Below are 56952 nucleotides of genomic sequence, written 5' to 3' on the forward strand. Positions count from 1 at the left end.
GGCCGAAGAAGGGCTAGTGGTTAGCAAATCTCGCTCTAAGCGCGTGGTACACGCTCCAGAACAGTCAAAGAAAAACGAGGCGACAACTTCATGATCGACGGGGTTGGGGGTTAGGGGGGCGCGGCTCCCCGTGTGGCCGCGACCCCCTGGTGGTGGTCAGCCGTTGAGCATGTCGTAGGCCACCTTTGGCGCCTCCTGTGCCGCGCTCCCGGTCGGGGCGGTGAGCTGTGGCGCCGAGCCGTAGTCGGCGTACTTCACCAGGTACTTCCAGGCCTTCGCCTTGCCGGCGGCGGGGATGGCCAGGGTGAGCGAGGCGAGGTTGCCGTCGGGGCCGACGACGGCAGTGAACGGGACCTGCCCGGCCGCCGCACCCAGGGCCGCCACCTCCTCCTCGCCGACGGCCTTGCCGGCCTGGCCCTTGGTCAGGTCGACGATTCCGGTGTACGTCTGGGCGTCCTTCGCCTCGACCGAGGTGGCGGCCTCGATGATCGGGCCGGCGTTGCCGACGTCAGCACCGTCGTACGTCGGCGCGCTTTCCCCATCGGTCAGCTTGGCGCGGTCCAGTTCCATCCAGCGGCTTGGCAGCTTCGGCAGCCCGGTCAGCCCCTCGGTACCGGTGAACTTGACCTTCAGCCAGAGCTGTTCCTTCACCAGGAGGAACGACATCCGGGTGGTGAAGCCGTGCTCCGGGTCCTTGTACGCGGCAGTGAGGTCCATGCCCTTCGCGGCCGGGTCCACCACACCCGAGATATCCGAGCTGGAGTCTTTCCCGGTGAACCGGAATGCGCCCTCGGTGCCGTCCGGCACCGCGGCGAGCAGCGCCTCCTTCGGCGTGGGGGTTGGGCTCGGGCTGCCGCCAGCGGCGGGACCGGACCCGTCCGGGCCGCAGCCGGCCAGCAGAGTGGTCGCGGCGATGACGCCAACCAGGGTGCTGAACCTCCGCCGGATGGTGCCGGTGTGGCCGGTTCCGTTCGTCATCACAAAATCTCTTTCCTTGACGGTGCTTGGCTTCTGCCGGGAGAGATGCTGCCGGGCGGTACGGCGGAAACACTGCCGATATGCTGCCGTTCGACGGCGGTGCACCGACGGGGCGCCGGCAGTGGGGTGTCAGGAGCGGAAACTCGCATGTCAGGTGAGCTGCGCTTCGAGGTTCTCGGGCCCCAGCGGGCCTGGCACGGCGACCGGGATCTCGACCTGGGGGCCGGCAAGCAGCGGGCCGTCCTGGCCGTGCTCCTGCTGTCTGGCGGCCGTCCGGTCACCACCACGCAGATCGTGGACGCCGTGTGGCCCGAGGAGCCGCCGGCCAACGGTGCGAACGTGGTGCAGAAATATGTCGCTGGGCTGCGTCGGGTGCTGGAGCCCGAGCGCACTCCGCGTAGCCCCGGTCAGGTGCTGACGCTCACCGACGCTGGTTATCAGCTCCGGCTCGGGCCGGACGCGGTCGACGCCATCAGATTCGAGCGGGGGATCCGTCGGGCCGAGCGGCTTCGCGCCGAGGGTCGGGTGGCCGATGCGGTGACCGAGCTGAAGACCACATTGGAGTTGTGGAAGGGCGAGCCGTTCAGCGGCTTCGCCGGGCCGTTCTTCGACTCCGCCCGACAGCGTTGGTTGGAGCTGCGGGCCACCGCGCTGGAGAGCTGGGCCGACCTGGAGCTACGCCTGGGCGGGCACGGGGAGATGGTCGGTGAGCTGCGCGAGTTGACCGCCGAGTTCCCGTTGCGAGAGCGGCTGCGCCACCAGCTGATGCTGGCGCTGCACCGCAGCGGGCGGCAGGCCGAGGCGCTGGCCGAGTACGGCGACTTTCGCGGCCTGTTGCGCGACGAGTACGGCATCGAGCCGGGTGACGCTCTTCAGGACCTGCACCGCCGCGTCCTGCGGGCCGATCCGGCGCTACTGCCGCCCACTGCCGTGTCACTGCCGTCGACGACCGTCGAACCAGCCAGGCCCAGCTCCGGGCCACCGGCCCCCGCCCCACCACCCACCGCCGGGCCACCCACCGGGTTGCCGACGACAGTGCCGACGCGACCGGATGATCCGTCGAGCAGGGCACTACCACCGCGGCTGACAGCGGAAGCTGCGGCCGTGCCACCGCAGGCCGGCCCACCACCCGTCAGCTCGCCGCCGTTGTCGACTCACGTCCCGGAGCCGTTCCCGGTGTACGGCCCCCCGCCGAACCTGTCGACCCTGGTGACCGCGCCGCCACCCCTGGATGGCGCAAAGCGCGCCAGGATGTCGCCGCCGCGCTGGGCGAGCAGGGTTGCCACGATCGTCGGTACGGCACTCGTCCTGCTCTCCGGCGGCTGCCTCACCTGGGTCGTGATCCTCGCGTACGCGGCCTGGCGGCGTAGCTGGCGCCTCGGCATCGCCGGCGTCGGCTACCTGGTCCTGATCACCGTCGAGGTGAACCTGCTCAACATCGAGGACCCGGAGGCCGAGGTTGCCGACGTCACCGCGTTCTCCTTCTTCGGTTTGGCGCTGATCACCTGGGTTGTCGGGGCGGTGCACGTGATCCTGCTCAGTCGAGGCCTCTGGGCGGCGATCACCGGCAGTCAGCGGATGAACGCGGACGACCGGGTCGACGTCGAGCGGCGCGTCCGTCGGGAGCACGCCCGCTACCTGCTTCACCACTACCCGGCGGCGCGCGGTGAGCTGAGCCTCGGCCGACCCGACCTGGCCCGGAGCTTCGACGACGGCGGCCTGATCGATGTCAACGCCGTCCCGGAGCAGGTGCTCGCCATGCTGCCCGGCCTGACCGAGCACCAGTGCCGGCAGATCGTGGTGGACCGGTGGATGCGCGGGCCGTACGCCTCGATGGAGGAGTTCGCGGGCCGCTGTCTGCTGCCTCCGACCACCACCGAACCTCTCCGCGAGCTGTTGGTCTTCCTGCCCCCGATGCCGGTGCCCGTTGCGGAGCAGCCGCCACCGGTCGGATCGTGACCGGAACCTCTCGCGCGCACCGGGGCGTAGGCGCCCAGCGCTGGTAGAAATGCCGGGTGGAGACAGCAGAGCGGGCAGCGGTACGCGAGCGGGCCGAGGCGGTGCTGCGCCGGCTGGCCGGTGACCACGCCCGGCTGCGCGAGGATCAGTGGCGCGCCATCGAGGCGCTGGTCGTCGACCGGCGGCGGGTGCTCTGCGTCCAGCGCACCGGTTGGGGCAAGTCGGCGGTCTACTTCGTGGCCACCGCCCTGCTCCGGGACCGCGAGCAGGGCCACCAGGCCGGCCCGACAGTCATCGTCTCGCCGCTGCTGGCGTTGATGCGCAACCAGGTCGAGGCCGCCGCTCGGGCCGGCATCCGGGCCCGCACGATCAACTCGGCGAACCTCGACGAGTGGGACGAGATCACCGCCGAGATCCAGAGCGGCGCGGTCGACGTGCTGCTGATCAGCCCGGAACGCCTCAACAACCCGGACTTCCGCGACGGCGTCCTGCCGAAGTTGGCGGCGACCACCGGCCTGCTGGTTGTCGACGAGGCGCACTGCGTCTCCGACTGGGGGCACGACTTCCGGCCGGACTACCGGCGGCTGCGGACCTTCCTCGCCGAGCTGCCCGAGCGCACCCCCGTGCTGGCGACCACCGCCACCGCCAACGCCCGGGTCACCCAGGACGTCGCCGAGCAGCTGGGCGACGCCCTCATCCTGCGCGGCACCCTGGACCGCGAGTCGCTGCGCCTCGGGGTGCTCGACCTGCCCAGCCCGGCGCACCGGTTGGCCTGGCTCGCCGACCACCTGGACCAGCTGCCCGGCTCGGGCATCGTCTACACGCTGACAGTGGCGGCAGCGGGGGAGACTGCCGAGTTCCTGCGCTCCCGGGGCTACCCGGTCGCCTCGTACAGCGGGCAGTCCGACGACGCCGACCGGCGCGCCGCCGAACAGGACCTGCTCGACAACAAGATCAAGGCGTTGGTCGCCACCAGCGCCCTCGGCATGGGCTTCGACAAGCCCGACCTGGGCTTCGTCGTCCACCTCGGCGCGCCACCCTCGCCGATCGCGTACTACCAGCAGGTCGGCCGCGCGGGCCGCGCCGTCGAGCACGCCGAGGTGCTGCTGCTGCCCGGCGTCGAGGACGCCGCGATCTGGCGTTACTTCGCCTCGCTGGCGTTCCCACCGGAGCAGCAGGTCCGGGCCGTGCTGGCCGCCCTGCACACCGACCGCCCGCTCTCCACCCAGGCGCTCGAACCCCTCGTCGACCTGCGCCGGGCCCGGTTGGAGCTGATGCTCAAGGTGCTCGACGTGGACGGCGCGGTCCGCCGGGTGCGCGGTGGTTGGCTCGCCACCGGCGAGTCGTGGGTCTACGACGAGGCCCGGTTGCGCCGCGTCGCCGAGGCGCGCACCGTCGAGCAACAGGCCATGCGGGAGTACGCGACCACGTCCGACTGCCGGATGCGGTATCTACGGGAACGCCTGGACGACACCGGGGCGGCCGACTGCGGCCGATGCGACAGGTGCGCCGACCCACTCTTCGCCGCTGACGTGTCGACTGCCGCGCTCGCCGCCGCGCAGACCTTCCTGGGGCGACCCGGCGTGGAGATCGCGCCGAAGAAGCTCTGGCCTACCGGGCTCGACGCGGTGGGCGTACCCCTCAAGGGCCGGATCGCCCCCGCGGAGCAGGCGCTGCCGGGCCGGGCCGTCGGGCGCCTCTCCGACCTGGGCTGGGGTGGCCGGCTGCGCGCTCTCGTCGGCCCGGAAGCGCCGGACGCACCGGTGCCCGACGACGTCGCCGGCGCCGTCGTGGAGGTGCTGAAGGCGTGGGCGCACGGCGACAACCCGTGGCCCCGCCGGCCGGTGGCGGTGGTCGCTGTCGGTTCCCGACGGCGGCCCCGGCTGCTCGGCTCGCTGGCCGATCGGATCGCCACGGTGGGCCGGCTGCCGCTGCTCGGCGTGGTCACCGCGGCCGGCCCCGACGGCCCGGCTGGGCCGCGCGGCAACAGCGCCCAACGGGTACGCGCACTGCACGACACCTTCACCGTGCCGACCGACCTGGCCGAGGCCCTGGCCGAGCTGGACGGCCCGGTGCTGCTCGTCGACGACCTGATCGACTCGGGCTGGACGATGACGCTGGTGGCCAGGGCCCTACGCCGAGCCGGTGCGACCGACGTGCTCCCGCTCGCCCTCGCCGTGGCCGGCTGACAGGCTGCGCTCGCGTCGGTGGTGAGGCGAGTCCTCGGCGATGATCGGGTCTGCGCCGCCGGTCGTGCCTGGTCGGGGCGTTGTCCGGTGCTGCGGCGCGGTCCGCACCGGTCGGGTGGGAAAGTTCCCGGGCGGTGTCGAGTGCGACAGTCGCCACGCTGTCCGGGCGTCGGCCTGACCCGGCAGGGCACGGCGGTACCGTGGGCGGCATGACCGACCAGCAGCTCGTCACCCGTGCGCGCACCGATGCGGGCAGGAGCGCTGGCGGTGAGGCCGGCCAGGCGCGGGGCGTCGGTCGTGGCTGACCAGGGCCCAGCCGAGCCGGACCGGAGCACTCTCCGGCTGGCGCTTGTCGTCGGCGGGCTGGTGCTGGCGGTGCTGCTCGGCTTCGGCCTCGGCCGGCTGAACGCCAACGGTGCCGCCACCGGCAGCCCGTCGTTGGCCGCCGAGCACACCGACCCGCCGGGTGTCGCGCCGCACAACCACGGCTCCGCCACGACCACCGATCAGGGCGCGGCCACCGAGCCGGGCGGTCTCGCGGTCAGCTCGGCCGGGTTCACACTGGCGCCGCTGGCCACCGAGTTCGCGGCGGGTCGCCCCGGTCAGCTCCGCTTCCAGGTGCGCGACGCGCAGCGCCGGCCGGTGACCCGGTTCGCCATCGTGCACGACAAGCCGATGCACCTCATCGTCGTCCGGCGGGACCTGACCGGTTACCAGCATCTGCACCCGACCATGGCGGCGGACGGCACCTGGTCGGTGCCGTTGACCCTCGCGCAGCCGGGCCTCTGGCGCGCGTACGCCGACTTCACAGTCGTCGCCGACAACGGAGCACAGACCGCTGTGACCCTCGGTACGGACCTGGTGGCTCCCGGCGACTACCGACCCCGTCCGCTGCCGGAGCCGGCCACCTCGACGACAGCGGACGGCTTCACTGTCGGCTACCAGGGCACTCCGCAGGCCGGGGCGACAGTGCCGCTGACCTTCCGGGTGGATGGCGCTGGCGGCGCCGCCCGGCTGGAGCGGTACCTCGGGGCGTACGGGCACCTTGTGGCGTTGCGTGAGGGCGACCTCGGCTACCTGCACGTGCACCCGGAGACCGAGTTGGTGGACGGTCAGATCAAGTTCTGGTTGACCACCCCCGGCCCGGGCCGCTACCGCCTCTACCTCGACTTCCAGGTGAAAGCCGAAGTCCGAACCGCCGAATTCACCCTCACCGTCCCCTAGGCCCGCTCCGCTCCGCCCCGCCCCTCTCGTTGGTCATGAAGTTATTGCCACTCGCCACGGCGTGTCGGGACAATGACTTCATGATCAACAGCGCGGGGTGGGTGGGGTGGTTAGCTGGCTCGGCGGATGGGGCGGCGGGCCAGGTAGCGGAGCAGGTCGCGGATGTGGTGCTTCTCCTCGGCGGGGACCGTCGGGTCGGCCAGCCGGTCCAGGATGGCCCGGACGTCGGCTTCGACCGGGCCCTCGTCGTGGCGGCGGCGCGGCGCGGGACCGGCGTCGGGTAGCCCGAGCGCGCGGAACGCGGCGGCGACCGGCAGATCCAGCGCGGAACAGAAGCCGCGCACCTTGGCCAACTCGGGATAGTCCTGCCAGTCGCCGGCCAGCCAGCGGAACACGGTGGAGCGGCCCACGCCCGTGTGCGAGGCAAGATCAGTCACGGTCCAGCCACGTTCGTCGCGAGCGTCATCGATGGCGCGCCGGACGAAGCGGGCGAAGGCCATCTGCGGTGATACGTCGGCTGATCCCATCCCTGTGTGTCTTCCCCTCCTGCCGGAGCACCGGGACGATGCGCCTTCCGAGGGTAGTACGCCAGGAGGCGGAAACAATTGACTGACCGCACAAACTGTCCCGTGGACGAGACTTTTCTCTGGAAGCGTGTGTGCAGAACGAAAATTGCATCGAGCGATCTTCATCGTTCTTCTATTAAGCTCGGTGCCCGTCCCGACATCGCGTCTGTCGTCTGCCGCCGCCGACCGGACCACCGCCGAGGAGCACCATGGCCGAATCGAGCCGCCCCCAGCCGTACCAGCCCGGTGCGGTGAGCCTCTTCTTCGTTGCCAAGGCCGGCGTCTTCGCCGCCGCGTTCTGGATCTGGTTGCTGGTCCTGGTGCTCCGCACGGACTCCGCGACCGGCCTCCAGGTGCTGGCCGCCACCGGCGCCATCACCACCACGCTCGTCGCGGTGCTGCTCGGCGCCCGGATGGCGTTGCAACACAACGCCGCCATCCGGCACGCCGAGGTGAAGAAGCTGCTGGTCGACATCTCCTGGAACGCCTTCGCGGCGGCCGGCAACGCCGAGACCGAGGGCAAGGTGGTGCCATTCCCGACCGCCGCGGGCGACGGTGAGTGGGCCGCCCAGCGGCCCGCCGCCGACCGGGTGTCGGTCCTCGACCGTGGTGCCAGCGAGCGCAACGGTGGCCGGGACCGCCGACGCTAGCCGCCCAGGGGCTGAGCGGGTGTCTCTCCGGCGGCCAGCAGCGTCTCCAGCCGGGGAGTGACCTGCCACTGGTCCACCAGCTCGCGGTACTCCGCGCGCTGCGGCTCGGTTGCCTCGGCGCCGGTACGACGGGCGCGGATCAGCAGGTTGCGCGGGGTGTGCTGCGAGTCCACGAACTCCACCACCTCGGTCCGGTACCCGTGCACCCGCAGCAGCCCGGCGCGCAGCGAGTCGGTGAGCACGTCGGCGAAGCGCTCGCGCAGGATGCCCTGTCGGGTCAGCAGCTCGTACGGGGCCGGGGCGGGGTGGGTGCGGAGCTGCTTCGCCAGGTCGTGGTGGCAGCACGGCGCGGCCAGCACCCAGCGGGCCTCCCAGCGCACCGCGCGGGCCAGCGCCTCGTCGGTGGCGGTGTCGCAGGCATGCAGCGCCAGCACCAGGTCGGGGGCGGGGTCGACGACGGCGTCGGCGATCGTTCCGGCTACGAAGCTGACCTGGTCGGCCCAGCCCAGTCGTTGCGCCAGCTCGGTGTTGCGCCGCCGCTGGTCCTCCCGGACGTCCACGCCGACGAGCTGGACGTCGAGCCCCCGACTCGTCAGGTAGCGGTACGCGGCGAACGTCAGATAGGCGTTGCCGCAGCCCAGGTCGACCACCCGTAGCGGACCGGTCAGGTCGTCGGGCAGAGTCGCGGCCAGGGCCCGCAGGAACGCGTCCACCTGGCGGCGCTTGGCCGCCGAGCCGCCGATCTCCGCGAAGATCGGGTCGCCGGGATCGAGAAGGTATTCCTTCGTCCGGTCGTTTCCGGTGGGTGTCGCCACCGGACGGGACGTCGCGGCCCGGTGCACCTGCGCCTCGCCGGACTTGGTCACCCGCAGTTGGAGGGTCGCGTCGGCCGTCTCGACGTGCCAGTTGCCGAACGGCTCGGCGAGCAACTCGTCGATCGCCGCAGCGGCCTCCGGACCGGAGGCGAGGTTGCGGGTGTAGGGGCGAGCGCCGTCGGACGTGGTGATCTGCATACGGGGCCCGGCCTTGAGTCGCACCGGCCGCAGCTCGGCCCGCTCAACTGTGGGGCGGCGACCGCGTCGACGTCCGGCGGCGACCGCCCGGGTCAGCGCGGGGTCGAGCAGCAGCGCCCGAACCTCGGTCAGGGCGGCGTCCAGTGGTTGCGGCATCGTTCCATCTTCGGCAGGTGGGGTGGGAGAAGGGAACATCCCCCGCACCGCGCGAGGCGGTGCGGGGGATGTCAGGTGTGGCTGGTCGTCAGTCCGCTGTCGCCTCGGCCGGCGCATCCGCACCGGAACCGCCACGGCGGCGGCGTCGGCGGCGCGGCTTGGTCGCCTCACCGTCGGACGCGGCGGCCGGCTCGGAGGGGCCAGCGTCGGCGGAGATCACTGCGGTCGCCTCGGCCGCGACCACCTCGCCGGCCCGGCGACGACGCCGGCGGCGGGGGGTACGGGTGCCTTCGTCGGCGGCGTCAGCCGCTGGTGCCTCGGCGGCGGCCGGAGTGCCGACCGCCGGCGTGCCGGCGTCGGAGCGGTCGCGGCGACCATTGCCCCGACCACGGCGCTCGCCGCGACCCTCACCGCGACCCTCACCACGGCTCTCGCCGCGTCGGGGGCCCCGGCCACCGCTGTCGCCCCGACGGGAGCGGGTCGTCCCACCCAGATCCTCTTCGATCTCGGCGGACAGCCCGGCCCGGGTGCGCTCGGCGGTGGGCAGCGTGCCGCTCACCTCGGTGGAGATGTGCAGGTCGGTGTAGAGGTGCGGCGACGTGTGGTACGTCTCCGGCGGCTCCGGCATCTCCAGACCCAGGGTCTTGTCGATGATCCGCCAGCGGGGCATGTCGTCCCAGTCGACGAAGGTCACCGCGACACCCGTCGCGCCGGCCCGGCCGGTACGACCGATTCGGTGGGTGTAGGTGTCCTGGTCTTCCGGGCAGTCGTAGTTGATGACGTGGGTGACGCCTGTGACGTCCAGCCCACGGGCCGCCACGTCGGTGGCGACCAGGATATCGATCTTGCCGGCCCGGAAGGCCCGCAGAGCCCGCTCGCGGGCGCCCTGGCCGAGGTCACCATGCACCGCGGCGACCGCGAACCCGCGGAAGTCGAGGTCCTCGGCGACGCGGTCGGCGGCCCGCTTGGTACGGGTGAAGATCATGGTCAGCCCACGCCCCTCCGCCTGGAGGATGCGCGCCACCACCTCGACCTTGTTCATCGAGTGGGTGCGGTAGACCAATTGCTGGGTCTGCGGCGACGGGCCGGTCTCGGCGGTGTGCCCGGCGTGGATCGTCATCGGCTGGCGCAGGAAGCGACGCGACAGGGTGACGATCGGGTCCGGCATGGTGGCCGAGAAGAGCATCGTCTGCCGGTCTTCCGGAAGCATCGCCAGGATCTTCTCGACGTCGTCGAGGAAGCCCAGATCGAGCATCCGGTCGGCCTCGTCGAGGACGAGTGCGTGCACCCGGTCGAGCCGGAGGTGCTTCTGCTTCTGCAGGTCCATCAGTCGGCCGGGCGTGCCGACCAGGATCTCGACGCCCTTGCGCAGCGCGTCGATCTGGGGCTCGTACGCCACGCCGCCGTAGATCGGCAGCACCCGGACGCCACGCGTCCGGCCGGCGGCGGCCAGGTCCTTGGCGACCTGGATGCCGAGCTCACGGGTGGGGACGACGACCAGCGCCTGGGGGACACCGTCGCTGCCCTCGCCCGGGGCGAAGACCCGGTCGAGCAGCGGTACGCCGAAGCCGAGGGTCTTGCCGGTGCCGGTGGGCGCCTGGCCGATCAGGTCGACGCCGCGCAGCGCGATCGGGATCGCGTATTCCTGGATGGCGAAGGCGCGGGTGATGCCGGCCGAGGCCAGGGCCTCGACCGTCTCGGCGCGGGCGCCGAGTGCGGCGAACGTGGGGGCCTCCGGTCGAACCGGGGCGGTGGGGGCCAGTTCCTGGCCGTCCAGCAAATCTTGAGTCAGGTCGCTCATGTGGATGTGGGGGTGCCCTCTCGTGGGTGCGCCCGTCATGTCCTCAGGGCGCGTTCGGTATGACGCGGGCCACACGGTCGGCGGCAGATAGCCGAGCCGGACCGGGCCGCACGCGCGCCGCGGGCTGAGCTTCGATCAGATCGGCGCCCACGGCAACTGCTCCATGTTACCTGAACAGGCATGCCCCCGTCCCGATTCCCAGTCGGCCACTCGCCACGCGGGGCAAGCAAATGTGACCTACGCCACATATATTGCACGCCACCTGTCCCGTCGACCTTGATCGTGAAGTTCGGCTGGGGTGCGAAGTGCGCGGGACGCGCCCGAGGGTCGGTACGCGATAGCCTGCCGCTCGTGTCCGCCTCCGGTTCCGCGTACGCCGACCTGCTGGGTCTGGTCGCCTTCGGCGAGCTGCTCGCCTTCGAGCGGATGGCAGGCGATGCCCGGCTCGCTCCTGACCTGCGCCGCCGGGCCGCGCTGAACGAGATGGCCGCAGCCGAGATCGCCAACTATCGGCGCCTCGCCGACCGGCTCACCGCGTTGGGCGTACCGCCCGAGGAGGTGATGGCGCCCTACGTCGAGCCGTTGCAGGCGTACCACGACTCGACCGAGCCACGGGACTGGGCGGAGGTGGTCACCAAGGCGTACGTGGGCGACGCGATCACCGACGACTTCGTTCGCGAGATCGCCGACGCGCTGGAGGAGCCGGACCGGGCGCTGGTGCTGGACGTCCTGCACGACTCCCGGTACGCGGACTTCGCCGCAGCGGAGATCCGGGTGGCCGTCGCCGACGACCCCCGGGTGGCCGGTCGGCTCTCGATGTGGGCCCGGCGGCTGGTCGGCGAGGCGTTGTCCCAGGCCAGCCGCGTCGCCGTCGAGCGGCCCACCCTCACCGCGCTGATCGCACGAGACGGCCGGGTCGACGTGCCGGGGCTGTTCGGCAGGCTCACCACCGCGCACACGGCGCGAATGGCCGCCGCCGGGCTGAACAACTGACCACCCGGCCGGCGCCGGCCTGCGGCAGGTGGGCCGAGTGCCGACCTGCCGCGATGGCCGGACCGGTCAGCGGACGGTGAACCCGACCGCCCGCGACGACGCCTCGGCGATCTCGACGTAGGCGACCTTCTCGACCGGAACGATGACGCGCCGGCCCTTCTCGTCGGTCAGGGAGAGCGTGCCGCCGTTGCCGGCGAAGGCGTCGGTCACGATCTGCTCGATCTCGGCCGGCGACTGCGCGCTGTCCACTACCAGCTCGCGTGGCGCGTACTGCACGCCGATCTTGACCTCCACTGTGCCTCCTCAACTGGGGCGAGAGAACCGCCCTGCGAAGGCTATCCGATCACGGGGCCGCCGGTCAGGCTGACTCACCTTGCAGCGGGAAGCTCGCGATGCCCCGCCACGACAGCGCGGCCACCAGCGCCTCGGCCTCGGCCTTCGGCACCTGCCGACCGCCGGCCAGCCAGAACTGCGCTGCCGTCTCCGCCGCGCCGACCAGCCCGGAGGCGAGCAGCTCGGCGTGCGCCCGGCTCACACCGGTGTCGGAGATGATGGTGTCGGTGATCGCCGCGATGCAGCCCTGCTCGACCCGCTCCACCCGCTGCCGCACGGCCGGGTCGTTGCGCAGGTCCGACTCGAAGACGAGCCGGAACGCCTCGCTCTCGTGGTCGACGAAGTCGAAGTACGCCCGTACCGAAGCGCTGACCCGCTCCTTGTTGTCGCTGGTACCGCGCATCGCGTCCTGCACCTGAGCGACGATGGCGTCACAGTGCGTGTCGAGCAGCGCCAGGTAGAGATCCATCTTTCCGGGAAAGTGTTGGTAGAGCACCGGCTTCGAGACCCCGGCCCGCTCGGCGATGTCGTCCATCGCGGCGGCGTGGTAGCCCTGCGCGACGAACACCTCCTGCGCCGCAGCGAGAAGCTGCTTACGACGCGCGGAGCGGGGCAGGCGGGTGGGCCGGCCAGCGGTCTGTGCACCGTTCCCCGCAGCGGTCATGGGATCCTCCGAGTTCTCCGTACGAGCCGGCATTTTCCCCCCAGACCGGGCGAGGCCCGTGACCTCGGTCGTGGAAATGGCCCGCCGCTGTAACTTATCGCCACTCTCGGCACACGGTAGCCTCAGCGGGGGCGACCAAGGAGCGCGCGGTGAGTGAAACAGGGCAACCCGGAGCCGCCACCCCGGGAGAGCACGGCGACGGAGCGGGTCAGCACGACGACCCGAGCCGTTCCGTCAGTGGGTGGGCGCCTCCGGCGGGTGGGTGGCCGCGAGCCGCCGACCGCGAGGACGCCCGGGATGAGGCGCCGCGCTGGCAGCCCGACCCCGCGTCGGGCTGGCGGACCTCCTCGACACGGCACGGCGACCTGCCATCGCCGCTGGTCGGGCGGTCGGGCGACCCCGAGTCGCCGGCCCGCGCCAACGGCCACCACGTCAACGGCACGCACCACTCGGACGACGCCAACGGCGTCCACCACCCCGGCCTCGAACCGCCCGCGGGACGCCCCACGCCGGTGAGCGCCCCACCCGGGCTGCCCGCCGAGGGTCGCCCCGGGGCGGCCAGCGACCGGCTCGTGGTGCCCGCCCAACGTCCCGCACCGCCGACGGAGCAGGGTGCCGTCGAGCCCGACCCGGGCCCCGCCCCACACTCCACCGTCGATCCGACTGCCGCGCACCGTGCCCGCTGGGCCGAGCCCGGATTGCCCACCTCGGCCCCGCCGGCCGTCCAGGTGCCGCCCGTCGGCACCGCGGCGTCGGGTTTCGAGGTGCCGCCCGGCTTCCACGCGCCGACCGGCGAGCGGCTGGCCGCCGACGAGAGTCCGACCGCGCCACGCGACTGGCGGGACCCGCTCGCATCCGAGCCTGCGGCGACCCCGGGACGCACCCCGGGCCCGACCGCGTCCGCCGACGAGGGCGAGCCTGGTCGCGCTGCGGAGGGTTCCCGGCCGGCAGAGGCGCATCGCGCCGGAGAGGCGCATCGCGCCGGGGACGCGCACCGTCCCGGCGAAACGCACCGGGCCGGGGAGTCGTCGGCCATCGAGCCCGACTGGTCGGGTCCGAGCTGGAACCGTCCGAGCTGGGGTGGCGGGTGGGCCCCGCCCTGGTCCCGTCAGGACGACGAGCCGGCTGGCCCGGCAGCACGGGACGAGCCGGCGCCGGACTGGGTCGGCGAGCCCCACCAGCCGTACGAGCCGGTGCGCGCCGAGGTGCCCCGTCCGTACGAGCCGGTGCGCGCCGATCCGCCCCGGGCGTACGAACCCGCCCGGGTCGAATCCGAGTCCACCCCGGAACGCCCCACCAAACCGACCGGCGCACCACCGGCTGACCGTCCGTCGTGGGCGGGTGGCGCGACGCCGACCAGTGGTCCGCCGGCCGACCGTCCGTCCTGGGCGGGGTCCGGGGCGATCGACGGACCGCGAGCCGACCTTCCGTCCTGGGCTGGAGGGGCCGATCCCGACCCCACCAGCGCGTCGCCCGCGCGGCCCTCCTGGGCTGGGGGGTCCGATCCGACGCCGACCAGCGTGCCGCCGGTGCGGCCGTCCTGGGCCGGCGGGTCCGAGACGGCGACCAGCGTGCCGCCGGTACGACCGTCCTGGGCTGGCGGGGCCGAACCGCCCGCGACCGGCGCGGCGTCGACGCGGCCGTCCTGGGCCGGCGGTGCCGATCCGGCACCGGCCAGTTCCCCGCCGACGCGACCGTCCTGGGCCTCCAGCCCGGCGTCGGCCGACCCGCCCGTACCGGCCGAGGCGATACCTCCGGCACCCGCCGGACCGCCTCCGGCTCCGGCCGGGCCACCTCCCACGCTCACCGACGCGCCACCGGCTCCGGCAGGCCCGTCGCTGGTCGCGGAGCGCTCGTCCTGGACCGGCGGTTCGCCGACGGCGAGCAGTTCGCGGGCCGAGCGGCCGGACTGGTCCGAGGGCAGGCTCCCGGCCACCCCTGTCGAGCGCCCGTCGTGGCCGGCCAGCCGGTCGGCCAGCGCCGGTGGGGGCGACGGAGGCGAGACGCCCGGCCGGCCCCGGCCCGACGTCCGACCGACCGCGCCGTTCCGGCTCCGGCCGGCGACACCCGAGCCCGGTCCGTCACCCGTCGAGCCGCCCCCGCCGGCCGCGCCTGTCAACGGCTCGCCATCGACTGACGCCACCCCGTCCTCCACCGCAGCGGTCCCGCCCACCGCCACAACGGGTTCCGGTCGCCGCGATCAGCCCGCACCGGCCTCCGCCTCCGCCTACGCGGCGCGCCGATCCGCTCCCGACCCGACGTCGCCGGCGGACGATGGCCGGCAGTCGGCTGCGAGCGCGGTGGTGCTGCCGCAGCGCGTCCCCGCGGAACCGGACGTGCCCGTCGTGCCGGAGCCGCCAGCCGTGGAGCCACCCGCCGAAACCCCGGAACTCGCCCGCATCGCCACTCACCTGCGCCGGGACGACGAGCCAGCCCCACTGCGCGAGCGCCCGGAGGGGTTCGATGTCAATGCCATCCTGGACGCCGTCCGGGAGGTGGCCGGTGTCCGTGACGCGGCCCTGCGCCGTACGCCGGCGGGGGCGCACAGTCTGCGACTGGACCTGGCCGACGGTGCCGACCCGGCCGAGGTGAGCCGGCAGGTGGCCCGGCTGCTCCAGGAGCGGATGGGGTTGGCCGCGGCCCCGCAGAACGTGCCCGGCCTGCCCAGCACGCCACCACCACCGGTTCGCCGTCGCGCGGCCGAGCCCGCCGAGCGGCGTGCCCCGGAGACGCGAAACGCGGCTTCGCGCGACCCCGGCGAGGTTCGGTCGGCCGAGTCGCCGACTGTCGCCCGCCCGTCCGGCGCTCGGGTCGAGTCCCCGCCGGCCGGCCCGGAGCAGCGGACCGGCACCGACCCGACGCGCCGCCGTCGGTCGAACGCCCCGCACCGGGGGCGCGCCACGGTGGAGGAACCCGGGTCCGTCTCGTCCGCGCCGACCGGCGCCGCGACCGGTAGCCCGGCGACCTTGGGCACGTCGTACTCCGGTGGTCAGGTGACCACGACGGAGTCGGCGCCGTCCCGGCCGCTGGAGACCGGCGGTACGCCGGGGCCCCGAGTGGTGATCGACCACGTGCAGGTCAGCACCTTCGGCCTGGACGCGAACGTGGAGGTCCGGCTGCTGGCCGGGGGCGACAGCGCCTCCGGGTACGCCACCGGGCCGGCGGTGGACGGCTACGTGTTGCGGCTCTGCGCGGTGGCGGCGGCAGCAGCTGTGGACGAGTTGCTGCGCGGTACCGAGAACGCCGAGCGCGGGCGCTGTTTCGTCGAACACGCTGCCGTGGTGCCGTTCGGCAATTGCGAGGTGGCCACAGTGGTGGCGCTGCTGGTCTGTGAGGGCTGGGTCGAGCAACTCGCCGGGTCGGCCCTGGTCGCTGGTGATCCGCGTCAGGCGGTGGTCCGGGCGACGCTGGCGGCGGTCAACCGTCGGCTGGAGGCGCTGCTGTCCTGAGTGGTCCGAGGCAGACTGGAGCAATGAGACGCGCCTCCCTCTGGCCGGACCACCTGCTCCCCGACGACAGCGTTCCGCCGCCCTGGCCGGGCCGGGAAGTCCGCCTCGACGGACGGGTCACGTACGTGCGGGACACCCCGGCCACCGCCGCCGGCGCGGAGCCTGCGCTCTACGTGCACGGGTTGGGCGGGTCGTCGCAGAACTGGACCGACCTGGCCGGGCTGCTCGCCGACCGGCTGGACGGTCAGGCCATCGACCTGCCCGGCTTCGGCCGTAGCGAGCCGGGCCCGAGCTACACGATTCCGGCCTTCGCGGATCTGGTCGTCCGCTGGATCGAGCAGTCCGGTCGAGGGCCGGTGCACCTGTTCGGCAACTCGCTGGGTGGCGCGGTCGCGGTCCAGGTCGCCGGGCTCCGGCCGGATCTGGTCCGCACCCTCACCCTGATCTCCCCGGCGCTGCCGTTCCTGGATTTCCGGCGCTCGTTGCAGGGGCGGATGCTGCCGGTGCTCGCCATTCCCCGAGGTGAGCGGCTGGTCGCCCGGCACCTCACCCAGCTCGCTCCCGAGGTGATGGCCCAGCAGGTGCTGGAGGCGTGCGTCGCCGATCTCAGCCGGATCTGCGATCAGCGCCGGGCCGAGGCGCTGGAGGAGATCCGGGTGCGGTACGAGGCCGAGCACTACGCCGCCGCGTACGTCCGGACGTTCCGTGGGCTGGTCTCCAGCTTCCTGCGGGCGTACCTGCCGGGGCCGGGGTCGCTGTGGCGCCTCGCCGAGGCGGTACGCGCACCGACCCTGGTGGTGGGCGGTCTGCAGGACCGTCTGGTCGACGTGCGAGTCGGGCCGCAGACCGCCCGGCTCATTCCGGACAGCCGATTGATGATGCTCGAGGGCGTCGGCCATGTGGCGCAGTTGGAGGTTCCCCGGCTGGTTGCCCGCGCGGTGGTCGGCCTGCTCGCCGAAACGGAGGACACCGCGGGGCGGTCTGATCTGGCAGGCTGACCAGGATGCCCAGCTCAGCCCGCCATCCCGCTCGCCGTCGGCGACGTTTCGCCTTGTTCGCCCAACTGGTGGCGGTGGTGGTGGCCGTCGGCGCGGTGGTGACAGTGATCGCCGAGGGGCCGGGTGGGCGTCCCAGCGCTGACCGGTTGGCCGCCGAGGAGATCGGCCCGCCGCCGCTGGTGGCCGGGCCGCTGCCGCCCGATCCGTCGCCCTCTGCCGCGGTTCCGTCCAGCCCGCCGCCGGTGTTGCGGGTGCCCGGCGTGGTCCCGAGTGCTGGTACTGGCGGGTTCGGCTACGACACCCGCTCCGGCCCGGTGCTGGGCCGGGCGGGTGAGCTGCGGCGTTACCGGGTCGCTGTGGAGTCTGGCAGTGCCGAGGACGTCACCGAGTTCGCCCAGGCGGTTGAGGCGGCGCTCGCCGGGCCGGGCAGTTGGGTCGACAGCGGCAGGCTGCGGCTACAGCAGGTGCCGGGCGCTGCGCCTCGGGACTTCACCGTCTACCTGGTCACCGCCCGCACCGCGGGTCGGATGTGCGCGAGGGGTGGGGTGGACATCCGGATCGGCGGTCGCCCGTACACGTCCTGCCGGGCGCCCGGCCAGGTGATCATCAACCTGGATCGGTGGCGGTTGTCGGTGCCGCACTTCGTCTCGGCCGGCGTGCCGTTGACTGTCTACCGGACGTACGTGGTCAACCACGAGGTGGGTCACCAGCTCGGGCATCGGCACGAGCGCTGCCCCGGCGCTGGCCGGCCGGCGCCGGTGATGATGCAGCAGACGCTCTTCCTCAACGGCTGCCGCGTCAACCCGTGGCCGTATCTGAACGGGCGTCGATACACCGGTCCCGCCCTGTGAGTCGATCGGACCGACACGCCGACCATTGACCCCTCCATCAGGCGTCTTATGGCAATAGCGATAAAAACGGAGAAATGCCCGAATAATCTGTCAGGCTTGATCCTATGACGCCGTCGTCCCCTTACGGCCCGCCCCGGCCACCCGAGCCCCGGCCGGCGTTGCGGGGTGTGCGTCCCGCGTTCGCCCGGATGCACCGGCGTCGTCGTCGCAGCGTGCTCCTCGGCCTGCTCGTGCTCGCGGCCGCCATCGGGGTCACGGTGAGCCGGGGCGGCGAGCCGTCGGTCGAGCCTCCGACCACCACGCAGGGCGGAATGGGCCACGGAGGTGGGGTGGCCGCGCACCCGGCGCCAACCGGCTATCCGTCGGTCGGAGCGGGACGCTTCACTGCGGCCGACGGCGAGACACCAGTGCATGGCACGGACGGGCCGCTGCACCGGTACCGGGTCGTCGTCGAAAGAGGCGCCGGCCAGGACGCCGACGCGTTCGCCGCAAGGGTGGACGAGGTGCTGGCCGACCCGCGAAGTTGGATCGCGTCCGATGAGTTGCGGGTGCAACGGGTGGCCGATGCCGGGGCCGCCGACTTCACCATCTACCTGGCCACCCCTGTCACGTCCGAGCGGATGTGCGCCGAGGGCGGGTTGACCACCGAGCGCTACACCTCCTGTCGCCTGCCCGGTCAGGTCATCATCAACCTGGCCCGCTGGATGGAGGCGGTCCCCGACTACGGCGCTCCGCTGGACACCTACCGGACCTACGTCATCAACCACGAGGTGGGCCACGAGTTCGGCGCGGAGCACGAGGCGTGCCCCGGGCCGGGGGAGCCCGCCCCGGTGATGCAGCAGCAGACGTACGGGCTGCAGGGTTGCGTCGCCAACGCCTGGCCGTACCTCGACGGACGTCGTTACGCGGGGGACATCGTCCCCTGATCGACCGGGTCGTCGGTTATTCCCGCTCCCGCATACCGGACCACGTGTCATCCCTCATGGCCGAGGAGGGCTCCCGCGAGCAACAATGGCGCGGTTCACACCGCCGATCCCGGGGAGTCCACCGTGTCGTTGCCCCCGCTCGTCGAGCCCGCCGCCGAGCTGACCGTAGACGAGATCCGCCGCTACTCACGTCACTTGATCATTCCGGACGTCGGGGTGACCGGCCAGAAGCGGCTGAAGAACGCCCGCGTGCTCTGTGTCGGCGCCGGTGGCCTCGGGTCACCCGCGCTGATGTACCTCGCCGCGGCCGGGGTCGGCACGCTCGGCATCATCGACTTCGACACCGTCGACGAGTCGAACCTCCAGCGCCAGATCATCCACGGCGTCTCGGACATCGGCCGGTCCAAGGCCGAGTCCGCCGCCGCGTCGATCCGCGAGATCAACCCCCTGGTCAACGTGGAGATCCACAACACCGCGCTGGACCGGGAGAACGTCCGCGAGATCTTCGCCCAGTACGACCTGATCGTCGACGGCACCGACAACTTCGCCACCCGCTACATGGTGAACGACGCGGCGGTGCTGCTGGATAAGCCGTACGTCTGGGGCTCGATCTACCGCTTCGACGGCCAGGCGTCGGTGTTCTGGGCCGAGCACGGCCCCTGCTACCGCTGCCTCTACCCGGAGCCGCCGCCGCCCGGCATGGTCCCCTCCTGCGCCGAGGGTGGCGTGCTCGGCGTGCTCTGCGCGTCGATCGGTTCGATCCAGGTGAACGAGGCGATCAAGCTGCTCACCGGCATCGGTGAGCCGCTGGTCGGCCGCCTGATGGTCTACGACGCCCTGGAGATGGAGTACCGCAAGATCAAGGTCCGCAAGGACCCGAACTGCGCGCTCTGCGGCGACAACCCGACGGTCACCGACCTGCTGGAAGACTACGAGGACTTCTGCGGCGCGGTCTCCGAGGAGGCCCAGGAGGCGACGCTCGACTCGACCATCACCGCCCTGGAACTCAAGGAGTGGCAGGACGCCGGCAAGGACATCTTCCTCGTCGACGTACGCGAGCCGGCCGAGTACGAGATCGTCCGGATCCCCGGCGCCACCCTGATCCCCAAGGGCGACATCATCTCCGGTGAGGCCCTCGCGAAGCTGCCGCAGGACCGGCAGATCGTGCTGCACTGCAAGTCCGGCGTCCGCTCCGCGGAGGCGCTCGCCGCGCTCAAGGCGGCCGGATTCAAGGACGCCGTACACGTGCAGGGCGGCGTGCTCTCCTGGATCAAGCAGATCGACCCGTCGCTGCCCGCGTACTGACCGATCGAGCCGGGGCGGCACACACTGCCGCCCCGGCCGAACCGGCCGCCCGCCAACATCCAGGCCGCCGTCCCGGCGAATCGACGCAGATGACGCCGAGCGGCCGTCCGGCCGGAGCGACGCAGCCATTCCGGGCTGGCCGATTCTCCGAGGCGGCATCGCGTTGGCGCAGGTAGCGTCTCCGCCGTGGTCGACTTGGAAGCCGCGATCGGGTTCGTCGTGGCGCATGGGGATGCGGTGGAACGCGCCCGCCTCTCCTGGCTCCGCAACGGCACCGCCGTGCCCGCCGAGTTGCTGGAGACGGCAGAGGTCGGCCAGTCACCGGACGGCGGTTGGCCGGCCACCTGGGGCGGCGGGGTCGCCTCGATCGACGCCACCTGCTTCCGGCTCGTCGAGTTGGACGACCTGGGCGCGCTCGGCCGTCCCGCCGCCCGTCGCGCCCTGGACTGGCTGGCGTCCCGGCAGCAGGCCGACGGCGGTTGGGAAGAGGACGCGTCGCTGGCCGACTCGGCACCGGAGTGGGCCCGTCCCGGCGACCCGGAGGCGGCGTTCCTCGTGTCGGCCAACGCCGGCTTCTGGCTCACAGTCGCTGGCCTGGACGCCCGGGCCTCGGGCCCGCTCGACCATCGGGTCGGTGGGGCGTACGCCGGGGTGGTGCAGGCGGCGGCCCACTCCCTCGCCGCGCGGCTGCGCCCGGACGGTAGCTGGCCGTCGTACCTCGCCGCCGGCTGGCTGAGCGCGGCCGTGCTGCACCGGCAGGAGATGTTCCAGGAGTCCGCCCGGATCCAGGTGGTGCTAGCCGAGCGGATGCCGAAGATGTCCCCCGGGGACGTGGCATGGCTGGCGGCCACGTTGCGCCGCGCCGGCGTCGACCCGCAGGACTGGATCATGGTGCGGGCGCTGCGCCGGCTGACCGAGACCCAGCGCAGCGACGGCGGCTGGGAGAGCGACGACGGCCACCAGTTCGACGTGCACGCCACGCTGGCCGCGATCCGGGCGGCCCGCCCCGCCCCGCCCGGCTGACCCCGCGCCCCCGACCCCGCGCCCCCGACCCCCCGCGGCGATCTTGCAGTTTCTGTCGCCGATCTGCGCGGGATGCACCTTATGTCGGTGCAGCAAGTGCAAGATCGCCGTAGGGGGGCGACGTAGGGGGGCGACGCAAGGGGCGGCCGGCGGGGCTTTAGCGCACGTGTCCGTCGCCGGTGACGACGTACTTGGTGCTGGTCAGCTCGGGGAGGCCCATCGGGCCGCGAGCGTGCAGCTTCTGGGTGGAAATGCCGATCTCCGCACCGAAGCCGAACTCGCCCCCGTCGGTGAACCGGGTCGAAGCGTTCACCATCACCGCCGCCGCGTCCACCCTCGCGACGAAGTCGCGGGCCGCGCTCGCCGAGTCGGTGACGATCGCCTCGGTGTGCCCGGTGCCGAAGCGGCGGATGTGCGCGACCGCCGCGTCCAGCGAGTCGACCACAGCCACCGAGATGTCGGCGGACAGGTACTCGGTGGCGTAGTCCTCATCGGTCGCCGGGACCACGGCGGCGGAGTGGGCGGCCACCTCGGGTGAGCCGTGCACCGTCACCCCCGCCTCGGCGAACGCCGCCAGCACCGGCGGCAGGAACGCGTCGGCGATGCCCGCGTGCACCAGCAGCGACTCGGCGGTGTTGCAGGTGGAGAGGCGTTGCGTCTTGGCGTTCAGCGTCACCGCGACGGCCTTCGCCAGGTCGGCGGCGGCGTCGACGTAGACGTGGCAGTTGCCCACCCCGGTCTCGATCACCGGCACTGTCGACTCCTCGACCACTGTGCGGATGAGCGACGCGCCACCGCGCGGAATGAGCACGTCGACGAGACCCCGGGCGCGCATCAGCTCCTTCACCGAGTCGCGGGAGCTGGCGTCGAGCAACTGCACCGCGTCGGCGGGCAGACCGGCCCCGGCGACCGCGTCGCGCAGCACCGCGACCAGCGCGGCGTTCGAGTGCGCGGCCGACGACGACCCGCGCAGCAGCGCCGCGTTGCCGGACTTCAGGCAGATCCCGGCGGCATCCACTGTCACGTTGGGCCGCGCCTCGTAGATGATGCCGACCACCCCGAACGGCACCCGGATCTGGCGCAGCTCAAGGCCGTTGGGCAGGGTGGACCCGCGGACCACCTCGCCGACCGGGTCGGGCAACGCGGCCATCTCACGCAGCGCGTCGGCGATGCCGGCCACCCGACCCGCGTCGAGCGCGAGCCGGTCCAGCACGGCCGCGCTCAGCCCGGCCTCCCGGCCGGCTGCCAGGTCCGTCTCGTTCGCGGTCAGGATCTCCGGGGTACGCGTCACCAGCGCGTCGGCCATCGCCACCAGCGCGGCGTCCTTGACCGTACGCGTGGCCACTGCCAACTCCGCGGCGGCGTCCCTCGCCCGTCGCGCCTGCTCAACGACGCTCATGCCGCCACTCCGCTTCGCTCCGTGCTGCCCTGAGGCACCAGCGCCCTGAGTTGATGATTCGCTCGCTGAAGCTCGCTCATGCCAGCACTCCTCACAGCAGGACCAGGTCGTCGCGGTGGACGACCTCTCGTTCGTACGCCGGGCCGAGCGCCGCGGCGAGTTCGGACGTGGAACGGCCGAGCAGCCCGGGTAGCTCCACCGCGTCGTAGTTGACCAGCCCTCGGGCGACCGATGCGCCGGCGGTGTCCACCAGGTCCACCGGGTCGCCGGCCGTGAACGTGCCGTCCACGGCGGTGATGCCGGCCGGGAGCAGCGACTTGCGCCGCCCGACGACGGCGGCGACCGCGCCGGGGTCGAGGTGCAGCCGCCCCCGGGGTGAGGTGGCGTGGGCCAGCCAGAACAGCCGGGCTGTCGGGCGTCGCCGCTGCGGGTGGAAGAGCGTGCCGACCGGTTCGCCGGCCAGCGCCGGCGTGGCCAGGTCGGCGGCAGTGAGTACCACCGGGATACCGAAGCCGGTGGCGATCCGGGCGGCCTCGACCTTGGTCACCATGCCACCGGTGCCGACGCCGGACCGGCCGGCCCCGCCGATGGTGATGCCGGCGAGGTCCGCGTCGTCGCGCACCTCGGCGATCCGGGTCGAGCGCGGGTTGGTGGGGTCACCGGTCCAGAGCGCGTCCACGTCGGAGAGGAGCACCAGTAGGTCGGCGTGCACCAACGCGGCCACCAGGGCGGCCAGCCGATCGTTGTCACCGAACCGGATCTCCTGGGTGGCCACCGTGTCGTTCTCGTTGACGATCGGCACCGCCCGCAGGTCGAGCAGCTTGCGCAGGGTCCGGTACGCGTTGCGGTAGTGCGCTCGCCGGGTCACGTCGTCGACGGTGAGCAGCACCTGCCCGACGGTGCGGCCGTGCCGGGCGAAGCTGGCCGCGTACCGGCCGATCAGTAGCCCCTGCCCGACACTGGCGGCGGCCTGCTGGGTGGCCAGGTCGCGCGGGCGTCGGGACAGCCCGAGCGGGGCGAGCCCGGCGGCGATGGCGCCGGAGGAGACCAGCACCACCTCGCGCCCCTCGGCGGTGAGTCGACCGAGGGTGTCGACCAGCGTGTCGACGCGCTCGTCGGCCAATCCGCCGGTGGCGGTGGTCAACGAGGAGGATCCGATCTTGACAACGACCCGCCGGGCCGTCGTGACTGCGTCGCGCACCCGACCATTCTGCGTGGTCACGGCCGCACCGCCCGGCGGCGTTCCCATATGGTGGCGGATTGTGACTCCAGACGAGTACGTCGAGGCGGTGCTCGACCTGGTCGAGCGGATCCCGGAGGGCCGGGTCATGTCGTACGGCGGGGTGGCCGACGCGCTGTCCGAGCGCTCGGGGCGTGCCTCGGCCCGGTTGGTCGGCAACATCATGGCCCGGCACGGGGGCTCGGTGCCCTGGCATCGGGTGGTGACCGCTAGTGGTCGACTGCCGCCAGGGCACGAGCGGGAGGCCCGCGCCCGACTGCGGGCTGAGGGTGTGCCGCTGCGTGGTGAGGGTGTGGACATCGCGGCGGCGGGTTGGTCGCCGGATGCGGGCATGTGATCACTGGCGTGCGTGGTTGCGGCGGCCGGGACTTGCCATACACCGACGGTGCCCCGCCCCGGCGGGGGCGAGGCACCGTGCGGGTCGTTCAGAATCGCAGCGGGGACGGCACCTCGTTGTCGTCCCGTGTCAGGTCGGGCCATTGGCGGTCCTGCGCGTCGCAGTGGAGGACGAGGAATCTCCGGGTGGTCGCGTCGGGTCCCGGCTTGTTCGGCACCAACTGGACGAACGTGTAGCGGCGCGATTCACCGACCGGCACCCCGGGCAGCAGGCACGACGCATGATCGGCGTCTGGCCCGGGTTTCGGATCGCACCGGGACCAGTGTCCGCCGGCCCGCTCGCCGGCCTCAATGGAGTGGAACGCGACCTGGGCCGCGTCGACTGGCCCGGCGTTGGTGACCGTGAAGACCGTGGTGAGTTTGCGTCGGGTGTCCGCTCCCGGAACATCGACGAGCTCGTGGGTCATGGTCATCCGTAGATCGGTGAGTCGGGGGTCCTTGCCGAATGCCGTCGGGCCGTCGGTCTGACCGAATCGCTGCCCGTCCCACTGGTACGTCCGTACCTGCTCTCGCCGCGGGTAACTCGGTGTGCCACAGCACGGCACGATGTCGGCCACGCGCACCTCGACCGACCCGATCCGGTTGATTTCCACAGCGCGAATGTCGTCGAACCCGTCGCCGGTCCGGACCACCCTGCCGACCGTCACGATTCGACCGTCCGGGTTCCGGTCGAAGGCCACCACCTGCTTCGCCGACGCCTCGCCGTACCGGCAGGCGACGACGGCGATGGTCTCGACGGCGCCGTTCGGGGTGCTCGTGGTCGCCGGCGGCGACGTGGACGGTGTGGGCGTCGGCGGTGCCGAGGTCGACGGGGTGGTGGGTTCGACGGATTCCGCCACCCCCTCGGTGTTCTCGTCGAGCAGCCCGGCCAGGGCCGTCCGGCCACGGTGCAACCATGACTTCACGGTGCCCTCGGCCACCCCTTCCTGCGCGGCGATCTGACTGATGGAGAGGTCAGCCAGGTAGTGCAGGATGACCGCTCGGCGATGGTTGGCCGGTAACTGCGCCAGCGCCGCGTCGATCGCCACCCGGTCGGGGGTCGGACCGGCCACCTCCGCCTCGGTGCGGCCGTCACCCTGACTGTTCGGCTGTCCCGCCAGGGCCGGCAGGGTGGTCAGCCCTCGAGATAACGTGAGTAACATTCGGCCCCATGAAAACGCCGCCGGGCGCCGGCTCGTCAGCCAACGGCTCGCTGCCCCGCTCGGTGCACGCCGGCTACGCGCTCGGTTCGCTGGCGACCGGAGCGTTCGGCACAGTGCCCGGCCTGCTGCTGCTGCCGTACCTGACCGACACCCTGGGCGTGGCCGCCGGGCTGGCGGCCCTGCTGGTGTTGCTACCCAAAGCCTGGGACGTGCTGGTCAACCCGGTTGCCGGGCGGATCTCCGACCGCACCCGGTCGCGGTGGGGCGCCCGCCGGCCGTACCTGCTCGTCGCCGGCCTCGCGCTCGCCGTCCTGTTCGCATCGATCTTCGCCGCGCCCTTCGGTAACGGCCCGGCCGCCGTGGCGTACGTGGCGTTCGCGTTCCTCGCCACCGCCACCGCGTTCGCCTTCTTCCAGGTGCCGTACGTGGCGATGCCGGCGGAGCTGACCGGCGACTACGCCGAGCGCACCCGGTTGATGACCTGGCGGATCGCGGTGCTGGCGCTGGCCATCCTGGTCTCCGGCGCTGTCGCGCCGCTGGTGGTCAGCGCCGGTGGTGACGGCGTGGCCGGGCACCGCTGGATGGGCCTGTTCGTGGCGGTGCTGATCGCCCTCGGCGCCCTCGGCGCGTTCCTGGGCACCCGGTCCGCGCCGACCGGCACTGTGGGGGAGAGCGAGCCGACGCTGCGCGCCCAGCTCGCCGTGGCCGGTGCCAACCGTCCGTTCCGGGCGCTGCTGATCTGCTTCGTGGTGCAGTCCGCAGGGGTGGCGACGATCCTGGCCGGGGTCAACTACTTCGCGGGGCAGATCCTGCGCGACGCGGAGAGCGGGCCGACACTGCTCTTCGTCTGCTTCGTCGGGCCGGCGCTGCTGGTGATGCCGATCTGGAGCCGGATCGGTGCTCGGCTGGGCAAGCGCACCGCGCTTGTCGTCGCCTCGCTGATCCTCGCCGTCGGCGCGTTCGCCCTGGTCGCCGCCCCGGTGCTGCCGGCGGTGGCCGTCTATCTCGTGGTCGCGCTGATCGGCGTGGGGTACGCCGGGCAGCAGGTCTTCGCGCTGGCCATGTTGCCGGACTGCATCGCGCACGAGACGGCGCGCACCGGCCGACGGCAGGCGGGCGTCTTCACCGGGTTGTGGACCGCCGGGGAGACCTTCGGCCTGGCGCTCGGCCCGGGTATCTACGGACTGGTGCTCCAGCTCTCCGGCTACGTGTCCTCCGACACCGGCTCGGCGGCGGCCCAGTCCGACACGGCGAGACTGGGTGTCCTCCTCGGCTTCACGCTGATTCCGGCCCTGCTGATCGCCCCTCCGATCCTCCTGCTCCGCCAGTACACCCTCACCGCCCAGAGCGACAGAGTCGATCACGGAGTTGTGGTGGGGGACGAAAGCCGTTGACGTCACGAGAAGGGCACCATGACTCCATGATCGACGAGAGCAGGGTCGAGGCCGGGGCGCTTTCCGCCGCCGGGGTTCCCGCGGAACGGGTTCTTGAAGAGGTGCGGGAGCTGCGGGCGGGTGACGCGCCCACCCACGGGGGACGGCTGTTCGCGTACGTCTACGACCCGGCGGTGCCGGGGCTGGACGAGCTGGCCGCCGCCGCCCACCGGGAGAGCGCGCACGTCAACGGGTTGGACCCGACCGCGTTCCCGTCCCTGCTGGCCATGGAGAACGCGCTGGTCGGCGCCGCTGGCAGGGTGCTGGGCGCCGGCCCCGGAACCACAGCTCCGGACGTCGTCGGCAGCGTCACCAGCGGCGGCACCGAGTCACTGATCCTCGCCGTCAAGACCGCTCGGGACGCCCACCCGGAGATCGCCGCGCCTCGGATCGTGGTGCCGTCGAGCGCGCACGCGGCATTCGCCAAGGCGGCGCACTACCTGCGGGTGGCGCTGGACGTCGTGCCCGTCTCCCCGGAGACGCTACGTCCCGACCCGGCCGCGATGGCCGCCGCGATCCGCCCGGAGACGGTGCTGGTCGCCTGCTCCGCGCCCTCGTACGCGCACGGGGTGGTGGACCCGGTCACGCAGATCGCGGCCGCCGCGGCCGAGGCCGGGGTGCGCTGCCACGTGGACGCCTGCTTCGGCGGCTGGACCCTGCCGTACCTGCGCCGGATCGGACAGCCGGTGCCGCCGTTCGACTTCGCGGTGCCCGGGGTCACCTCCATCTCGGTCGACCTGCACAAGTACGCGTACGCGCCGAAGGGCGTGTCCGTGCTGCTGCACCGCGACGCCACGCTGCGCGCCCCGCAGTACTTCGCGTACGCCGACTGGCCCGGCTACACCATGATCAATCCGGTGATCGCGTCCACCCGCTCGGGCGGGCCGATCGCCGCCGCGTACGCAACGCTGCGGCACCTCGGCGACGAGGGCTACCTGCGGCTGACCGCCATCACCCGGGACGCGGTCGCCGGCCTGGCCGATGCGGTCCGCGCCGTCGACGGGCTGCGGCTGATGGCCGAGCCGGAGTCGACAGTCGTCTGCTTCACCGCCACCGAGGGTGGCCCCGACCTGTTCGTCCTGGTCGACGAGCTGACCGCGCGGGGCTGGCACACCCAACCCCAGCTGTCGTACGACGGCCTGCCCGCCAGCGTGCACCTCACGGTGACCGCCGCGGTCGCGCCCCGGGTCGCCGAGTTCGGGCCGGACCTGACCGACGCGGTGGCAGCGGCCCAGGCGGCCGGTCCGGTCGCCCTTCCGCCGGAACTGACGGCGCTGGCGACGTCGCTGATCCCGGACGCGCTGACCCCGGAGCTGGTCGCGGGCCTGGCCGCCGGGCTGGGCATGGGCGGCGAGCCCGATGGTGCGCCGCTGCCGGAGCGGATGGCGGTGGTGAACACGCTGCTCGACGCCGCGCCGCCGGCGCTGCGGGAGCGGCTGCTGGTCGAGTTCGTCGGGCTGCTGCAACGTCCCACCTGGTGACCGGAGCGCCGGCCGCGTCGTACGCCCCCGTGGCGTACGACGCGGCCGGCGACCGTCAGCCGTAGATCATTCTCATCTGAACCAGGTTGTCGGCTCTGTTGACGTCCGGCAGGACGTCACGTTCGCTGTCCATCGGCTGGACCTCCACGTCCGCCTTGTCAGTGCTCAGCGTGATTCCTTCGAGCACCCGGAAGTCCAGGTCCAGCCGCATCTCCGCCCCGGCGGCCAGCTGACCCAGGCGGCAGGTGATCGGTTCGACGTTCTCGTGGACGCCCGCGCACGGGCCCCACCCGTCGACGTCCGCGCGCACCACCGCGGGCACGCCCAACCGCAGCATCACGTGGGCGACCGGGCCCGTGCCCCGGTTACGAATCCGCACCGTGGCCGTACCCGTCCGGGAGCCGTCGTCGGCAGTTCTCAGCACGAGGTCGCCGGTGGTGACCGCGACGTCCGCCAGGTTCGGGTTCGGACCGAAGCTCGTCGGCCCGGAGACCTGGCTGAACGCGTCACCCTTCCAGCGGTAGCCCCGCCACTGCCGTTGTGACCACCTGGCGTTCCAGCCACCCCCGGGAGCGATGTCACCGACCTGAACGCGAACCGTGCCGTCGCCCACGACATCCAGAGCGAACAGCCACTCCGGCTTGTCGATGGTGGTCGTGACCACCCGGCCGAGCGTGACCACCTTTTCTTCCTTGTCCCGGTCGAAGGCGACCACCTGCATCGGCCCGCGGGTGCCGAGCACGCACTGCACGAGAGCCACGGTCTCCACCGCGCCGTCCCCGTCGATGTCGCCGTGGTCGAGCGCCAAGAGCCAGTTCGCGCCCTCCCGGGCATCGGCGGTGAGCCGCGTCTGCGACGTCGGGCAGCCTCGTCCGGCCCGCCATGCCGGTAGGGTCACCGGCACCCCCAGCAGTTGCGCCCGGCTGACCTGGCCGTCCGGCACGGGGGTGGTCGGGCTGGCACTGGTCCCGGCAGGGCTGGGGGTCGGACTCGTCGGCATCGGCGTCGGCGTCGGTGACACCGAGATGCTCGGCGTCGGGTCGACGGGACCGGGTCGGTGGTCGGGGCCGCTCAACGCCGCGTATCCGACGGCCGATCCGCCGACCAGGGCGAGCGCCGTCGTGGCGCTGGCAGCCAGCCGGCGTCGGCCGCGGCCTCGTACCGTCCGTCGGACGGCGGCAGGTCCTGGTGCCTCGACCTCCGCGAGCGCGGTACGGCGGTATCGGGCAAACTCCTCGGAGAGGTCAAGAATCTCCTGCTCAGACATCCCGCACCTCCTCTCTGGTGTCGCGCAGGTGTGTGGCGAGTGCAGTCCGGCCCCGATGCAGCCAGGACTTGACAGTCCCTTCCGCTACCTGTTCCTGAGCGGCGATCTCGGCGACCGTCAGGTCGGCGAGGTAGTGCAGTACGACGGCCCGCCGCTGTTTCGGCGGCAACTTCGCCAACGCGGCGTCGACGACGACCCGGTCGGGGCTCGGCTCCGCGACGTGTGTCTCCCGCTGCCGCAGCAGCCACTGCTGGGCGGTCCGCAGCCGCCGCCAGCGGTTGTGGCCGAGGTTCCAGGCGACCCGACGGACCCAGGCCAGGGGGTCCTCGTATCCGGCGAGCCGGTCCCAGCGGGCGTACGCACGACAGAACGCCTCCTGAACCAGGTCCTGCGCCTGCCCGCGGTCACCCGTGTACGCGGTCAGCTGCACCACCAGGCCGCGGAAGTGGGCGTGGTAGAAGTCGTCGAAGACCAGCTCTGCCGCCGCGGAGGTTGCGGTTCCCGGTGGGTCCGGCGGGCGTCCACCCACCCGCACATCTCGTGTCACAAGCACTCGTCCTCCCCGTGGCGACTGCCGGCGCTGTCTTCGCCAGCACCGGTCACACAAGCGAGCGCGCCGCTAGGTTGCGCGTCAACCGCCGCCGAACGCTGTCGGCTCGGGGACAACTGGTGAGGCGCTCAGACCGCTCACCGCCGGACCGTACCGACGCCGGCTGTGATTCACTGTCGCTGAGGAGAGGGGGCGGTAGTGCAGCTACCGGCAGTGCTCGGCGAGCCGATCCGGTTCGTGCTGAACTGGGGCCGTCGCTACTCGCTCTGGGTGTTCAACTTCGGTCTGGCCTGCTGTGCCATCGAGTTCATCGCCACCAGCATGGGTCGGCACGACTTCATCCGACTCGGCGTGATCCCGTTCGCCCACGGCCCCCGCCAGGCCGACCTGATGGTGGTCTCCGGCACGGTGACCGACAAGATGGCCCCGGCGATCAAGCGGCTCTACGACCAGATGCCCGAGCCGAAGTACGTCATCTCGTTCGGCGCCTGCTCCAACTGTGGCGGCCCCTACTGGGATTCGTACTCGGTGACCAAGGGCGTCGACCAGCTCATCCCGGTCGACGTGTACGTGCCCGGCTGCCCGCCCCGGCCGGAGGCGCTGCTGCACGGCATCCTGCGCCTGCAAGAGAAGATCGCCGCCGAGCAGTCCGGCATCGGGGGTGTGCCGCAACGGGACGTGCTGGCCGCCCCGCTGGACGCCCCGCCCCGCGAGGCCGCCGCGCCACGCTCGGTCGACTCGCTCACCGCCCCGCCGGTACGCCCGCCCGCCGCTACCTGACAGCGTGAGTCACCACCCACGACGGCGCGCTCGCCACCCCGTTGTGGACCCGCGGCACTAGCCTGCGGACTATGAGCAGCTCAGCGGACCAGCGGTCCACCCACATCGTCGACGTGCTCACCGAGGAGTTCGGTGCGTCGATGGCGATCGACCCGGCCGCCTTCCGCCGCAAGTTCCGCAAGATGGCGGCTTCGCCGTTCGCCTTCTACCGGGGCAGCGCCGCGCTGTTCTACGCCGACCAGCTCGGCGACTTCGCCGACGACCGGTTCTCCGACGAGCAGACCAGCCGGGTGTGGATCCACGGTGACCTGCACGCGGAGAACTTCGGCACCTACATGAACGCCTCCGGGCAGCTCGTGTTCAACGTCAACGACTTCGACGAGGCGTACGTCGGGCCTTTCACCTGGGACCTGCGCCGGCTCGCGGCCAGCGTGGCGCTGCTCGGCTACGGCAAGGCGCTCTCCGACACGGCGATCGGGGAGCTGGTGGCCGGGTTCGCCCGGTCGTACCTGACCGAGCTGCGGGCCATCGCCGCCGGCGGTGACGACGCGATCGGTTCGATCACACTGGACAACGCCGACGGAGTGCTGCGCCGGGTGCTCCAACGGGCCCGGCTCAACACCCGCGTGGACCTGCTCGCCGCGCAGACCACCATCGACAACTACGAGCGACGCTTCTCCATCGGCGACGGGGTCTTCGAGATCGACGACGCCACCCGGGACCTGGTCAGCGCCGCCTTCCAGGACTATCTGGGCACCCTGCCAACCGCCTCGACGCAGCTGCGCCCGGTGGCCGCGCGGATCAAGGACGTGGTGCTGCGCAAGGGGGTGGGCATCGGCTCGGCCGGGCTGCCGTCGTACAACCTGCTGCTGGAGGGCCACACCCAGGCGCTGGAGAACGACGTCGTCATCTACATGAAGCAGGCGCAGGTGCCGGCCGTGGCGCGGTACGTCACCGACGAGTCGGTCCGCGGCTACTTCCAGCACCAGGGGCACCGGACCGCCGAGTCGCAGCGGGCGTTGCAGGCGCACGCCGACCCGTGGCTGGGCTTCACCGAGCTGAACGGGACCGGTCAGCTGGTCGCCGAGGTCTCCCCGTACGCCGCCGATCTGGACTGGTCGGACGTGAACGAGCCGGAGGAGCTGACCGGGGTTCTCGTCGACCTCGGCCGGGCGGTGGCCCGGATGCACTCGGTCGCCGACGACGAATCCAGTCACGACCTGGTGGACTACTCCACCGAGGAGGCGATCGTCGCGGCGGTGGACGCCGACGAGCGGGGATTCGTCGCCCACCTGGTGGATTTCGCGCACGCGTACGGGGTGCGCGCCCGCCAGGACCATCAGCTCTTCGTCGACCTGTTCCGCAACGGTCGGTTGCCGGGCATCTGATCGGGCGCGACGTCGCTCAGGACGCGAACTCCAGCACCACCTTGATGTCGTCCGGCCCAGGGGTGTACGCGTCGGCGTACCGGTTCACCGGCACCCGCCGGGTGATCAGCGACTCGAGCCAGACCTGGTCGGCGCGGGCGAGTGCCTGCGCGGCCATGTTCCAGTGTCGCCGGTTGGCGTTCACCGAGCCGAACACCACGTTGTTCTCCAGCACCAGCGCCCGGTTGAGCGCCCCGGCGTCGAAGTCGATGCTCCGGCCACCGCTGGACACCCCGGCCAGGCAGACGATCCCGGTGGGGGCCGCCTTGCACATCACGTCGAGGACCACTGTGGGAGCGCCCGTGCACTCGATCACCACGTCCGGCTCGAAGGGCAGGTCGTTGACCGGCACCGTGTGGTAGGTGGCACCGAGCCCGGCGACCAGCTCCGGCTTCGGCCCCTCGGTGTTCCGGTCCAGCACGTGCACGGTGAGCCCGCGCTGGGTGCCGAGCAACGCGGCCAGCAGACCGATCGGCCCGGCCCCGGTAACCAGGACGGTCTGCGGCTGCCACTCGGCCCGGTGCCCGATCCGCTCGATGTGGTCCCAGGCCTTCGCCACCACACTCGTCGGCTCCAGCAGCACGCCCACCTGGGCCAGCGCCGGGTCGAGCGCGACCGCGAACCGCGGTTCGACCCGCCAGCGGTCCCTGGCGAACCCGGCCAAGCCCTTGATGCCGTGTTCGGTGTACTGACCGTTACGGCACATGTCCCATTCGCCGACCGCGCAGTTCGAGCAGGGCACCGGGTCGGGGTACCGGACGATCCCGGCCACCAGGTCACCGGGTTGCAGGGTGCCGCTGGAGTCCTCGATCACCCGGCCCAGTGACTCGTGCCCGATGATCAGGCGGTCGGCGCCCGGCGGCGCCTCGCCGTACTCGCCGGCGATGATCTCGTGGTCGGTGCCGCAGATCCCCACCGCCAGCGCCTCGACCAGGACAGAGCCCTCCTCGGCAGCCGGCTCCGGCTGATCCTCGACGAGGCTCAGCGAGTTGGCGACCCCGGGTCTCACTGTCACAGCGCGCACACCCTCATCTTTCCCCGCCGAGGCGTGCGCCGCGCCCAAAGCCGGCAGATCGCTGGGCATCGGCGGCGGCCAGGTGGGGGCCCGCCCGGCACTAGGATCAGCGGCATGACTCCCGAAGAGGTCGGCGCTCGGCTGGTCGCGCTACTCGCGCCGGTTGAGGCGACCCCGTCGGTCTCCGGCGGGCAGAAGTTCGCCCGGGCCACAATCGACGTGCCGCCCGCGAGTTGGCTGACAGCGGTTTCCGCCGCCCGTGACGACACCGAGCTGGCCTGCGACTTCTTCGACTGGCTCTCCGCCGTCGACGAGTTGGCCGAGGGTTTCGACGTGGTGGCTCACCTCTGGTCGACGCGACTGCGGCACGGCCTGCTGCTGCGTACCCGGCTACCGCGCGGCGCGCCCACTGTCGCGTCGGTGGTCGACGTCTACCCCGGTGCCGCCTGGCACGAGCGGGAGACGCACGAGATGTTCGGCATCGACTTCGCCGGGCATGGGGAGCTGCTGCCGCTGCTGCTGCCGCCGGAGTTCGAGGGTCACCCGCTGCGTAAGGAGTTCGTGCTGGCCTCCCGGGTGGCGAAGCCCTGGCCGGGCGCGAAGGAGCCGGGCGAGTCCGAGGCCGGCGGCGGGCGTCGACCGATCCGCCCGCCAGGCGTTCCCGCCCCGGGCGAGTGGGGGCCAACGCCCACCCCGGCCGGCGCCGGTGGGGTGGGGGAGGGCCCGCGTGGCGGCACCCCGGCCAGACCGGCTCGTGAGCGTCCGGCGCGGCCCGCCCCGGGGGCCCGTCCGGCGGGTACTCCCCGACCGGCCGGCGCCGCCGACGGCCCGACCCCTGCCGACCAGCCGGCGCCCGCGGACCCGCCGGGTCGCGATGGCCGGAGCGACCACGACGGGGGTACGGCCTGATGCCGCTCTGGGTGGAGTTGGTGCTCCGGATCGGCGGCGTGGTGGTCGCGTTCCTCACCCTGCCGTTGCTTGTCGGCCAGGCCGAGCACAAGGTGATGGCGCACATGCAGGGCCGGCTCGGCCCGATGTACGCGGGCGGCTTCCACGGCTGGGCGCAGCTCGTGGCTGACGGGGTCAAGTTCGTGCAGAAGGAGGACATCACCCCACGCGAGGCGGACCGGGCGGTGTTCCGGTTGGCGCCGGCGGTGGCCCTGGTGCCTTACCTGCTGGTGTTGCTGGTCATTCCGCTCGGTCCGAACGATCTGGTCGGGCAACCGTTGGACATCGGCCTCTTCTTCGTGCTGGCCGTGGTCGGCGTCGGGGTGGTGGCGGTGCTGATGTCGGCGTGGGCGTCGGCCAACAAGTACAGCCTGCTGGGCGGGTTGCGCGGGGCGGCCCAGTTGCTCGGTTACGAGCTGCCGCTGGTGCTGGCCGCCGCGTCGGTGGCGATGGCGGCCGGCACGCTCAGCCTGTCGGGCATCGTCGAGGCGTGGCAGCCGTGGTGGTTGCTCTGGCAGGCACCCGCGATGATCATTTTCTTCGTCGCCGGGTTGGCCGAGATCCGTCGGCCACCGTTCGACATGCCGGTGGCCGACTCGGAGCTGGTCTTCGGCTACATGACCGAGTACACCGGTCTGCGGTTCGCGTTCTTCCTGCTCGCCGAGTACGTCGGCATCGTGGTTATCGCCGCGCTGACCACTGTGCTGTTCCTGGGGGGTTGGCAGGGCCCGTTCGCCGACGACCAGCTGGGCTGGCTCTGGACGCTGCTCAAGATCTTCGCGGTCTCCTTCGTGATCATCTGGCTCCGGGTCTCCTACCCCCGGCTACGCGAGGACCAGCTCCAACGCCTCTGCTGGCTGGTCCTCGTGCCCGCGTCCCTGGCCCAACTGGTCCTCACCGCGGCAGTCCGCATAGCCCTGTAGACCCCCACCCGTCCGCGTCGATCTTGCACTTTCTGTCCCGGCAAACGTGACCAAATGGTGCATTTGGGCGTCAGAAAGTGCAAGATCGACGCGTGCGAGGGGGCTTAGCGCAGTGGGGTGTGTGCGGGGTCTACCGGCTCTTTCGGGGGTGGGGGCGGGGTGCCGTCGCCGAAGGGGCGGCCACCGAGCGCTTCCCTACCGTGCGGGGTGAGCCAGTTGGACAGGTCCGGGCCGAGCGGCACGATGCCGGTCGGGTTGATGTCGCGATGCACCTCGTAGTAGTGCCGCTTGATGTGGTCGAAGTCGATGGTGTCGCCGAAACCGGGAGTCTGGAACAGATCCCGGGCGTACGCCCACAGCACCGGCATCTCACTCAGCTTCTGCCTGTTGCACTTGAAGTGGCCGTGGTAGACCGGATCGAAGCGGACCAGCGTGGTGAACAGCCGCACGTCGGCCTCGGTGATGGTGTCGCCGACCAGGTAGCGCTGGTCGGTCAACCGCTCGGTGAGCCAGTCCAGCCGGTCGAAGAGCTGGTGGTACGCCTTGTCGTACGCCTCCTGGTTGCCGGCGAACCCGCACCGGTAGACGCCGTTGTTCACGTCCCGGAACACCACGGCGTTGACCTCGTCGATCTGCTCCCGCAGGTGCTCGGGGTAGAGCTGCGGGGCGCCTTCGCGGTGGTACGCCCTCCACTGCGTGGACAGGTCCAGGCTCATCTGCGCGTAGTCGTTGGTCACCACCTGCCCGGTCGGCACGTCCACGATCGCCGGAACGGTGATGCCCCGCTCGTAGCCGGGGAAGCGCTTGAAGTACGCCTCCTGGATGCGCTCGATGCCGAGCACCGGGTCCCGACCGTCCGGGTCGAGGTCGAAGGTCCAGCTCCGGGCGTCGTGGGTCGGGCCGGCCACCGCCATCGAGATGGCGTCCTCCAGACCGAGCAACCGCCGCACGATGATCAGCCGGTTGGCCCACGGGCAGGCCCGGCTGACCGCCAGCCGGTACCGGCCCGGCTCGACCGGATATCCGTCGCGCCCGTCCTCGGTGATCCGGGTGGCGATGTACCGCTGGTCGCGGGTGAACTCGCCGCCCGGCTCGACGTACTTGCCGCTTTTTTCCTCGCCCACGTCGCCCTCCCGGTCTGGTCAGTGTCTCTACCCAATCCTCGCGGATCTACGGCGCACAGTGGTCCCGGATACCCTGCCGGCATGACGGATGTGGAGGCGGCGGCCCGGCGGTTCATCGCCGATGTGTGGAATGCCCGCCAGGAGGAGTCGGCGTACGAGCTGGTCGCCGAGGAGTGCCCGGGGCTGGGCGGCACCGGGCCGGAGGCGACGTTGGCCTGGCATCGCGAGCGCCGGGCGGCCTTCCCGGACCTCCGCTACAAGATCGTCGACGTGGTCGCGGCCGGCGAGCGGGTGGCAGTGCATTGGCGGGCCGCCGGCACCCACGCCGGGCAGTTCGGGCCGGTGCCGCCGACCGGGCAGGTGGTCAGCTACTCGGGGGCGACGTTCCTGCGTTTCGACGCGGCGGGCCGGATCGTCGAGGTGTGGAGCTGCAACGAGCTGTTCCAGTTGCTGCAACAACTCGGCGTCGAGATGCTCCCACCGGCCGTCGTCAGCGGACCCGGGGCGTGATCCGGCTGATCGGCAGGTGACCGTGCTTCTCGGGTAAGCCCCTGGGGTCGTCGACCTGTGGGTGGTGGTCGCGCGCGCCGTGGCCACAGGGCAGGATGGTCGACATGAGCGACCCCAGCGAGCGCGATGACGCCAGCGGACGCGGCCTTCCCGGCGCGGGCCTGGTGAAGGGGCTGGCGGTCACCCTCAAGACGATGACCAGCCGTTCGACCACCCAGCAGTACCCGGACACGGCTCCTGACCTGCCGCCGCGCTCGCGCGGCGTGATCGCCCTGTCCGAGGAGAACTGCACGGTCTGCATGCTCTGCGCCCGGGAGTGTCCGGACTGGTGCATCTACATCGACTCGCACAAGGAGGAGGTGGTGGTGCCCGGCGCCGCCCGCCCCCGCCAGCGCAACGTGCTCGACAAGTTCGACATCGACTTCTCGCTCTGCATGTACTGCGGCATCTGCATCGAGGTCTGCCCGTTCGACGCGCTCTACTGGTCGCCGGAGTTCGAGTACGCCGAGTACGACATCAAGGACCTGCTGCACGACAAGGACCACCTCGGTCAGTGGATGGCCACCGTTCCGCCGCCGCCCGCGCACGACCCGAACGGCGAGCCGGCCAAGGAGGAAACCTCCGCCGCGCGCAAGGCGGCCGCCGCACGCCCCGCTCCGCCAGCGGTACGCCCCGACGCCGACCAGGACCCGGCGTCGTGAACGCCCGAGCCGGAAGGGCACGCCGGTGACCGGGGCGGACGTGTTGCTGCTCGCCCTCGGCGCGGTGGCGGTTGGCGCCGGTGTGCTGGTGGTGACCACGAAACACCTGGTCCGGGCCGGGCTCTACCTGGTGGTGTGCCTGGGCGCGTTGGCCGGTGACTTCCTGGTGCTCAGCGCCGAGCTGGTGGCCTGGGTGCAGGTGCTGATCTACGTGGGCGCGGTGGTGGTCCTGCTGCTGTTCGCTGTGATGCTGACCCGGGCCCCGATCGGCGCCTCCGACGACCTGGACCGGCCCGGGTGGCCGGCCGCGCTGATCGGTGGCGGTGCCGGGCTGGGGCTGGCCGCCCTGCTGGTCGACGCGTACCGCTGGAGCACAGTCACCTTGCCGGACGCCGGCACCGCCGAGCGGCTGGGCGAGCAGATCTTCCAATCCTGGGTGCTGCCGTTCGAGGTGCTCTCGGTGCTGCTGCTCTCCGCGCTGGTGGGCGCGATCGTGCTGTCCCGGCCGGACATCGGCCGAGCCGCCCCGCAACGCGACGGCACGGCAGGCGACCTGGCCGGCAGCGAGCCCGGGGGGCGCCGGTGAGGCCGGTCATCCCGTACGTCACCGCCGCGCTGCTGTTCGGCCTCGGCGTGTACGGCGTACTGCGCCGCCGCAACGCGGTGCTGGTGCTGATGTCGGTCGAGTTGATGCTCAACGCGGTCAACCTGATCCTGGTCACCGCTGACACCACCGCCCGCGCCGTGCTCCCGCACTCGGGGCAGGTCTTCGCGCTCTTCGTCATCGTCCTCGCCGCCGCCGAGATCGGGGTGGGGCTGGCGATCGTTCTCCAGCTCTACCGGCTGCGGGCGACAGTCGCAGTGGATGACGTGCCGCTGACCGAGTCGCCGGATCCCGTCGGTGGGCGCGAACCGGCAGTCCTCAACTCGGAGGCGGGTCGGTGACCGGGCTGCTCGGGGCGCTGCTGCCCGCCGTACCGTTGATCGCCGGGCTGCTCGGTTTGTTGCTGCCACCGGCCCCTCGGCGCGACGGCGCGACCGGCGGCGACCGGGCCCGAACGGCCGCGGTGACGCTCGGTGTCACCGGTGCGGCCGGAGCGCTGGCGTTGGCCGTCGCGCTGCTGCTCACTGTCGACGGGCCGACGGAGACGTCGGCCACCTGGGTGGACTTCGGCGGGCTGGCGGTGACCCTCGGCGTACGGCTGGACGGCGCCGCGGCGCTGGTCGCGGTGGCGGTCACCGCAGTCGCCCTGGCCGTGCAGGTCTACTCGATCGGCTACCTGCGGCGCGGTCCGCACGACGACGTCGACGTGGACCACCGCTACCCGCCCTACGCCGCCCAGATCAGCCTCTTCACCGGTGCCATGCTGCTGGTGGTGGTCGCCGGCGACCTGATCATGCTGTTGGTCGGCTGGGAGGTGATGGGCCTCTGCTCGTACCTCCTGATCGCCCACGACCGCCGACTGGCCGGCGCCCCCGCCGCCGCCATGAAGGCGTTCCTGGTGACCCGGGTCGGTGACGTCGGGTTCCTGCTCGGCATCGCGCTGCTGGGCGTGTCGACGGGCAGCTTCCGGATCGCCGACGTGCTCGCCCACGACCACTCCGGCGCGACGTTGACCGCTGCGGGCCTGCTGCTGCTCGCGGGTGTGGCCGGCAAGAGCGCGCAGTTCCCGCTGCACACCTGGCTGCCGGACGCGATGGCCGGCCCGACCCCGATCTCCGCGCTGATCCACGCCGCGACGATGGTCGCCGCCGGGGTGTACGCGGTGGCCCGGCTCTACCCGCTGTTCACGGCCGCCCCGGTGACGCTGACAGTGCTGGGGGTGCTCGGCGCGATCACCCTGCTGCTCGGCGCGCTCGCTGCCACCGCCCAGGACGACATCAAACGCGTGCTGGCCTGGTCGACAGTGTCCCAACTGGGTTACATGACCGGCGCGCTGGCTGTCGGTTCACCGTCGGCCGCACTGTTCCACCTGCTCACCCATGCCGCCTTCAAGGCGCTGCTGTTCCTCGCCGCCGGCGCGGTGATCCACGCCGTCGGCACCACACTGATGTCGGAGATGGGCGGGCTGCGGCGCAGCATGCCTGTGACGTTCTGGTGCACGGTGGTGGGCCTGGGCGCGCTGGCCGGGGTGCCGCCGTTGGCCGGTTTCTGGAGCAAGGACGGCGTACTGACGGTCGCCGAGTCGGCAGCGCTGGAGGGCACCGGCCCGGCCCCGTCCTGGGTGGGCTGGATCGTCTGGATCGCCGGGCTGGTCGGCGTGGCTGTCACCGCCTGGTACGCGGGTCGGCTCCTGCTGCGCGCCTTCTTCGGCGCCGCGCGCCTGCCCCTGGTTCAGCCACACGACCCGCCGGCCGTGCTGCGCTGGCCGGTGCTGCTGCTGGCCGTGCCGGCCGCGCTGCTCGGTCTGGCCGGGTTCGTCGGGGTGTTCGCCGACCGCCTGCGGTTCCCCACCGTCCCGGTGGCGGGCTCCGAGGACGGCCTGGTCCACCTGGGGCCGGGGGTGCTGCTGCCGCTCGCGTTCCTGCTGGTCGGCGCCGCGCTGGTGACGCTGGGCTGGCGCCGCGACAGGACCGCCGACCCGGCCGCCGCGCTGGGTCCGCTGCGGCCGGTCTTCGCCAGCGCGTTCCGACTCGACGACGTCCAGCGCGCCCTCGTGGTACGCCCCGTCCGCGCGCTGGCCCGCGCCGCGCGCACGAGTGACGAGGTGGTGGTGGACGGCGCCGTCGAGGGCAGCGGGCGAGCCGCGTCCGGTCTGGGCGCGGGGCTGGCCGCGCTGCACCGCGCGGCGCTGCCCCGGGCCGCCGCAGGCGTACTGGCCGGCGCGCTGCTGATCGGCCTGGCCGCTGCCCTGGTTGGAGTTAACCGATGACGTTTGGACAGGGGTTGCTGGTCGCGGTGCTGGCGGTGCCGGCGCTGGGTGCGGTAGCGGTGGCGGCGACGCCCCGGGACCGGGCGGCCCGGCTGGTCGGCACTGTCGCGGCGGCGTTGACCCTGCTGGCCGCGGTGCCGCTGGTGCTCGGCGGTCGGGGCTGGGTCGCCTGGTCGGCGGACGCGCCGGCGGTGCGCCCGTGGCACCAACTGGACCTGCCCTGGGTGCCCGGTCTGGAGTTGCGCTTCCACCTCGGCGTCGACGGCATCTCCTGGCCGCTTGTGGTGTTGACCGCGCTGCTCACGTTGCTCTGCTGCGCGTACACGATGTGGCGGGTGCCGGAGGGCGGCAGCGGTCGGGCGCTCGTCGCGCTGCTGTTGGTGGTCGAGGTGGGCATCCTGGGCACCTTCCTCGCCCTGGACCTGGTGCTGTTCTTCCTCTTCTTCGAGGTCGTCCTGCTGCCGATGTACGCGATCATCGCCGGCTGGGGTGGCACGGACCGGCGTCGAGCGGCCCGGAAGTTCGCCCTCTACACGCTGTTCGGCTCGGTGTTGCTGCTGGTCGGCGTGTACGTCGTGGTCGCCGCCGCCGGCACCGCCGACCTGGTGACGCTGACCGGTGGCGCGGGGATGTCCCGGGGCACCCAGTTGGCCGCGTTCACACTGCTCGCGTTGGCGTTCGCGGTGAAGAGCCCGCTGTGGCCGTTGCACTCCTGGCTGCCCGACGCGCACACCCAGGCACCCACAGTGGGCAGTGTCGTGTTGGCCGGTGTGCTGCTCAAGATGGGCACGTACGGCCTGATAAGGGTCGCTGTGGGGGTGGCGCCGGAGGGCGCCCGTTGGGCGGCGCCGGTGCTCGGCGTGCTCGCCGTCGCCGCGATCCTGATCGGTTCGCTGGTCTGCCTGGCCCAGTCGGACGTGAAGCGGCTCATCGCGTACTCCAGCGTGGGGCACATGGGCTTCGTGCTGCTGGGCGTCGCCACGCTCACCGCCACCGGCATCCAGGCGGCGTTGATCGGCAACGTCGCGCACGGGGTGATCACCGGCCTGCTGTTCTTCCTGGCCGGGGCGGTGAAGGACCGCACCGGCACGGGCACCCTCGCCGAGTTGTCCGGGCTGCGGGAGACCGCGCCCCGGTTGGCGGGTCTGCTCGCGTTCGCGGCGATCGCGTCACTGGGCCTGCCCGGGCTGGCCGGCTTCTGGGGCGAGGCGTTCGCGGTGATCGCCGCCGTGCAGGTGGGCGGTCCGCTCTGGACCACCCTCGGGGTGCTGGCCGCGGTCGGTGGGGCGCTCACCGCCGCGTACTTCCTGCGGTTGCTGCGCCAGGTCACCCACAACCGGCCGAGCCCCGCCGTCGGTCAGGTCGGCCCCGGCCTGGCCGGGGCGGAGTTGACCGCCTGGGTGCCGCTGGTGTTGCTCGCGTTGGCCATCGGGCTGGCGCCGACGCTGGTCCTCGGCGTCGCCGAGGCCCCCGTCGACGCCCTGATCGGGGTGGTCAAACCATGAACGTCGTGCAGAGCGTGGACAGCGTCGCGCTGCTGCCGGCCTACCTGGCCGCCGGCACTGCCGTGCTCGTGCTCATCACCGATCTGGTCGTGGCCCGGCCACGGGCCACCATCGCGGTCGCCGCGCTCGGCGCGCTCGGCACCGCCGTCGGCTCCGCGCTGGTCGGGGCGGGTGCCGAGCGGCGGACGTTCTGCGTGGGCGCCGACTGCTCCTGGGTCTTCGGCGGTCGCGCGGCGGTGGTCGCCGTGGTGGTCGCGCTGCTCACAGTCGGCGTGCTCGGGCTGTCGGTGCCCGCGCTGCGGGCCGGGCGGTCACCGGTCGGTGAGTACACCTTCCTGTTGGCCTGTTCGATGACCGGTGGCGTGGTGCTCGGCGCGGCCGGAGACCTGATCACGCTGATCGTCGCCCTGGAGACGCTGACCCTGCCGCTGTACGTGCTGGTCGGCCTGCGCCGGGGGAGCCTCGCCAGCGCCGAGGCGGCGGTGACCTTCTTCGTGGTCAGCGTGGTGGCGACCACGCTGACCCTGCTCGGCGCGGCGCTGCTGTACGCGGTGACCGGTGGGCTGCACCTGGACCGGCTCGGCGCGTTGCTCGCCGAGCAGCCAGAGTTGCGGGACCTGCCCTTGACCACCGTTGCGGTCGCGGTGCTGCTTGTCGGCCTGGCCTTCAAGGTGGCGGCGGTGCCGTTCCATGCCTGGGCGCCGGCCACCTACGACGGCGCGCCTCTGCCGGTGGCCGCGTACCTGTCCACAGCGTCGAAGCTGGGCGGCCTGGTCGCCCTGCTCGCCGTTGTGCAACGGGCGCTGCCGGCGGACCAGACCGGTCCGGTGCTCGCTGTGCTCGCCGTGCTCACCATGACCGTCGGCAACCTGGTCGCCCTGCGTCAGCGGCGGACTGTCCGGCTGCTCGCCTGGTCGTCAGTCGCGCAGGCCGGGTACATCCTCGCCCCGTTGGGAGCGTTGGCGCTGGCTGCCGGACGCACTGACGAGGCACGGTCCGCCGCGTACGCGGCCGCCGTGGCGTACGCCGTCTTCTTCGTGGTGTTGGAGCTGGCCGCGTTCGCCGGAGTGACAGCGCTGCGGCCGGCGGGTGCGGACGGCGGCACGCTTGACGACCTACGCGGGGCAGCCCGGCGGCACCCGTGGCGAGCTGCGGCGTTCGGTCTCGCGCTGGTCGGTCTGGCTGGCCTGCCGCCGGGGCTGGCTGGGCTGTTCGCCAAGGTGACAGTGGTCCGGGCGCTGCTGGACGGTGGCGCGGCCTGGCTGGCGCTGGTGGTGGCGCTGAACGCCGTGATCGGGCTCGCCTACTACCTGCGGGTGACCGCCGCGCTCTGGGCGCCGACCACGACGCCCGGCCCGGCCGCGGCGCTCGCCGGTGGCGGAGCGTCGGGCGTACCAGTGGTGGGCGTGGTGGCGGTGGTGCTGGCGGTGGCGACGGTGGCCGCCGTGGTGCTCGGCTTCGCCCCGCAGTTGGTGCTCGACCTGGCCGCCCGCTGACCCACCCGAGGCCCGGTCTCAGTCAACTCTCAGCGTTGAGACGGATGGTTGGCGGGTACCGGGTTGTTACACCGGTCAGCGGATCCCGGCGATCCGTGCACCGAAGGAGACATCGTGCACCACAACCGTCTGAAGACCGCAGCGCTGCTCGGCCTGCTCAGCGCCCTGATCCTGGCGGTGGGCTACTGGTTCGGCGGCAGCGGCGGCCTGGTCATCGCCGTCCTCGTGTCTCTGGTCATGAACGGCGTCACCTACTTCTACTCCGACAAACTCGCACTGCGCTCGATGGGGGCGCAACCGGTCACCGAGGCGCAGTTCCCCGAGCTGTACCGGATGGTCCGGGAGTTGGCCACCGACGCCCGGCAGCCGATGCCGCGGCTCTACGTCAGCCCCACCGCGCAGCCCAACGCTTTCGCCACCGGTCGCAACCCGCAGCACGCGGCCGTCTGCGTGACCCAGGGCATCACCGAGATCCTCGACTACCGTGAGCTGCGCGGCGTGATCGGGCACGAACTGTCCCACGTCTACAACCGGGACATCCTGATCTCCAGCGTGGCGGCCGGCCTGGCCAGCATCATCACCCTGCTGGCGAACCTCGCCTTCTTCATCCCGCTGGGCGGCGGGGACGACGAGGACCGACCCAACCCGGCTGTGCTGCTGCTCACCCTGATCCTCGGCCCGATCGCGGCCACGGTGATCCAGTTGGCCATCAGCCGGAGCCGCGAGTTCCAGGCGGACGCCTCCGGCGCCGAGTTGAGCCGCGACCCGCTGGCCCTGGCCAGCGCGCTGCGCAAGATCGACGCGGTGGCCCGACGCCGGCCGTTGCCGGCCCAGGGTCAGCTCACCAGCACCGCCCACCTCATGATCGCCAACCCGTTCCGGGGCGGCGGCATGGCGGCGCTCTTCTCCACCCACCCCAAGATGGAGGACCGCGTCGCCCGGCTGGAGCAGATGGCCCGCAACTCGGGGCCGGTGCAGTTCCAGCGTTGACCCGCTGATCCATCAACGCCTCCGCCCGTACCCGGCCACGCCGGGTACGGGCGGATCGCTGTGTCGGAGACCATTCCGCTGTCCTCCGGTCAGGCAGCGGCGTTAGGGTCATAACGGCTCACGCTCATTACATCCCGGGAGGTTCACGGTGACCGCGCTGCGTCAGTACCTGGGTGTCTGGCGGGTCCCCGGCGCGCCCATGCTGCTGATCACCGGCATCATCGGGCGGCTCGGAATCGGCATGACCCCGCTGGCGCTGCTCCTTGTCGTCGAGCAGGTGACCGGGCGCTACTCGCTGGCCGCCATCGCCGGCGGCATCTACGCCCTCGCCGGCGCCGCGCTCAGCCCGGTGGCCGGACGGATCGCCGACCGGGTCGGCCCCAGCCCCGTCCTGCTGCTCACCGCCGTGGCCCACCCGCTGGCACTCATCGGGTTGCTGCTGGCCAGCCGCTCCGGCGACGACGCGCTCCCCGTCATCTACCTCGCCGCAGGCGTGGCCGGTGCCACCTACCCGCCGCTCACCGCCGCCATCCGAGGCGCCTGGAACGACCTGACCGGCCCCAACTCCGGCCGATACCACCTGCGCAACACCGCGCTGGCCGCCGAAACCACGCTGTTCGAAATCGTCTTCGTCCTCGGCCCGCTGCTCGTCGCCGGCTTCGTCCTCGTCGCCGACGCGGCGGCCGCGCTGATCGGCGCGGCAGTGGTCACCCTGGTCGGCACCACCGCCGTGGCCCTCGGCCGGGTCATGCGCGGCTGGCGTCCGCACCCGCGGGAACACCACGCGCGCGGGCTCGGCCCGCTACGGGTCCCCGGGTTCCCGGCCCTGCTGATCTGCGTCGCCGGCCTGGGCATCGCGTTCGGTGCCGCCGGAGTGATCGTGCCCGCGTTCGCGAGCGACCACTCCACCGGCGACCCGGAGAGCCTCGCCGGCGTGCTGCTCGCGGTCTGGGGCGTCGGCAGTGCCATCGGTGGGCTGTGGTTCGGCGTCCGCAAGCCGGCACCGAACATGACCCGACAGTTCGCCCTGCTGCTCGGCGCGCTGGCCGCCACCTTCGCCGTGTTCGCGGTGATGCCCACCCCGCTCGCGCTGGGTGTCGCGCTGGTCGCCGGCGGGGCCACCATCGCGCCCGCGCTGACACTGGAGAACACCCTGGTCGGCCGGATCGCCCCCACCGGCATGTTGAACGAGGCGTACACCTGGGTGGTCACCGTCGCGGTGGCGGCGAGCGCCGCCGGCGGCTCGGTAGCCGGCGTGATCGTGGACCACGCCGGCGGCGTCCGCTGGGCGTTCCTGTTCGCCGGGGCGGCGGTCGCCGTCGGGGCGGCGGTCGCCGCGCTACCCGCCGGGCCCATCGCCCGCGCGGAAACCACTGCGGTACGCGCCGAACAGCCTGTCCCCGTCTGACCTGCTGTCTTCTGGCTGTTTCGCTGCGGGCCTGGTCCGCGCGGCGTGGTGTCGGCTTGGTCCACTCGGGTTCCTGGAAGTCGGGGTTTCCCTGCGCGCCGGACACCCCGACTTCCAGGAACCCGGGTTCCGTCCGCCTACCCTGGCTTCATGGCTAAGGTTCTATATTCGGCGACGGCGTCACTCGACGGCTACATCGCCGGCCCCGGCGGCGACATGTCGTGGCTGACCGACCACCTGGGCGGCGAAAACCCGACGGCGGAGCGCCTACTCAACAGCGTCGGCGCGATCCTGGCCGGCAACGGCACATTCGGCGGCGACGACCCCAACCGTGGCACCGACAGCGAAGGCGCGTTCGGCGGCCAGTACCACGGGCCGGTGTTCGTCCTCACCCACCGGCCACCGGCCGAGCCACCCGCGGACGTCACGTTCGTCGGTGACCTGCACACCGCCGTCGCCCAGGCCAAGGAGGCCGCCGGGGACAGGTACGTCAACATCCTCGGCGCCAACGTCGCCAAGCAGTGCGTCGAGGCCGGGCTGCTCGACGAGGTCCTCATGTTCTTCGCCCCGGTACTGCTCGGCGACGGGGTGCGGATGTTCGACCACCCCGGCGGCACCAAAGTGCGGTTGGAGTCGCTGCCCGGCGAGACCGAGCACTGGTACCGCGTCGTCTACTGAGCCCGCGTACCGATGGGGTGAGCCACATGGAACACGTCGACGACCCGGAGCGAGTCTTCAGCCTGCGCATGACCACCTGGCAGTGGCGCCACCTGGATGGCGCGGTCGACAGCGCGGTCAGCATTGCGGCAGAGAGCGACGATCCTCACCAGGTCGTGCAGACAGGGTCAGGCATCCGCGAAGCAGGATGGGACCAGATCGCGCACTGGACCCCTGGCGTCGCCGGCTCCGGTAACTGGCCGACCGACGACGAGGAAGTCGCCATCAAGCTGTCGCGCAGACAATGGGGGTTGGCCGCCCAGTGCGCCGTGCACTGGGCCGCTGTCGCCAGCGGCGTGGGCCACGAACAGGAGGCGGCCGTGCTGCGCTCTGTCCACGCACTCGTGGTCGACGGACTCCGTGCGGAATCAGCCCGACCGGCGGGGTGAGTCGACGCCGACCTGGGGTGGGTCGACGCCGACTCGGGCGGGTGACTTCCTCAGCTTCAGTGGGCCTGACGCCGGCTCGGCGGGTGGCGTCCCCGGTTGGGTGGATCGAGGCCGGGTCGGGGAGGGCTGCCGAAGTCCGCCGAGAGTGACGAACGACGGCTGCTCAGCTGGCCGAAGGCCGTCGGCCCGATCGCCCGGCCGGCCGGCTCTGCCCTACCTGTAGTTGTTGAACTGGAGGGCGACGCCGAAGTCCTCGCCCTTGAGCAGCGAGATGACCGCCTGGAGATCGTCCCTCTTCTTGCCGGTGACCCGCAGCTGGTCGCCCTGGATCTGCGCCTGCACGCCCTTCGGGCCCTCGTCGCGGATCTTCTTGCTGATCGCCTTGGCCTTGTCCGTCTCGATGCCCTGGATCACCTTGCAGTCGATCTTGAAGATCTTGCCCGATGGGCGCGGATCCCCAGCATCCAGCGACTTCAGCGAGATGTTCCGCTTGACGAGCTTCTCCTTGAACACGTCGAGTGCGGCGCGGACGCGCTCCTCGGTCTCCGCCTGAAGGCCGATCGCCTCCTCGCCAGACCAGGAGATCTCAGCGCCGGTGCCGCGGAAGTCGAACCGCGTCGCAAGCTCCTTCTCCGCCTGCCGAAGGGCGTTGTCGACCTCCTGACGGTCAACCTTGCTCACGATGTCGAACGACGGGTTCGCTGCCATGTTTCTGCTCCTGCTGTCCGGCGGTCTGGGCCTGCCGTCGGCCGCCGACCAGCGGCACGACCCCCTGACCGTACCCGGTTGCGTAGGTGCCGGGGGGAGCCGCTATCCTTGCTTCCGCCGCCGCGTTACGACGCGGTGGGGTGCCCTGGCGGGTTGCCCGAGCGGCCAATGGGAGCGGACTGTAAATCCGTCGCGAAAGCTTCAGAGGTTCGAATCCTCTACCCGCCACCAGGTGCAGACACGGCCCCTGACCAGCAGAGATGCTGATCGGGGGCCGTTGTCGTTGTCTCGTCGCCAACTGCTTTGACGGCGAGGACGCCATGAACGGCAAGGTCTGCTGTGCACTCGATGAGCGCCCTCCTTTCAGCTGCCGATCTTGGCCGTGGTGTCGCCGACGAGGTGGCGAGCTTCGGTGATGGCGTCGCGTCGACGTCCGCTGTCGTTGTGCTGGTCTACGGGTGCCCGTCATAGGCGGCGTCAACGTAGTCGTTGCGTTGGTTGGCGAGATGCCGGCGAGGATCGCGAGGGTCGGACCTTCCACACCCGCTATCAGGCGGTCGCCTGCGGCCGAGATCGCGTCGGCCGCCGTGCTCGGTCTGACGCTCCACGGGGCTGCGGGTCATGTTCCGGGCGTTGCGGTGATCCTGTCGGTGGGTCTGCCGCCAGGTTGGCGCTCGAGCTCATGGCGGATTTGACCTACGTCAGAACACGCTCTATCTGCTGTCATCGATGCCAAGTGCGATGTTAGCTGCGCATCCGCTGCTCGTGGTCAGCGCCCATGTCGCTCTCCGCCCACTGAAATGAACCCGACGAAGGGCTGGCGGGATGGCGAGGAGCCGGTATGGTGGTCGATGGCCGGATGGAGGCGCGAGTTTGTCGCGGGCTGTTGAGGTGTTGCTGAGGGTGACCGCCAAGCCGGATGTGGTGAGTGTCTACAGCTGGACCCGAATTGCGTTGAAGGTCGTATTCAACGCTGCGTGAAGCGGTGAACCACCCCGCAAGCTTGTGATCTGGTCCAGTGCGTTGGGGGCGGTAGGCCGAACGGCGGGAAGTAACAGACGGTGGGGCCAGTCGGGCGACCACCACTTCTCTGGCTGCCCGCGCTGTGGCACGATCGTGGAACCTCCATCAACGCTGTACATCTCCCGACAGGAGCGATCATGTCTGGTCGAAGGCTAGGCCGACTCGGTGGGTCTCTCCTCCTTGTTCTCGCTGCCGCCGCCATCGTCGCCTTCCCCGCCGGCCTCTTCGACAGCAGTGCCAGCGGAGCTCAGGCCATCGATCTCATCTGGACTGTCGTTCCGGAGAACACTGTCTTCGGCAGTGGTCGCTGACTGGTTCAGCTCACCCCCACTCAAGAGCGGTAACTGCAGGCGCCGTAGGGAGCGGTATGGCTCCGCGTAATCGATCGCGACGCCGTTCGGCGGATCGTGCCTGGTTCATCACCGCGCCGCTGGTGTTCTTCGCAGCGATCTGTTCCATGGTCACGGGGCTGGTGTCGTCCCAGCCCTTCGGTGAATGGCTTCTCGCGCTCCTGTTGTTGGTCGCCATGGCCGCTGTGGGCATGCCGGTCCTCAACTTTGTCGTCCGGCGGCAGTCGTTCGGCATGACCCTGACCGAGATTCCGCTGGTGCTGGCGCTCTTCTTGCTGCCACCGCTGACCGTCGTCGCCATCTACACGGTGGCCTCCATGCTCACGCAGACGCGGCACCGGTTCGCGCCCGTCAAGTTCTGGTTCAACGTGGCCAAGGCGGCCGCTGGGACCTCGCTCGCCGTACTCCTCCTTCAGGCGCTACCGCCCTCGAAGGAGGTGGACGACCCCGGCACCTGGCTGAGTCTTTTCGCGGCCGTAACCGCTGTGATCCTTGTCAGCCTTGCGGGCATCGTCGGCGTGCACACCCTTCTCCAGGGCTGGCAGGCGGGACGGGACTCTCTCCGCACCGCACGCCCCGCCCTGCTCACTGCGGCGATCAACGTCTCGCTCGGACTGATCATCCTGATCGCCGTCACGACCACCTGGTGGTCGTTGGTGCTGCTTGTCGCACTCGGTGTGGCACTGGTCCTGGTCTACCGCTCCTACGCGGAGTTCTTCCGGCAACACCGGACGCTGGCCGCTCTGTACGACCTGACCCGCGCAATCGGGGAGCGCGGCCAGGACGGGACGCTCGTCGATGCTCTACTAGGGCGGGTCCGGGCCCTGATGCAGGCCGAGTACGCGACTCTGTGGCTGCCCGCCCTGGGCCGTCACCCCGAAGTGTTACTCACCGCCAGGGTCGACGATTCGGGTCTGCTGGACGTCGTACGGACGCCGGCTTCCCTTCGCCAGCGAGCCGCGGGTGAGGGGCGGACCGTCGCGGTGGGGCGCGCCTTCGACGACGAGTCGAACGAGCGCCAGGCCCTGAGTCGCGGCAAGATCAAGGACGTCATCGTTGTGCCGCTCCGGTCCGGTCAGGCGGTCATCGGCACCTTGGAGGTCGCCAACCGGCTCAGCGACGTCGGTCATTTCACCCGTGGCGACATCCCCATCTTCGAGACCGTGGCGGCACACGCAGCCGTGGCCCTGGAGAATTCGCGGCTGGTCGATCGGCTCCGGCACGACGCGCACCACGACACGTTGACCCGACTGCCCAACCGGCGGCGGATCACCGGGGCGCTGGACGAGTCGGTAAAGATCCGCGCACCGGGCGAGGTGGTGGCGCTGCTGCTCTTCGACGTCGACGGGCTGCGCCAGGTCAACGAGTCCCTGGGGCACGCGGCCGGAGACAAGGTCCTCATCGAGGTCGCCAATCGGTTGCGGGCCAGCGCGCCGTCGTCGGCTCTGGTTGGTCGTGCCGGCGGGGACGAGTTCCTGGTGACGCTGCGGTTGGAGAGCGCTGAGGCAGCGCTCGAGTTGGCCGCCCAACTGCGCGACCAGATCCGCGACGAGATGGTCTTCGACGCGCTCACCCTCGACGTGGACACTGCCGTCGGGGTGGCCGTACACCCGGACCACGGCAGCGACGCGGCGACCCTGCTGCTTCGGGTCGACCTCGCCGCCACCGCAGCCAAGTCGGTGCCGGGCAGCGCGCAGCTGTTCAATCCCGCGCTGGAGTCCCGTTCACTGCGCCGGTTGGGTCTGGCCGGCGATCTGCGCCGCGCACTGGATCAGGACGAGCTGGAGGTCTACTTCCAGCCCAAGGTGACTCTGCGGGACCGGCGCCTGGTGGGTGTGGAGTGTCTGGCCCGCTGGGAGCACCCGGCGCACGGCACTGTCGCGCCCGAGGACTTCGTGGCGGTGGCCGAGCACACCGGCCAGTTGAGCCGGCTCACCGAGGTGGTGCTCCGGGAGGGCCTTCGGCGCAGTCGAGATTGGGCGCTGGCCGACCAGCCGCTGCCGATCGCGGTCAACCTCTCGGCTCGTACGCTCATCGACCAGCACTTCCCGGACCGGGTCCAGGAGTTGTTGACCGAGTACAAGGTGCCGGCGCAGCGTCTCACCCTGGAGATCACCGAGTCGGGGGTGCTGGACGGCACGGACCGACCCATCCCCACTCTGCAACGACTGCGGGATCTCGGCGTACGGCTGTCGGTGGACGACTTTGGCACTGGTGACTCGTCTCTGGCGCACCTGCGTCGGCTGCCGGTGCACGAGGTGAAGGTGGACCGTTCCTTCGTGCAGGGCATGGCGACCGACCCGGGGGACCTGGCGATCGTCAACGCGGTGGTCACCCTCTCCCAGCAGTTCGGCCTGGCGGTGGTGGCCGAGGGGGTGGAGAGCGAGCTGACCCTGGAGCTTCTCCAGGACATCGGTTGCGAGATCGGGCAGGGCTTCCTGTTCAGCCGGCCGCTGCCGTACGAGCGGCTGGCCGCCTGGTTCGGCGCCCAGGTGGAGCCGGAGACAGCCTCGAACGGAGAGCTGCCGCGCCTGCGTGTTGTGCCCTGAACAGGGCGCGGACGATCACCGGGGATCCGATTTCACCTGTCGAGCCGGGCCGTGTACTCTTACTCCTGCGCGCCCCACGGGGAGATCGCGCAGGCCCCCTTAGCTCAGTCGGCAGAGCGTCTCCATGGTAAGGAGAAGGTCTACGGTTCGATTCCGTAAGGGGGCTCGAGGGTTCAGCTGGACCCATCGCAGCGGTGTAGCTCAGATGGTAGAGCAAGCGGCTCATAATCGCTGTGTCGCCGGTTCAAGTCCGGCCACCGCTACTCTCGTCTTCCGGGCTCGTTGCCGGTGGTCGTAAGAATGGGCGCTTCTGGCGCCCACTTTGCATGTCCGCGCTGTCAGCGTCTAGGCTGGCGCGTCGTAGTTGTTTCCGTTAGCGAGGAAGGCACTCCGCCGTGGCGAAGGCTACCGATGTCCGGCCGAAGATCACTTTGGCGTGTGTGGAGTGCAAGGAGCGCAACTACATCACGCGCAAGAACCGGCGCAACGACCCCGACCGCATCGAGCTGAAGAAGTTCTGCCCGCGTGACGGTCGGCACACGGTCCACCGCGAGACCCGCTGACCGCTGGCCGGCCTCAGGGCCGGCCGTTGTCGAAGCTTTCCGATCGCCGACCTGACCGGTTTGGTGCGGCTCCGCCGCCGCCTACCGATCAGGTCGGCGATTGGGCTTTCCGTGTAGGTTCGCGGCATGCCTCTGGACCCTTCCTTCGTCGGCCGGACGTATCCGCCGACCGCCCCCTACCAGGTGGGCCGAGAAAAGATCCGCGAGTTCGCCAGCGCCGTCGGCGCCACCGACCCGGCCCACCACGACCCGGAGGCCGCGCGGGCGCTGGGCCACCCTGACGTGGTGGCCCCGCCGACCTTTCCGGTGATCGTGACGATGGCCGCGAGCAGCCAGATCATCGAGGACCCGGCCCTGGGTGTCGACTACAGCCGCCTGGTGCACGGCGACCAGCGGTTCGCGTACACCCGGCCGGTGGTCGCCGGCGACGAGCTGGTCTGCACCAACACCATCGAGGACGTCAGCACCAGGGGTGGGCACGGCTTCCTGACCACGCGCACCGACGTGAGCACCGTCGGCGGGGAACCAGTGGTCGCGGTCTGGGCCAGGTATGTCATTCGCGGGGAGGCGTGAGATGGAGTTGCCAGCACAGACGTTTCGGGTGACCCGCGCGGACCTGGTCCGCTACGCCGGCGCCTCGGGCGACCTCAACCCGATCCACTGGAGCGACCGGGTCGCCACCAAGGTGGGCCTGCCCGGGGTGATCGCCCACGGCATGTTCACGATGGCGCTGGTCGGGCGGGCGGTCACCGAGTGGGCCGGGTCGCCGGACGCGGTGGTCGAGTACGGCGTGCGTTTCACCCGGCCGGTGGTGGTCCCCGACGATGACCAGGGGACCGAGATCGAGGTGACCGCGCGGGTCCGCGAGGTGACCGAGGACGGTCTCACCCGGCTCGAGGTGACCGCCACCTGCCTGGGTGAGAAGGTGCTGTCGCAGGCGCGGGCAACCATCCGGACGGCACGCTGAGCGGAGCCCGCCACGCGTGGCGGAGAGACCGGTTGGGAAAGTCGGGCGGCTACCCGTACACTGGTCCGCCGTGGGGCAAGTGACCCCTGCTCGGTCGTCTGTGGCCGCGTGGGGCGAGTGTTGCCACATAGGGGTGTAGCTCAATTGGCAGAGCAGCGGTCTCCAAAACCGCAGGCTGCAGGTTCAAGTCCTGTCACCCCTGCGCCTCAGGCCTGACCGTTCCCGTGGGTCGCGCCGCCACTTGGCGGCGTCCGGCCCGTGGTGGTGGCATCGGCGGGGTGGCTCCGAGGCAATCGGGGCCCTCCGGGTGATCCACCGGCCGCGGCCCGTCGCGGGACGGTTGGGTCCGGCCGGCGTGACCAGCGCCGCGTACGCCACTCGGCGTGCGACCCCAGATTCCGCGACGGAGGGCGAAGTGGCCGACAACAAGCGGCGCGACGACGACGGCGACGATCGTCTGGACGACGAGGTCGTCGACGACGTGGCCGACGACGACGCCTCCGGCGCGGACGAGCCGGTTTCCCGGGGAGGCACCGCCACGCGGTCCCGTGCCCGGGCGGAGTCGGCAGACAGCCGGCCGACCACGCGGTCGGAAACGGGTCGGGTGGGCGTCTTCGGCCGCATCGCCCGGTTCTTCCGCGAGGTCGTAGCTGAACTGCGTAAGGTCATCTGGCCGACCCGCAAGGAGTTGCTGACTTACACCGCCGTGGTGGTGGCGTTCGTCGCGGTGATGCTGACGATCGTGGGTGTGCTGGACTTCGGCTTCGCCAAGGTCGTGTTGTTTGTCTTTGGCAACTCGGACTGACCGGCTGCCTCCAGCCATAGTGACGGAAGTGAGCGAGCGTGCCTGAGTACGACGAGACCGCCGGACCGGTGGACGAGCAGTCCACGGTCGCGACGGCGGCTGGTGACGAGTCGGTTGAGGCCGCCAGCGAGCCGGAGTTCCCTACGACCGAGCCCGCCCCGGACGAGGACTACGACCCCGTCGCGGAGCTGAGGCAGAAGCTGCGCTACGCGCCGGGTGACTGGTACGTGGTGCACTCGTACGCCGGCTACGAGAACAAGGTCAAGACCAACCTCGAGACCCGGATCACGAGTCTCGACATGGAGGACTTCATCTACCAGGTCGAGGTGCCGACCCGGGAAGAGGTCGAGGTCAAGAACGGTAAGCGTTCGCAGATCCAGGCCAAGGTCTTCCCGGGTTACATCCTGGTTCGGATGGAGTTGACCGCCGAGTCCTACTCCTGTGTCCGGAACACCCCGGGTGTGACCGGCTTCGTCGGCGCGACCGACCGGGCCGACCGGCCTGCTCCGCTCTCGCTCGACGAGGTGCTGAAGTGGCTGGCGCCGGCTGTCGAGACCGAGCAGAAGAAGTCGAAGCCGGAGATCAAGGTTCTCGACTTCGAGGTGGGCGACTCCGTCACCGTCACCGACGGCGCGTTCGCATCGCTGCCGGCCACGATCAGCGAGATCAACGCCGACCAGCAGAAGCTCAAGGTGCTGGTGTCGATCTTCGGTCGTGAGACTCCGGTGGAGCTCAACTTCAACCAGGTCGCCAAGATCTGATTGGTCGTCGGCGGCGGGCCCGGCCCGCCGCCGACGTCGGCGTACGCGCTCTCGCTCGACCTCGGCGGACGAGTGGGCTGCGGCCTGCGCTACTCTTGAATGTCGCCGCTGTCGCACCGCGCTGACCGTGCGCGCCCGAGGGCGGCGACAGCCGCATTTTCCCAGCTCCAAGCCCCAGGAAGTGACATGCCTCCGAAGAAGAAGCTCGTCAAGACGTTCACGCTTCAGTTGCCGGCGGGCCAGGCCACGCCGGCGCCGCCGGTCGGCCCCGCGCTCGGCCAGCACGGCGTGAACATCATGGAGTTCTGCAAGTCCTACAACGCGCAGACCGAGTCTCAGCGGGGCGACATCGTCCCCGCCGAGATCAGCGTGTTCGAGGACCGGTCCTTCACGTTCGTGCTGAAGACCCCGCCCGCTGCCCGGCTGCTGATCAAGGCCGCCGGTGTGCAGAAGGGTTCGGGTGTTCCGCAGTCCGAGAAGGTCGGCTCGGTCAGCCGCGCCCAGCTGCGTGAGATCGCCGAGAAGAAGATGGCCGACCTCAACGCCAACGACATCGCCCAGGCCGAGAAGATCATCGCCGGCACCGCCCGGTCGATGGGCATCACCGTCAACGACTGACGTCGGCCCCGGCCTTCGACCCAAACCGTGGGAGGGCTCGCGCCGAGCGGCCCGCCAGAGACCACAGGAGTAATCAGCAATGCAGCGCAGCAAGAGCTACCGCAAGGCCGCCGATGTCATCGACCGGTCGAAGCTCTACACCCCCACCGAGGCCGTGAAGCTGGCCAAGGAGACCACCAACGTCAAGTTCGACGCCACGGTCGAGGTCGCCATGCGCCTCGGCGTCGACCCCCGCAAGGCGGACCAGATGGTCCGCGGCGTGGTCAACCTGCCGCACGGCACCGGTAAGACCGCCCGCGTGATCGTGTTCGCCAGCGGCGCGAAGGCCGAAGAGGCCGCCGCCGCGGGTGCGGACGAGGTGGGCACCGATGAGCTGGTCGCCCGCATCCAGGGTGGTTGGCTGGACTTCGACGCGGCGATCGCCACGCCGGACCAGATGGCCAAGATCGGCCGGATCGCGCGGATCCTGGGCCCGCGCGGTCTCATGCCGAACCCGAAGACCGGCACGGTGACCATGGACGTCACCAAGGCGGTGTCGGACATCAAGGGCGGCAAGATCACCTTCCGGGTGGACAAGCACTCCAACCTGCACCTGATCATCGGCAAGGCCTCCTTCACGGAGACCCAGCTGGTGGACAACTACGCTGCGGTGCTCGACGAGGTGCTGCGTGCCAAGCCGTCCGCGGCCAAGGGCAAGTACCTTCGCAAGGTCATCCTGACCACCACGATGGGCCCGGGCGTCCCGGTCGACCCGAACCTGGTGAAGAACCTTCGGGAGGACCAGGCCGACGCCTGAGTCGACAGATTGCTCCGCTGGGGCGCCGCCACGACAGTGGCGGCGCCCCAGCGCGTTCCAGGTGTGGCAGGCTCGACGCCATGCGGCTGGAGAACGTCTGGTTGCGGTACCACCGGCGGGGGCCGTGGGTGCTGCAAGGCATCGATGTGCGGATCGGTCCCGGCGAGGTGGCGATCGTGCTGGGCCGCAACGGGGTGGGCAAGTCGACACTGCTCCAGGTGGCCGCGGGGGTCCTCCGCCCGGGCCGGGGCCGGGTCACCGACCGGCCGGCGCGGGTGGGCTGGGTGCCGGAGCGTTTCCCAGCGGACCAACCGTTCACTGTGACCCGCTATCTGACCGGGATGGCCCGGGTGGCGGGGCTGGGCAGGGCTGCTGCCGACGAGGCCGTTACCTCCTGGACGGACCGGCTCGGGCTGGCCGCCTTCCGCTCGGTCCGGTTGCCGGAGCTGTCCAAGGGCACCGCGCAGAAGGTCGGCCTCGCCCAGGCGCTGCTGCGCCCACCGGGCCTGCTGGTGCTCGACGAGCCGTGGGAGGGGCTGGACGCCGCCACCCGCGAGTTGGTGCCCGAGCTGATCGCCGAGGTGCTCGCCGCCGACGGGTCCGTCCTGGTCAGCGACCACCGCGGCGAGACGGTCCGGCTCCCGGCCGCGCGCCGCTGGTTGGTGGCCGACGGCTCACTTGCCGAGGAGACGTCGTCGACGGACGGGACGATCGCCGTGGTCGAGGTCGCGGTGCCGGCCGCGCGGGTCGCCGGCACCGTCGCCCGGTTGCGCGCCGAGGGCCATCAGGTGCTGCGGGTACGCTCCGACGCCTCCACCGCCGCACCCCAGGCCGTACCCGTCGAGCCGCTCCGGTCGGCCGGTGCCGCCCGACCCGCCGCGCCGCCGCTCGGGATGGCCGGGGAACTGACAGCGGAGCAGCCGGAGGCCGCTGACGTCACTGTCGAGTCGGCAGCGGGGGAGACCCGGTGAGCGCCCTGGTCCGGATGCGGTTGGCCGGTTTCCTGCGAACCGGCCGGGC

At 71.5% G+C, this 56952-nt stretch carries 52 protein-coding genes, 4 tRNA genes and 2 pseudogenes (1 of these 58 only partly in view); 44 read left to right on the plus strand and 14 right to left on the minus strand.

Features of this window, described 5'->3' with window-relative positions; translation table 11 throughout:
• Positions 1-156: 156 nt before the first annotated feature.
• Positions 157-978 carry a hypothetical protein gene (locus AB0C19_RS31330; protein ID WP_357191149.1) on the minus strand — a complete coding sequence of 274 codons (822 nt, stop codon included), beginning with the start codon at positions 976-978 and terminating at the stop codon, positions 157-159.
• Positions 979-1125: 147 nt separating this feature from the next.
• On the opposite strand from AB0C19_RS31330, the gene AB0C19_RS31335 reads away from it, so the two are divergent.
• The 3 genes from AB0C19_RS31335 (at position 1126) to AB0C19_RS31345 (ending at position 6350) form a co-directional block, all read left to right on the plus strand.
• On the plus strand, positions 1126-2937 hold the full coding sequence (locus tag AB0C19_RS31335) for a BTAD domain-containing putative transcriptional regulator (protein WP_357191151.1): 1812 nt from the start codon (positions 1126-1128) through the stop codon (positions 2935-2937).
• Positions 2938-2993: 56 nt separating this feature from the next.
• A complete protein-coding gene (locus AB0C19_RS31340) occupies positions 2994-5126 on the plus strand; it encodes a DEAD/DEAH box helicase (RefSeq protein WP_357191153.1) in 2133 nt (710 codons plus the stop codon).
• 297 nt (positions 5127-5423) lie between these two features.
• On the plus strand, positions 5424-6350 hold the full coding sequence (locus tag AB0C19_RS31345; RefSeq protein ID WP_357191156.1) for a hypothetical protein: 927 nt from the start codon (positions 5424-5426) through the stop codon (positions 6348-6350).
• Positions 6351-6460: 110 nt separating this feature from the next.
• Here AB0C19_RS31345 and AB0C19_RS31350 read toward each other — a convergent pair whose 3' ends face one another.
• Positions 6461-6877, minus strand: a complete 417-nt coding sequence (locus AB0C19_RS31350; RefSeq protein ID WP_357191159.1) for a helix-turn-helix domain-containing protein — start codon at positions 6875-6877, stop codon at positions 6461-6463.
• A gap of 248 nt (positions 6878-7125) precedes the next feature.
• On the opposite strand from AB0C19_RS31350, the gene AB0C19_RS31355 reads away from it, so the two are divergent.
• Entirely contained in the window at positions 7126-7566 is a 441-nt protein-coding gene (locus AB0C19_RS31355; protein WP_357191162.1) for a hypothetical protein, read from the plus strand.
• On the opposite strand, the gene AB0C19_RS31360 is transcribed toward AB0C19_RS31355, so the two are convergent.
• Positions 7563-8735: an SAM-dependent methyltransferase gene (locus AB0C19_RS31360; protein ID WP_357191165.1), complete on the minus strand. Its 1173-nt coding sequence runs from the start codon at positions 8733-8735 to the stop codon at positions 7563-7565. The genes AB0C19_RS31355 and AB0C19_RS31360 overlap by 4 nt on opposite strands.
• Positions 8736-8823: 88 nt before the next feature.
• The gene (locus tag AB0C19_RS31365) at positions 8824-10536 is read right to left on the minus strand and encodes a DEAD/DEAH box helicase (protein ID WP_357191168.1); all 1713 of its coding nucleotides are present in this window, start codon (positions 10534-10536) and stop codon (positions 8824-8826) included.
• Positions 10537-10887: 351 nt separating this feature from the next.
• Between AB0C19_RS31365 and AB0C19_RS31370 the strand changes: the two genes are divergently transcribed.
• A complete protein-coding gene (locus tag AB0C19_RS31370; protein ID WP_357191170.1) occupies positions 10888-11529 on the plus strand; it encodes a ferritin-like fold-containing protein in 642 nt (213 codons plus the stop codon).
• A 66-nt stretch (positions 11530-11595) separates the two neighbouring features.
• On the opposite strand, the gene AB0C19_RS31375 is transcribed toward AB0C19_RS31370, so the two are convergent.
• Positions 11596-11823 carry a DUF3107 domain-containing protein gene (locus AB0C19_RS31375; RefSeq protein WP_088950288.1) on the minus strand — a complete coding sequence of 76 codons (228 nt, stop codon included), beginning with the start codon at positions 11821-11823 and terminating at the stop codon, positions 11596-11598.
• Positions 11824-11887: 64 nt separating this feature from the next.
• The gene (locus AB0C19_RS31380) at positions 11888-12526 is read right to left on the minus strand and encodes a TetR/AcrR family transcriptional regulator (protein WP_030489514.1); all 639 of its coding nucleotides are present in this window, start codon (positions 12524-12526) and stop codon (positions 11888-11890) included.
• 1403 nt (positions 12527-13929) lie between these two features.
• On the opposite strand from AB0C19_RS31380, the gene AB0C19_RS31385 reads away from it, so the two are divergent.
• From AB0C19_RS31385 to AB0C19_RS31410, 6 genes and pseudogenes are all read left to right on the plus strand, one after another.
• A complete protein-coding gene (locus AB0C19_RS31385) occupies positions 13930-15975 on the plus strand; it encodes a hypothetical protein (RefSeq protein ID WP_357191248.1) in 2046 nt (681 codons plus the stop codon).
• A gap of 23 nt (positions 15976-15998) precedes the next feature.
• Positions 15999-16973 carry an alpha/beta hydrolase gene (locus AB0C19_RS31390; RefSeq protein ID WP_357191174.1) on the plus strand — a complete coding sequence of 325 codons (975 nt, stop codon included), beginning with the start codon at positions 15999-16001 and terminating at the stop codon, positions 16971-16973.
• Positions 16974-16978: 5 nt separating this feature from the next.
• Entirely contained in the window at positions 16979-17824 is an 846-nt protein-coding gene (locus AB0C19_RS31395) for a DUF3152 domain-containing protein (protein ID WP_357191177.1), read from the plus strand.
• Between the two features lie 104 nt (positions 17825-17928).
• Positions 17929-18750, plus strand: a complete 822-nt coding sequence (locus tag AB0C19_RS31400; protein WP_357191180.1) for a DUF3152 domain-containing protein — start codon at positions 17929-17931, stop codon at positions 18748-18750.
• A 56-nt stretch (positions 18751-18806) separates the two neighbouring features.
• A pseudogene (gene moeZ, locus AB0C19_RS31405) lies at positions 18807-20055 on the plus strand (adenylyltransferase/sulfurtransferase MoeZ).
• 135 nt (positions 20056-20190) lie between these two features.
• Positions 20191-21078, plus strand: a complete 888-nt coding sequence (locus tag AB0C19_RS31410) for a prenyltransferase/squalene oxidase repeat-containing protein (RefSeq protein WP_357191251.1) — start codon at positions 20191-20193, stop codon at positions 21076-21078.
• Between the two features lie 157 nt (positions 21079-21235).
• Here the strand turns inward: AB0C19_RS31410 and AB0C19_RS31415 are convergent, their stop codons facing one another.
• Both AB0C19_RS31415 and proB read right to left on the minus strand, forming a co-directional pair.
• Positions 21236-22477, minus strand: coding sequence for a glutamate-5-semialdehyde dehydrogenase (locus tag AB0C19_RS31415; protein WP_357191183.1), 1242 nt, complete (start codon positions 22475-22477; stop codon positions 21236-21238).
• Positions 22478-22568: 91 nt separating this feature from the next.
• Entirely contained in the window at positions 22569-23726 is a 1158-nt protein-coding gene (gene proB, locus AB0C19_RS31420; protein WP_357191186.1) for a glutamate 5-kinase, read from the minus strand.
• A gap of 13 nt (positions 23727-23739) precedes the next feature.
• Between proB and AB0C19_RS31425 the strand changes: the two genes are divergently transcribed.
• On the plus strand, positions 23740-24054 hold the full coding sequence (locus AB0C19_RS31425; protein WP_357191189.1) for an MGMT family protein: 315 nt from the start codon (positions 23740-23742) through the stop codon (positions 24052-24054).
• A gap of 925 nt (positions 24055-24979) precedes the next feature.
• Here AB0C19_RS31425 and AB0C19_RS31430 read toward each other — a convergent pair.
• Positions 24980-25165 (minus strand): annotated as a pseudogene (locus AB0C19_RS31430) (sigma-70 region 4 domain-containing protein); the annotation flags it as partial.
• A gap of 98 nt (positions 25166-25263) precedes the next feature.
• On the opposite strand from AB0C19_RS31430, the gene AB0C19_RS31435 reads away from it, so the two are divergent.
• Both AB0C19_RS31435 and AB0C19_RS31440 read left to right on the plus strand, forming a co-directional pair.
• On the plus strand, positions 25264-26649 hold the full coding sequence (locus AB0C19_RS31435) for an MFS transporter (protein WP_357191191.1): 1386 nt from the start codon (positions 25264-25266) through the stop codon (positions 26647-26649).
• A 26-nt stretch (positions 26650-26675) separates the two neighbouring features.
• Positions 26676-28169, plus strand: coding sequence for an aminotransferase class V-fold PLP-dependent enzyme (locus tag AB0C19_RS31440; RefSeq protein WP_357191194.1), 1494 nt, complete (start codon positions 26676-26678; stop codon positions 28167-28169).
• A 55-nt stretch (positions 28170-28224) separates the two neighbouring features.
• Here the strand turns inward: AB0C19_RS31440 and AB0C19_RS31445 are convergent, their stop codons facing one another.
• Positions 28225-29436 (minus strand): hypothetical protein, encoded by a 1212-nt coding sequence (locus AB0C19_RS31445; RefSeq protein WP_357191197.1) that lies wholly within the window; start codon positions 29434-29436, stop codon positions 28225-28227.
• Positions 29429-29965 carry a SigE family RNA polymerase sigma factor gene (locus AB0C19_RS31450; RefSeq protein ID WP_357191253.1) on the minus strand — a complete coding sequence of 179 codons (537 nt, stop codon included), beginning with the start codon at positions 29963-29965 and terminating at the stop codon, positions 29429-29431. The genes AB0C19_RS31445 and AB0C19_RS31450 overlap by 8 nt, the downstream gene beginning before the upstream one ends.
• A 219-nt stretch (positions 29966-30184) precedes the next feature.
• Here AB0C19_RS31450 and AB0C19_RS31455 point away from each other — a divergent pair, with 219 nt between their 5' ends.
• Entirely contained in the window at positions 30185-30766 is a 582-nt protein-coding gene (locus AB0C19_RS31455) for an NADH-quinone oxidoreductase subunit B family protein (RefSeq protein ID WP_355005696.1), read from the plus strand.
• A gap of 71 nt (positions 30767-30837) precedes the next feature.
• The gene (locus tag AB0C19_RS31460) at positions 30838-32154 is read left to right on the plus strand and encodes a DUF2252 domain-containing protein (RefSeq protein ID WP_357191200.1); all 1317 of its coding nucleotides are present in this window, start codon (positions 30838-30840) and stop codon (positions 32152-32154) included.
• 16 nt (positions 32155-32170) lie between these two features.
• Here the strand turns inward: AB0C19_RS31460 and AB0C19_RS31465 are convergent, their stop codons facing one another.
• On the minus strand, positions 32171-33217 hold the full coding sequence (locus AB0C19_RS31465; protein WP_357191202.1) for a glucose 1-dehydrogenase: 1047 nt from the start codon (positions 33215-33217) through the stop codon (positions 32171-32173).
• A gap of 105 nt (positions 33218-33322) precedes the next feature.
• Between AB0C19_RS31465 and AB0C19_RS31470 the strand changes: the two genes are divergently transcribed.
• Both AB0C19_RS31470 and AB0C19_RS31475 read left to right on the plus strand, forming a co-directional pair.
• Positions 33323-34117, plus strand: coding sequence for an NADH-quinone oxidoreductase subunit C (locus tag AB0C19_RS31470; protein ID WP_357191205.1), 795 nt, complete (start codon positions 33323-33325; stop codon positions 34115-34117).
• A complete protein-coding gene (locus AB0C19_RS31475) occupies positions 34117-35079 on the plus strand; it encodes a complex I subunit 1 family protein (RefSeq protein WP_030329816.1) in 963 nt (320 codons plus the stop codon). Before AB0C19_RS31470 ends, AB0C19_RS31475 begins: the two co-directional genes overlap by 1 nt.
• Before the next feature lie 104 nt (positions 35080-35183).
• Here AB0C19_RS31475 and AB0C19_RS31480 read toward each other — a convergent pair whose 3' ends face one another.
• Positions 35184-36203, minus strand: coding sequence for a glutathione S-transferase C-terminal domain-containing protein (locus tag AB0C19_RS31480; protein ID WP_357191207.1), 1020 nt, complete (start codon positions 36201-36203; stop codon positions 35184-35186).
• An 81-nt stretch (positions 36204-36284) separates the two neighbouring features.
• On the opposite strand from AB0C19_RS31480, the gene AB0C19_RS31485 reads away from it, so the two are divergent.
• The 11 genes from AB0C19_RS31485 to AB0C19_RS31535 all read left to right on the plus strand — a co-directional run bounded on the left by AB0C19_RS31485 (position 36285) and on the right by AB0C19_RS31535 (position 46792).
• Complete coding sequence (locus tag AB0C19_RS31485) at positions 36285-36713, plus strand: ester cyclase (RefSeq protein ID WP_112700493.1); 429 nt, start codon at positions 36285-36287, stop codon at positions 36711-36713.
• Positions 36714-36808: 95 nt separating this feature from the next.
• Positions 36809-37414 carry an NADH-quinone oxidoreductase subunit I gene (locus AB0C19_RS31490; RefSeq protein ID WP_357191211.1) on the plus strand — a complete coding sequence of 202 codons (606 nt, stop codon included), beginning with the start codon at positions 36809-36811 and terminating at the stop codon, positions 37412-37414.
• 25 nt (positions 37415-37439) lie between these two features.
• The gene (locus tag AB0C19_RS31495) at positions 37440-38000 is read left to right on the plus strand and encodes an NADH-quinone oxidoreductase subunit J (protein WP_357191214.1); all 561 of its coding nucleotides are present in this window, start codon (positions 37440-37442) and stop codon (positions 37998-38000) included.
• Complete coding sequence (nuoK, locus tag AB0C19_RS31500; RefSeq protein WP_357191217.1) at positions 37997-38359, plus strand: NADH-quinone oxidoreductase subunit NuoK; 363 nt, start codon at positions 37997-37999, stop codon at positions 38357-38359. Before AB0C19_RS31495 ends, nuoK begins: the two co-directional genes overlap by 4 nt.
• The gene (locus tag AB0C19_RS31505; protein ID WP_357191219.1) at positions 38356-40287 is read left to right on the plus strand and encodes an NADH-quinone oxidoreductase subunit L; all 1932 of its coding nucleotides are present in this window, start codon (positions 38356-38358) and stop codon (positions 40285-40287) included. The genes nuoK and AB0C19_RS31505 overlap by 4 nt, the downstream gene beginning before the upstream one ends.
• Positions 40284-41792: an NADH-quinone oxidoreductase subunit M gene (locus AB0C19_RS31510; RefSeq protein ID WP_357191221.1), complete on the plus strand. Its 1509-nt coding sequence runs from the start codon at positions 40284-40286 to the stop codon at positions 41790-41792. The genes AB0C19_RS31505 and AB0C19_RS31510 overlap by 4 nt, the downstream gene beginning before the upstream one ends.
• The gene (locus tag AB0C19_RS31515) at positions 41789-43288 is read left to right on the plus strand and encodes a proton-conducting transporter membrane subunit (protein ID WP_357191223.1); all 1500 of its coding nucleotides are present in this window, start codon (positions 41789-41791) and stop codon (positions 43286-43288) included. The genes AB0C19_RS31510 and AB0C19_RS31515 overlap by 4 nt, the downstream gene beginning before the upstream one ends.
• A 114-nt stretch (positions 43289-43402) precedes the next feature.
• On the plus strand, positions 43403-44278 hold the full coding sequence (gene htpX, locus AB0C19_RS31520; protein ID WP_238687850.1) for a zinc metalloprotease HtpX: 876 nt from the start codon (positions 43403-43405) through the stop codon (positions 44276-44278).
• A gap of 148 nt (positions 44279-44426) precedes the next feature.
• On the plus strand, positions 44427-45686 hold the full coding sequence (locus AB0C19_RS31525; protein ID WP_357191225.1) for an MFS transporter: 1260 nt from the start codon (positions 44427-44429) through the stop codon (positions 45684-45686).
• 150 nt (positions 45687-45836) lie between these two features.
• On the plus strand, positions 45837-46364 hold the full coding sequence (locus tag AB0C19_RS31530; RefSeq protein ID WP_357191227.1) for a dihydrofolate reductase family protein: 528 nt from the start codon (positions 45837-45839) through the stop codon (positions 46362-46364).
• A 26-nt stretch (positions 46365-46390) separates the two neighbouring features.
• Positions 46391-46792 carry a hypothetical protein gene (locus AB0C19_RS31535; protein WP_357191229.1) on the plus strand — a complete coding sequence of 134 codons (402 nt, stop codon included), beginning with the start codon at positions 46391-46393 and terminating at the stop codon, positions 46790-46792.
• Positions 46793-47005: 213 nt separating this feature from the next.
• Here AB0C19_RS31535 and AB0C19_RS31540 read toward each other — a convergent pair whose 3' ends face one another.
• Complete coding sequence (locus AB0C19_RS31540; RefSeq protein ID WP_328420594.1) at positions 47006-47500, minus strand: YajQ family cyclic di-GMP-binding protein; 495 nt, start codon at positions 47498-47500, stop codon at positions 47006-47008.
• A 147-nt stretch (positions 47501-47647) separates the two neighbouring features.
• On the opposite strand from AB0C19_RS31540, the gene AB0C19_RS31545 reads away from it, so the two are divergent.
• From AB0C19_RS31545 to AB0C19_RS31615, 15 genes are all read left to right on the plus strand, one after another.
• Positions 47648-47731, plus strand: a tRNA-Tyr gene (locus tag AB0C19_RS31545).
• Positions 47732-48660: 929 nt separating this feature from the next.
• On the plus strand, positions 48661-48834 hold the full coding sequence (locus tag AB0C19_RS31550) for a hypothetical protein (protein ID WP_238689123.1): 174 nt from the start codon (positions 48661-48663) through the stop codon (positions 48832-48834).
• A 56-nt stretch (positions 48835-48890) separates the two neighbouring features.
• A complete protein-coding gene (locus AB0C19_RS31555) occupies positions 48891-51422 on the plus strand; it encodes an EAL domain-containing protein (RefSeq protein WP_357191232.1) in 2532 nt (843 codons plus the stop codon).
• A gap of 93 nt (positions 51423-51515) precedes the next feature.
• A tRNA-Thr gene (locus AB0C19_RS31560) sits at positions 51516-51588 on the plus strand.
• A 24-nt stretch (positions 51589-51612) separates the two neighbouring features.
• Positions 51613-51685, plus strand: a tRNA-Met gene (locus AB0C19_RS31565).
• Positions 51686-51817: 132 nt separating this feature from the next.
• Positions 51818-51985 (plus strand): 50S ribosomal protein L33, encoded by a 168-nt coding sequence (rpmG, locus tag AB0C19_RS31570; RefSeq protein WP_007073056.1) that lies wholly within the window; start codon positions 51818-51820, stop codon positions 51983-51985.
• Between the two features lie 126 nt (positions 51986-52111).
• Positions 52112-52558, plus strand: coding sequence for a MaoC family dehydratase N-terminal domain-containing protein (locus AB0C19_RS31575; RefSeq protein ID WP_357191235.1), 447 nt, complete (start codon positions 52112-52114; stop codon positions 52556-52558).
• Position 52559: 1 nt separating this feature from the next.
• Positions 52560-52952, plus strand: coding sequence for a MaoC family dehydratase (locus AB0C19_RS31580; protein WP_357191237.1), 393 nt, complete (start codon positions 52560-52562; stop codon positions 52950-52952).
• 129 nt (positions 52953-53081) lie between these two features.
• Positions 53082-53154: transfer RNA gene (locus tag AB0C19_RS31585), tRNA-Trp, on the plus strand.
• Between the two features lie 213 nt (positions 53155-53367).
• Positions 53368-53757, plus strand: coding sequence for a preprotein translocase subunit SecE (gene secE / locus AB0C19_RS31590; protein ID WP_091403530.1), 390 nt, complete (start codon positions 53368-53370; stop codon positions 53755-53757).
• 38 nt (positions 53758-53795) lie between these two features.
• Positions 53796-54518, plus strand: a complete 723-nt coding sequence (gene nusG, locus AB0C19_RS31595; protein WP_238667527.1) for a transcription termination/antitermination protein NusG — start codon at positions 53796-53798, stop codon at positions 54516-54518.
• 186 nt (positions 54519-54704) lie between these two features.
• On the plus strand, positions 54705-55136 hold the full coding sequence (rplK, locus tag AB0C19_RS31600; protein ID WP_091402426.1) for a 50S ribosomal protein L11: 432 nt from the start codon (positions 54705-54707) through the stop codon (positions 55134-55136).
• 79 nt (positions 55137-55215) lie between these two features.
• Positions 55216-55932, plus strand: a complete 717-nt coding sequence (gene rplA / locus AB0C19_RS31605) for a 50S ribosomal protein L1 (RefSeq protein WP_238667528.1) — start codon at positions 55216-55218, stop codon at positions 55930-55932.
• Between the two features lie 80 nt (positions 55933-56012).
• Positions 56013-56903 carry an ATP-binding cassette domain-containing protein gene (locus tag AB0C19_RS31610; RefSeq protein WP_357191241.1) on the plus strand — a complete coding sequence of 297 codons (891 nt, stop codon included), beginning with the start codon at positions 56013-56015 and terminating at the stop codon, positions 56901-56903.
• Positions 56900-56952: the 5' end (the start) of a hypothetical protein gene (locus AB0C19_RS31615; protein ID WP_357191243.1), read on the plus strand. Its footprint extends 637 nt past the window's final position; only the first 53 of its 690 coding nucleotides appear in the window; its start codon is at positions 56900-56902; the stop codon falls past the right edge of the window. Before AB0C19_RS31610 ends, AB0C19_RS31615 begins: the two co-directional genes overlap by 4 nt.

The sequence above is a fragment of the Micromonospora sp. NPDC048842 genome, assembly GCF_040649935.1.
Classification (GTDB): Bacteria; Actinomycetota; Actinomycetes; order Mycobacteriales; family Micromonosporaceae; genus Micromonospora; species Micromonospora hortensis.

Bases quoted from the DNA above. Each gene is read 5' to 3' on its own strand.
- AB0C19_RS31435 (WP_357191191.1), top strand. From the start codon at position 25,264: ATGAAAACGCCGCCGGGCGCCGGCTCGTCAGCCAACGGCTCGCTGCCC.
- AB0C19_RS31485 (WP_112700493.1), top strand. From the start codon at position 36,285: ATGACGGATGTGGAGGCGGCGGCCCGGCGGTTCATCGCCGATGTGTGG.
- AB0C19_RS31460 (WP_357191200.1), top strand. From the start codon at position 30,838: ATGAGCAGCTCAGCGGACCAGCGGTCCACCCACATCGTCGACGTGCTC.
- AB0C19_RS31490 (WP_357191211.1), top strand. From the start codon at position 36,809: ATGGTCGACATGAGCGACCCCAGCGAGCGCGATGACGCCAGCGGACGC.
- rplK (WP_091402426.1), top strand. From the start codon at position 54,705: ATGCCTCCGAAGAAGAAGCTCGTCAAGACGTTCACGCTTCAGTTGCCG.
- AB0C19_RS31575 (WP_357191235.1), top strand. From the start codon at position 52,112: ATGCCTCTGGACCCTTCCTTCGTCGGCCGGACGTATCCGCCGACCGCC.
- AB0C19_RS31360 (WP_357191165.1), bottom strand. From the start codon at position 8,735: ATGCCGCAACCACTGGACGCCGCCCTGACCGAGGTTCGGGCGCTGCTG.
- AB0C19_RS31365 (WP_357191168.1), bottom strand. From the start codon at position 10,536: ATGAGCGACCTGACTCAAGATTTGCTGGACGGCCAGGAACTGGCCCCC.
- AB0C19_RS31475 (WP_030329816.1), top strand. From the start codon at position 34,117: ATGCCGCTCTGGGTGGAGTTGGTGCTCCGGATCGGCGGCGTGGTGGTC.
- AB0C19_RS31535 (WP_357191229.1), top strand. From the start codon at position 46,391: ATGGAACACGTCGACGACCCGGAGCGAGTCTTCAGCCTGCGCATGACC.
- AB0C19_RS31470 (WP_357191205.1), top strand. From the start codon at position 33,323: ATGACTCCCGAAGAGGTCGGCGCTCGGCTGGTCGCGCTACTCGCGCCG.
- AB0C19_RS31610 (WP_357191241.1), top strand. From the start codon at position 56,013: ATGCGGCTGGAGAACGTCTGGTTGCGGTACCACCGGCGGGGGCCGTGG.
- AB0C19_RS31390 (WP_357191174.1), top strand. From the start codon at position 15,999: ATGAGACGCGCCTCCCTCTGGCCGGACCACCTGCTCCCCGACGACAGC.
- AB0C19_RS31580 (WP_357191237.1), top strand. From the start codon at position 52,560: ATGGAGTTGCCAGCACAGACGTTTCGGGTGACCCGCGCGGACCTGGTC.
- AB0C19_RS31515 (WP_357191223.1), top strand. From the start codon at position 41,789: ATGAACGTCGTGCAGAGCGTGGACAGCGTCGCGCTGCTGCCGGCCTAC.
- AB0C19_RS31395 (WP_357191177.1), top strand. From the start codon at position 16,979: ATGCCCAGCTCAGCCCGCCATCCCGCTCGCCGTCGGCGACGTTTCGCC.
- AB0C19_RS31445 (WP_357191197.1), bottom strand. From the start codon at position 29,436: ATGTCTGAGCAGGAGATTCTTGACCTCTCCGAGGAGTTTGCCCGATAC.
- rplA (WP_238667528.1), top strand. From the start codon at position 55,216: ATGCAGCGCAGCAAGAGCTACCGCAAGGCCGCCGATGTCATCGACCGG.
- AB0C19_RS31530 (WP_357191227.1), top strand. From the start codon at position 45,837: ATGGCTAAGGTTCTATATTCGGCGACGGCGTCACTCGACGGCTACATC.
- AB0C19_RS31550 (WP_238689123.1), top strand. From the start codon at position 48,661: ATGTCTGGTCGAAGGCTAGGCCGACTCGGTGGGTCTCTCCTCCTTGTT.
- AB0C19_RS31555 (WP_357191232.1), top strand. From the start codon at position 48,891: ATGGCTCCGCGTAATCGATCGCGACGCCGTTCGGCGGATCGTGCCTGG.
- AB0C19_RS31415 (WP_357191183.1), bottom strand. From the start codon at position 22,477: ATGAGCGTCGTTGAGCAGGCGCGACGGGCGAGGGACGCCGCCGCGGAG.
- AB0C19_RS31510 (WP_357191221.1), top strand. From the start codon at position 40,284: ATGACGTTTGGACAGGGGTTGCTGGTCGCGGTGCTGGCGGTGCCGGCG.
- AB0C19_RS31540 (WP_328420594.1), bottom strand. From the start codon at position 47,500: ATGGCAGCGAACCCGTCGTTCGACATCGTGAGCAAGGTTGACCGTCAG.
- AB0C19_RS31330 (WP_357191149.1), bottom strand. From the start codon at position 978: ATGACGAACGGAACCGGCCACACCGGCACCATCCGGCGGAGGTTCAGC.
- AB0C19_RS31380 (WP_030489514.1), bottom strand. From the start codon at position 12,526: ATGACCGCTGCGGGGAACGGTGCACAGACCGCTGGCCGGCCCACCCGC.
- AB0C19_RS31335 (WP_357191151.1), top strand. From the start codon at position 1,126: ATGTCAGGTGAGCTGCGCTTCGAGGTTCTCGGGCCCCAGCGGGCCTGG.
- AB0C19_RS31355 (WP_357191162.1), top strand. From the start codon at position 7,126: ATGGCCGAATCGAGCCGCCCCCAGCCGTACCAGCCCGGTGCGGTGAGC.
- AB0C19_RS31350 (WP_357191159.1), bottom strand. From the start codon at position 6,877: ATGGGATCAGCCGACGTATCACCGCAGATGGCCTTCGCCCGCTTCGTC.
- proB (WP_357191186.1), bottom strand. From the start codon at position 23,726: ATGGGAACGCCGCCGGGCGGTGCGGCCGTGACCACGCAGAATGGTCGG.
- AB0C19_RS31400 (WP_357191180.1), top strand. From the start codon at position 17,929: ATGACGCCGTCGTCCCCTTACGGCCCGCCCCGGCCACCCGAGCCCCGG.
- AB0C19_RS31440 (WP_357191194.1), top strand. From the start codon at position 26,676: ATGATCGACGAGAGCAGGGTCGAGGCCGGGGCGCTTTCCGCCGCCGGG.